The 57,671-nt window shown below is 48.5% G+C and carries 57 protein-coding genes, 1 tRNA gene, 1 pseudogene and 1 other annotated feature (1 of these 60 running past the window's edge); of the genes and pseudogenes, 1 reads left to right on the top strand and 58 read right to left on the bottom strand.

Going from position 1 to position 57,671, the window contains the following annotated elements; translation table 11 throughout:
- Positions 1-83: 83 nt before the first annotated feature.
- From V1224_11990 to V1224_12175, 38 genes and pseudogenes are all read right to left on the bottom strand, one after another.
- On the bottom strand, positions 84-683 hold the full coding sequence (locus V1224_11990; GenBank protein ID WWR15191.1) for a YbjQ family protein: 600 nt from the start codon (positions 681-683) through the stop codon (positions 84-86).
- Between the two features lie 366 nt (positions 684-1,049).
- Positions 1,050-1,628, bottom strand: a complete 579-nt coding sequence (locus tag V1224_11995) for a hypothetical protein (protein WWR15192.1) — start codon at positions 1,626-1,628, stop codon at positions 1,050-1,052.
- Between the two features lie 99 nt (positions 1,629-1,727).
- Positions 1,728-2,126: a hypothetical protein gene (locus V1224_12000; protein WWR15193.1), complete on the bottom strand. Its 399-nt coding sequence runs from the start codon at positions 2,124-2,126 to the stop codon at positions 1,728-1,730.
- Between the two features lie 12 nt (positions 2,127-2,138).
- Positions 2,139-2,711: a hypothetical protein gene (locus V1224_12005; protein WWR15194.1), complete on the bottom strand. Its 573-nt coding sequence runs from the start codon at positions 2,709-2,711 to the stop codon at positions 2,139-2,141.
- A 1,771-nt stretch (positions 2,712-4,482) separates the two neighbouring features.
- Positions 4,483-4,920, bottom strand: coding sequence for a hypothetical protein (locus V1224_12010; protein WWR15195.1), 438 nt, complete (start codon positions 4,918-4,920; stop codon positions 4,483-4,485).
- Positions 4,921-4,925: 5 nt separating this feature from the next.
- A complete protein-coding gene (locus tag V1224_12015; protein WWR15196.1) occupies positions 4,926-5,099 on the bottom strand; it encodes a hypothetical protein in 174 nt (57 codons plus the stop codon).
- 2 nt (positions 5,100-5,101) lie between these two features.
- On the bottom strand, positions 5,102-5,302 hold the full coding sequence (locus tag V1224_12020; protein ID WWR15197.1) for a hypothetical protein: 201 nt from the start codon (positions 5,300-5,302) through the stop codon (positions 5,102-5,104).
- Between the two features lie 1,178 nt (positions 5,303-6,480).
- Positions 6,481-6,552 (bottom strand) — tRNA-Gly (locus tag V1224_12025).
- A gap of 94 nt (positions 6,553-6,646) precedes the next feature.
- Positions 6,647-7,543, bottom strand: a complete 897-nt coding sequence (locus V1224_12030; GenBank protein WWR15198.1) for a hypothetical protein — start codon at positions 7,541-7,543, stop codon at positions 6,647-6,649.
- A gap of 79 nt (positions 7,544-7,622) precedes the next feature.
- Positions 7,623-8,969, bottom strand: coding sequence for a LysM domain-containing protein (locus V1224_12035; GenBank protein ID WWR15199.1), 1,347 nt, complete (start codon positions 8,967-8,969; stop codon positions 7,623-7,625).
- 585 nt (positions 8,970-9,554) lie between these two features.
- Positions 9,555-11,096, bottom strand: coding sequence for a transglutaminase domain-containing protein (locus V1224_12040; GenBank protein ID WWR15200.1), 1,542 nt, complete (start codon positions 11,094-11,096; stop codon positions 9,555-9,557).
- A gap of 52 nt (positions 11,097-11,148) precedes the next feature.
- Entirely contained in the window at positions 11,149-11,592 is a 444-nt protein-coding gene (locus V1224_12045; GenBank protein WWR15201.1) for a hypothetical protein, read from the bottom strand.
- 92 nt (positions 11,593-11,684) lie between these two features.
- Positions 11,685-12,734: a stage V sporulation protein AD gene (locus tag V1224_12050; protein ID WWR15202.1), complete on the bottom strand. Its 1,050-nt coding sequence runs from the start codon at positions 12,732-12,734 to the stop codon at positions 11,685-11,687.
- 83 nt (positions 12,735-12,817) lie between these two features.
- A complete protein-coding gene (locus V1224_12055; protein WWR17479.1) occupies positions 12,818-13,723 on the bottom strand; it encodes a phosphatidylglycerol lysyltransferase domain-containing protein in 906 nt (301 codons plus the stop codon).
- Between the two features lie 129 nt (positions 13,724-13,852).
- A complete protein-coding gene (locus V1224_12060; GenBank protein ID WWR15203.1) occupies positions 13,853-14,209 on the bottom strand; it encodes a SpoVA/SpoVAEb family sporulation membrane protein in 357 nt (118 codons plus the stop codon).
- A 104-nt stretch (positions 14,210-14,313) separates the two neighbouring features.
- Complete coding sequence (locus tag V1224_12065) at positions 14,314-15,222, bottom strand: DMT family transporter (GenBank protein WWR15204.1); 909 nt, start codon at positions 15,220-15,222, stop codon at positions 14,314-14,316.
- An 18-nt stretch (positions 15,223-15,240) separates the two neighbouring features.
- Positions 15,241-15,615, bottom strand: coding sequence for a RidA family protein (locus V1224_12070; GenBank protein WWR15205.1), 375 nt, complete (start codon positions 15,613-15,615; stop codon positions 15,241-15,243).
- 2 nt (positions 15,616-15,617) lie between these two features.
- Positions 15,618-15,851: a hypothetical protein gene (locus tag V1224_12075; protein WWR15206.1), complete on the bottom strand. Its 234-nt coding sequence runs from the start codon at positions 15,849-15,851 to the stop codon at positions 15,618-15,620.
- Between the two features lie 140 nt (positions 15,852-15,991).
- On the bottom strand, positions 15,992-17,278 hold the full coding sequence (locus tag V1224_12080; protein ID WWR17480.1) for an alpha/beta fold hydrolase: 1,287 nt from the start codon (positions 17,276-17,278) through the stop codon (positions 15,992-15,994).
- Between the two features lie 100 nt (positions 17,279-17,378).
- Positions 17,379-18,254, bottom strand: a complete 876-nt coding sequence (locus tag V1224_12085; GenBank protein WWR15207.1) for a metallophosphoesterase — start codon at positions 18,252-18,254, stop codon at positions 17,379-17,381.
- A 70-nt stretch (positions 18,255-18,324) separates the two neighbouring features.
- Positions 18,325-18,897 (bottom strand): accessory gene regulator B family protein, encoded by a 573-nt coding sequence (locus tag V1224_12090; protein WWR15208.1) that lies wholly within the window; start codon positions 18,895-18,897, stop codon positions 18,325-18,327.
- 5 nt (positions 18,898-18,902) lie between these two features.
- The gene (locus V1224_12095) at positions 18,903-19,064 is read right to left on the bottom strand and encodes a cyclic lactone autoinducer peptide (protein WWR15209.1); all 162 of its coding nucleotides are present in this window, start codon (positions 19,062-19,064) and stop codon (positions 18,903-18,905) included.
- A gap of 138 nt (positions 19,065-19,202) precedes the next feature.
- Positions 19,203-20,534 (bottom strand): annotated as a pseudogene (locus V1224_12100) (ATP-binding protein).
- 1 nt (position 20,535) lies between these two features.
- A complete protein-coding gene (locus tag V1224_12105) occupies positions 20,536-21,252 on the bottom strand; it encodes a LytTR family DNA-binding domain-containing protein (GenBank protein WWR15210.1) in 717 nt (238 codons plus the stop codon).
- Between the two features lie 240 nt (positions 21,253-21,492).
- Positions 21,493-22,359 carry a DUF362 domain-containing protein gene (locus tag V1224_12110; GenBank protein WWR15211.1) on the bottom strand — a complete coding sequence of 289 codons (867 nt, stop codon included), beginning with the start codon at positions 22,357-22,359 and terminating at the stop codon, positions 21,493-21,495.
- Positions 22,360-22,490: 131 nt separating this feature from the next.
- The gene (locus V1224_12115) at positions 22,491-22,949 is read right to left on the bottom strand and encodes a SpoVA/SpoVAEb family sporulation membrane protein (GenBank protein ID WWR15212.1); all 459 of its coding nucleotides are present in this window, start codon (positions 22,947-22,949) and stop codon (positions 22,491-22,493) included.
- A 5-nt stretch (positions 22,950-22,954) separates the two neighbouring features.
- On the bottom strand, positions 22,955-23,398 hold the full coding sequence (locus V1224_12120) for a stage V sporulation protein AB (GenBank protein ID WWR15213.1): 444 nt from the start codon (positions 23,396-23,398) through the stop codon (positions 22,955-22,957).
- Positions 23,388-24,017, bottom strand: coding sequence for a stage V sporulation protein AA (locus V1224_12125; GenBank protein ID WWR15214.1), 630 nt, complete (start codon positions 24,015-24,017; stop codon positions 23,388-23,390). The genes V1224_12120 and V1224_12125 overlap by 11 nt, the downstream gene beginning before the upstream one ends.
- Before the next feature lie 130 nt (positions 24,018-24,147).
- Positions 24,148-24,759 carry a histidine phosphatase family protein gene (locus V1224_12130; GenBank protein ID WWR15215.1) on the bottom strand — a complete coding sequence of 204 codons (612 nt, stop codon included), beginning with the start codon at positions 24,757-24,759 and terminating at the stop codon, positions 24,148-24,150.
- A 60-nt stretch (positions 24,760-24,819) separates the two neighbouring features.
- Positions 24,820-25,536, bottom strand: a complete 717-nt coding sequence (locus V1224_12135; GenBank protein WWR15216.1) for a SigF/SigG family RNA polymerase sporulation sigma factor — start codon at positions 25,534-25,536, stop codon at positions 24,820-24,822.
- A 3-nt stretch (positions 25,537-25,539) separates the two neighbouring features.
- A complete protein-coding gene (spoIIAB, locus tag V1224_12140; protein WWR17481.1) occupies positions 25,540-25,989 on the bottom strand; it encodes an anti-sigma F factor in 450 nt (149 codons plus the stop codon).
- Positions 25,990-25,993: 4 nt separating this feature from the next.
- Entirely contained in the window at positions 25,994-26,311 is a 318-nt protein-coding gene (locus V1224_12145) for an anti-sigma factor antagonist (GenBank protein WWR15217.1), read from the bottom strand.
- A gap of 103 nt (positions 26,312-26,414) precedes the next feature.
- Positions 26,415-27,842, bottom strand: a complete 1,428-nt coding sequence (locus tag V1224_12150; GenBank protein ID WWR15218.1) for a tetratricopeptide repeat protein — start codon at positions 27,840-27,842, stop codon at positions 26,415-26,417.
- A gap of 22 nt (positions 27,843-27,864) precedes the next feature.
- Entirely contained in the window at positions 27,865-28,008 is a 144-nt protein-coding gene (locus V1224_12155) for a hypothetical protein (GenBank protein WWR15219.1), read from the bottom strand.
- Positions 27,995-29,308, bottom strand: coding sequence for a folylpolyglutamate synthase/dihydrofolate synthase family protein (locus tag V1224_12160; GenBank protein ID WWR15220.1), 1,314 nt, complete (start codon positions 29,306-29,308; stop codon positions 27,995-27,997). The genes V1224_12155 and V1224_12160 overlap by 14 nt, the downstream gene beginning before the upstream one ends.
- A gap of 18 nt (positions 29,309-29,326) precedes the next feature.
- Positions 29,327-30,772, bottom strand: a complete 1,446-nt coding sequence (locus V1224_12165) for a FapA family protein (protein WWR15221.1) — start codon at positions 30,770-30,772, stop codon at positions 29,327-29,329.
- A gap of 28 nt (positions 30,773-30,800) precedes the next feature.
- Positions 30,801-33,467, bottom strand: a complete 2,667-nt coding sequence (locus V1224_12170) for a valine--tRNA ligase (protein ID WWR15222.1) — start codon at positions 33,465-33,467, stop codon at positions 30,801-30,803.
- Between the two features lie 87 nt (positions 33,468-33,554).
- Positions 33,555-33,760 (bottom strand) — a binding site (T-box leader).
- 85 nt (positions 33,761-33,845) lie between these two features.
- Positions 33,846-34,037 (bottom strand): hypothetical protein, encoded by a 192-nt coding sequence (locus V1224_12175; protein WWR15223.1) that lies wholly within the window; start codon positions 34,035-34,037, stop codon positions 33,846-33,848.
- 133 nt (positions 34,038-34,170) lie between these two features.
- Between V1224_12175 and V1224_12180 the strand changes: the two genes are divergently transcribed.
- Positions 34,171-34,410, top strand: coding sequence for a helix-turn-helix transcriptional regulator (locus tag V1224_12180; GenBank protein ID WWR15224.1), 240 nt, complete (start codon positions 34,171-34,173; stop codon positions 34,408-34,410).
- Between the two features lie 41 nt (positions 34,411-34,451).
- On the opposite strand, the gene V1224_12185 is transcribed toward V1224_12180, so the two are convergent.
- The 20 genes from V1224_12185 to V1224_12280 form a co-directional block, all read right to left on the bottom strand.
- Positions 34,452-35,519: a DUF4173 domain-containing protein gene (locus tag V1224_12185; GenBank protein WWR15225.1), complete on the bottom strand. Its 1,068-nt coding sequence runs from the start codon at positions 35,517-35,519 to the stop codon at positions 34,452-34,454.
- 623 nt (positions 35,520-36,142) lie between these two features.
- Positions 36,143-36,379, bottom strand: a complete 237-nt coding sequence (locus V1224_12190) for a helix-turn-helix transcriptional regulator (protein ID WWR15226.1) — start codon at positions 36,377-36,379, stop codon at positions 36,143-36,145.
- 7 nt (positions 36,380-36,386) lie between these two features.
- The gene (locus tag V1224_12195) at positions 36,387-36,866 is read right to left on the bottom strand and encodes a DUF2975 domain-containing protein (GenBank protein ID WWR15227.1); all 480 of its coding nucleotides are present in this window, start codon (positions 36,864-36,866) and stop codon (positions 36,387-36,389) included.
- Between the two features lie 151 nt (positions 36,867-37,017).
- A complete protein-coding gene (locus V1224_12200; GenBank protein ID WWR15228.1) occupies positions 37,018-38,274 on the bottom strand; it encodes a diaminopimelate decarboxylase in 1,257 nt (418 codons plus the stop codon).
- A 115-nt stretch (positions 38,275-38,389) separates the two neighbouring features.
- Positions 38,390-41,035, bottom strand: a complete 2,646-nt coding sequence (locus tag V1224_12205; protein ID WWR15229.1) for a translation factor GTPase family protein — start codon at positions 41,033-41,035, stop codon at positions 38,390-38,392.
- Between the two features lie 45 nt (positions 41,036-41,080).
- Entirely contained in the window at positions 41,081-42,925 is a 1,845-nt protein-coding gene (locus V1224_12210) for an ABC-F family ATP-binding cassette domain-containing protein (protein ID WWR15230.1), read from the bottom strand.
- A gap of 58 nt (positions 42,926-42,983) precedes the next feature.
- A complete protein-coding gene (locus V1224_12215; GenBank protein ID WWR15231.1) occupies positions 42,984-43,442 on the bottom strand; it encodes a ferritin-like domain-containing protein in 459 nt (152 codons plus the stop codon).
- A gap of 75 nt (positions 43,443-43,517) precedes the next feature.
- Positions 43,518-44,021: a transcription elongation factor GreA gene (gene greA, locus V1224_12220; protein WWR15232.1), complete on the bottom strand. Its 504-nt coding sequence runs from the start codon at positions 44,019-44,021 to the stop codon at positions 43,518-43,520.
- Positions 44,022-44,184: 163 nt separating this feature from the next.
- On the bottom strand, positions 44,185-45,093 hold the full coding sequence (locus V1224_12225) for a M14 family metallocarboxypeptidase (GenBank protein WWR15233.1): 909 nt from the start codon (positions 45,091-45,093) through the stop codon (positions 44,185-44,187).
- 160 nt (positions 45,094-45,253) lie between these two features.
- Positions 45,254-45,871 carry a flavodoxin family protein gene (locus V1224_12230; protein ID WWR15234.1) on the bottom strand — a complete coding sequence of 206 codons (618 nt, stop codon included), beginning with the start codon at positions 45,869-45,871 and terminating at the stop codon, positions 45,254-45,256.
- An 82-nt stretch (positions 45,872-45,953) separates the two neighbouring features.
- Positions 45,954-46,454, bottom strand: a complete 501-nt coding sequence (locus V1224_12235; protein WWR15235.1) for a hypothetical protein — start codon at positions 46,452-46,454, stop codon at positions 45,954-45,956.
- Between the two features lie 491 nt (positions 46,455-46,945).
- Positions 46,946-48,295, bottom strand: coding sequence for an N-acetylmuramoyl-L-alanine amidase (locus V1224_12240; GenBank protein ID WWR15236.1), 1,350 nt, complete (start codon positions 48,293-48,295; stop codon positions 46,946-46,948).
- 242 nt (positions 48,296-48,537) lie between these two features.
- The gene (locus tag V1224_12245; protein ID WWR15237.1) at positions 48,538-49,359 is read right to left on the bottom strand and encodes a hypothetical protein; all 822 of its coding nucleotides are present in this window, start codon (positions 49,357-49,359) and stop codon (positions 48,538-48,540) included.
- Positions 49,349-50,797 carry a HAMP domain-containing sensor histidine kinase gene (locus V1224_12250; GenBank protein WWR15238.1) on the bottom strand — a complete coding sequence of 483 codons (1,449 nt, stop codon included), beginning with the start codon at positions 50,795-50,797 and terminating at the stop codon, positions 49,349-49,351. The genes V1224_12245 and V1224_12250 overlap by 11 nt, the downstream gene beginning before the upstream one ends.
- Positions 50,794-51,453, bottom strand: coding sequence for a response regulator transcription factor (locus V1224_12255; GenBank protein ID WWR15239.1), 660 nt, complete (start codon positions 51,451-51,453; stop codon positions 50,794-50,796). The genes V1224_12250 and V1224_12255 overlap by 4 nt, the downstream gene beginning before the upstream one ends.
- A complete protein-coding gene (locus V1224_12260) occupies positions 51,446-52,543 on the bottom strand; it encodes a VCBS repeat-containing protein (GenBank protein WWR15240.1) in 1,098 nt (365 codons plus the stop codon). The genes V1224_12255 and V1224_12260 overlap by 8 nt, the downstream gene beginning before the upstream one ends.
- A 27-nt stretch (positions 52,544-52,570) precedes the next feature.
- Positions 52,571-54,106, bottom strand: coding sequence for a nitrite/sulfite reductase (locus V1224_12265; GenBank protein WWR15241.1), 1,536 nt, complete (start codon positions 54,104-54,106; stop codon positions 52,571-52,573).
- A gap of 58 nt (positions 54,107-54,164) precedes the next feature.
- On the bottom strand, positions 54,165-55,928 hold the full coding sequence (locus tag V1224_12270) for an ABC transporter ATP-binding protein (protein WWR15242.1): 1,764 nt from the start codon (positions 55,926-55,928) through the stop codon (positions 54,165-54,167).
- Positions 55,925-57,013: an SH3 domain-containing protein gene (locus V1224_12275; GenBank protein WWR15243.1), complete on the bottom strand. Its 1,089-nt coding sequence runs from the start codon at positions 57,011-57,013 to the stop codon at positions 55,925-55,927. Before V1224_12275 ends, V1224_12270 begins: the two co-directional genes overlap by 4 nt.
- 538 nt (positions 57,014-57,551) lie before the next feature.
- On the bottom strand, positions 57,552-57,671 hold the end of the coding sequence (locus tag V1224_12280; protein WWR17482.1) for an ATP-binding protein. The gene runs 1,086 nt beyond the window's last position; the window shows 120 of its 1,206 coding nt (coding positions 1,087-1,206); its start codon lies beyond the right edge, outside the window; its stop codon occupies positions 57,552-57,554.

Raw genomic sequence — 57,671 nt, forward strand, 5'->3', positions numbered from 1 at the left:
TGTGGTTGGCAGGCTTTGAAAAGCCTTGTATTTACAGTGTTCTTATTAAGAAACAATCATAATCTAAATGCAATATACAGTAATTATATTTTTTCAATAATTACAGATGTACCATTAGCAACAACACCTACCATATTACTACTAAACATAATATAATCAAAATCTACTCCAATAACCGCATTTCCTCCTGATAATACTGACTTCTCAATTAAACGTTCTTTCGCAGCGTCCTTAGCTTTTTCCAATTTATCAGAAAAGCGATTTGCCTCTGTTCCAAAAAAATCCGCTAAAGAAGAAGAAAACTCTGACAAAAAACCAGTACCCAATACCACTTGCCCACTAATTACTCCTTTATAGTCTACAATTCTATATCTTTCAAAATTATAGCCTGTAGTAAGCATATGTAATCTCTTTTTATATTTATTGTTTTCCTGCTCAGAAACTTGCTCTTTATATTCTCTACTTTTCCATAATTCCTCATTGAAGTCAACATTGTTCACTTTATACTTTTCACGTGCATAATCTATCATTTTATTTAATTCATATTTATCAATTGCTTTTACTTCGTCATCGCTAAATAGTACATCTGTAGTACCGCAGCAATAATCACACTCCTTTCCCTGAATGCTTGATTCAAAATAATGCCCACACGATTTGCAGCATAATATCATAATTCCCTCCAAAACAATTTTATCTTAATTATAAACATAAATACCTGATAAATCCATTGAATATTATAAGATACCACATAGGTACTATGTTTCCATCTAAAAATATGAATCCAATATATAGGTATACCCCATATAAAATATATTCTTAATACCACCAATAATCTAATGTACATCTTAGAATTTCAGACACAACACCGCTCCCCTATCAACTTATCGCCTGTAGCCATTCTGCCCAGAATTTAAGAATAGATCATAGATTACAGGGCACAAATGATATGTAATAAAATGTTACGTATCCATATACACTACGAGTTACATCTGAAAACTCTAAGTACCTACAATATGGAATATACATTATGATAATACATAAAACTTGTATCACTTATAGGAATTAATGATCTCTAATAATTCATCTGTAGTAATCGCTCTATCAGGACAAAGTAAATTTACCTCATTCCTAAGAGGCCCGTCATCTGAGACAAGTATACATCCATAATTGACTGCCGCTTCTGCAATCATAGCATCATAAACAAATTCAAATGGCATTTTATCATGCGCTTTTTTACTCACAATTTTTTCATATACTTGCCCACTTAAACTATCTGCTGCAATAAACCTATTTGTTCCATCCACCCTGGCATGATCCCGCATAGAAATAGAAATTTCGGGAACTAATTGCACATTAAGCTCTTTATCAATTATATCTATTTTCTGCTTAAATTCTGGTGGAACAACATTATTGGTAACTGATACACAATCACGATTATACGTTTTAGCTCCCTTGCCTGAAAGCTCGTTATCCTGTAATGCAGTAGAATAATAGCAAAATCCATACAAAATTGACTTTTTCACAGCATCCATTTTTTCAGCCGATTGAATAATATGACTATAGGCACATGTATCAAGCATATAATTATGCTGATTAGTTCTATCTGGTTTAGAATATTTTTTTGCCATATTAAAATCACCTCCTAAGATGTAATCAAAAATTTTAATCAGAGCTAGACTATATCATAATTTGTTTGCAATATCAATAAAATTTTTCTATATATTTGCCTATATATTGGCTGCATAATAGCAAAAAATTTCAATATTCCAATCCATCATTTCTTTATATACCTTATCTGGAATCTTACCTTTATATCTGTCTGCCATAACGATAATAGGAGCTTCTTTATGCTTTTTATATTCTAAAAATGCCTCTTTTGATGTATTAAAATATCCTAATTTTACAGTCTTGCCATCAACATTCAATGCCGCACGATATTTATCTTTGTCAAAACTTACTCCGACTGGATATTTGCCACGTTTTCTTTTACAATTCAGCAGCAGGGTATTGATTGTATGCGGAACAAATACACACGTTTCAGGACTGTATACCTTATTGCCTTTGCATATAATATCTTTATCCAAATCTATCTGCTCATTGCCGATCGTATAATAATTCTCTTCCACCCATTAATAGAACTATTCTTTATCCTCTAACCAGTAATCACAAATGGTACAGCCTATGTATTCTGGAAATCTTTTATGTAATTTTTCATTGTAACAGCGTGAATACATGTCATTCCATAGCCTTCTTGCTTTCATGCGGTTATTATTCAGAAATGTTATATACTTCTGTTCCCTTCCCAAATCTTCCACACAAATTTTACCGTTCCTTAGATTGTGAAATTCCCTGTCAGATACATAAATCAGGTTATTATATTTGCTGTAGGAACTGTCTCCGTCAATATGATATACCTTGTTTTTGCCCTTTGCTGGCTCTAAAAATGTCTGCGCTACTAAATTATCTGCATATACGTCTTTTTTATATTCCACGCCGCTTTTATCTTCATAAAATACCTTCCAGTGAACCCTGTTTGTTGCTTTTGCCAATGTTTCATTATGTACATAGAATTTACCCTTAATATTATTGGCCAACCTTCCTTCAGACGAAATATAATAATGCTTTGTTCCTTCTATCAGCATGAATGTCTCAAGTTTATTTAATGGCTTTATGCCTGTACGCTTTAAATCTAATATGTTTATTTCCTGCATTGCTTAATTAGATACTTCCTTTCGATATGTTTTCAGATAACTCAACACGAAATCGTGTCCAGTCAATAATTGAGCATCCCGATTGTATGCTCCGATTCCTATTCATAATAAAAGAGAGTCAAGAACAGACTCCCTGATATAATCCAATATTCAGTTGTAAGTTTACGCCAATAATGGCGAAATCTCAAATCTGCAAAACTATGATTTAGCGACTCCAAAACGGGAAACGCTATTTTCCCCAGTTGTGTGGAATAATATTTAAAATATTTCCTAAGTCTTTTGTATCGACTTAAGTTTAAACCATCATGGACTAATATACAATGATTTTCGGTTGTACCACTGTGGGGCAACCTTTTACACACTTATGTGGAAAACTCATCTCTTTGTAGGTGTTGGGTTTAAAACCTTCGCAAGATTTAAGGTTTTTCCCTTTTTAGAGAAAAACTCATTATGCAAAATTGCACAGTGAAATACTTTTGCTCGCCAAAACAGGAAAGCAAACCTTTTAAACCGTTTGCTTATCAGATTTTCAGATAAGTATATAATGCACATCCAAACGGAAGTCTTTTTTAGATTGCTTTCATTACATAAAACTCAATAACGAATCGTTATTCACCTGAGTAGGCAAAACGCCCTGTCAGCTTATACATTCAGTCCTACATAATATCTGATTTAAACGTTAACTAATTTCCAATTAGAAAATTTAATTCTGCAAATTTCAAACCATCCAGAATTAAGACAGCGAAATTTTTCGCCATCCTCTTTCGACAACATATTGGCGACTAAGTTAAACTTAGCCCGTTTACTTCTGGATAATTCTGTCCAGCTATGATAGCAACCGTACCTCAAGTACACTTGTATAACCTCCGTACCTACAGGTACACACCACTCTCCCATGGGGAACCACCGTCTCACGGGGCTACGGTATGTCGTGAAACACTACACACCTAAAATTTCATTCTGGCAGCAAAAGTGTACTGTAATAATTGTAAGTATAAGTTGCGAATAGGTTTAATCATACTGGGCCATTTTTATGATAAAAATCCTTAAAACCCTTGATTCATAAGTGATTAAGCCAGACCACATATAATTAAAGGAGAGTACATATGTCAAAATTAAAAGTAATGTATGCGTCACAACTATTCCCAATTTTGTGATTCGTTGTCCACTATATACAACACTTTCCACTTTTACGGAATCTGTTTGAACCGAAATCGCATGATACAAACACATTGCACAAATAGCAATCTGGCCACATTCCCATTTTGTGATACCACGTAATTACATTTCTCCATCTGATAAATATATTTTCTGCTATGACTATCTTTCACATCCGAAGCCATATCCATATATTCTCTTTTTTGTACTATTGGCAGATAAAATATTTCTTCTGCTTCAAAAAGGACTGAACATTTCATTCAGCCCTTATCAATCTTTGAAATATTCAATTTTCATCATTATTTAATGGAATTATTGTGTAGATACACACAATCGACACTGTTAATATTTAGAATTTCTTAAATCTCGGCATTACAGTTTATTTTGACTGCTCTGTAATAGCAATTATTTATTTCTTAACGGTCACCATTCAGGACTTCCCTCTGGTAACTCCCCAACGCTCAATTTCCCCATATCGTCAGTTCTGCCTGCATGGTTACAATAATATATTCTCCTGCCATAGTCATATATCTTCATAAACTCACATGCAGCGCAACCGCCCGCACCATTCTTTAATTTCAATCCTGATCTCACTATGTATCAGCCCCTCTTCCTAACTTCTCACCGTAAACCCCTTACTCCTTAAATAATCAACCGCCAGTCTCAAAAGCTCTCCGTTTCCTACTGTCTCATCCAGTGTGTCCTGCCACACATGAGGCTTGTGATCTGTTTCGATGCCGCCATGGAGTCCTTCATTCGCCCACTTCGCCACTTGATACCCGCTTGCATTCCTGTAACTATCCAGTGAATCCGTATCAATCAATACCACTGCCCTGACACCGCCTTTATATGGCTGCGCATCTATTTTCACCGCTGAATAGAGAAAGTTTTTTGTCCTGCGGTAACTGGCCGGATCATACCCTGCATAATAATCCTGTAAGAAATAATTCAATGTCTCATATACCCGCTCTGCCAATTGATCCGTCATCTTTAATAACACCGGCTGCATTGCTTTCTGTAATTCCTTCATGTTCCTGATATGTACTGCCATAACTTTTATTCCTCCCCATCCTCTGTCTCTTCCGCATCTTCCAGCAGGTATCCGCTCTTTTTCAATATGTTTATCTGCTGTCTACTGAATAGTAATTTTTCAAGTCCATAAACGCCCTGTTCCATATTTTCTGTCAGCGTCTGATTCATAATGCTTCCGAATGCGTCACTCCGTGTCATCTTCAGCTTTGTATACGGCGGGTTTCCTCCTGCTTTGTTGCATACAGGCAGGTTATAATTCCCTTCCGGCACTCATCCATGTACATCTGTAGGATGTCTGTAACAACCTGTCTGGTGACAATCTTTTCGTTGTAAATGTTATCGCTCCTGTCACAGATGCGCTTTGCCATCTGAAACGCTGTCACTGCTTTTTTCTTTGCCATTGTTTCGATTCCTCCTTTTTTCTTCATGTAGTATTGCCTGTGATTATTTGTCAATAAAATACTTCTTTTAAGTCAGCGGCTACTAAACTGATATTTCTTCTATCACATCTGTAGAATACCCCTGTAACGCTCTGTGAAGCGCATATAGACAGTTTGGAAGTAATTGTAGATTTTTTTCTGAATTGAACCATTAAAATAAGCCCACGATCAATCACATTTCTGTTATTGATCATGGACTTATTCAGATGTCCAATATAATATTTAATTGTTACGATGTACAGAACTTTTCCTTCCTGCTGAAATCAAACACACATTCTGATTACTTATTTGATTACCTGTGTTCTGTAAATGCCTGAAAATCAAGGCTTTTTTAGAGCACGAGACGGGATTTGAACTCCAGAGTGCCCTGAAAACCCAATAAGATCAAGGAGAAAAACACCCTGTCTAACATTGTCTAACAACTGTCTAAAATAGACTTTATCCTCTAAAGCATATATGATTGAACGCTGCATTCTTCTATGCTACAATCAACTTGTACGATCGAAAAGAAAGCAGGATGCGGCTTTCCGATGGGTGCCTTCTAGTCTTTATGAAAGAGGGTGGTGCTTATGAACACAATGGAAGTTCTCACATTGTTGTTACTTATATTTACAGCACTGTCTTACATAGACAACTGCAAAAAGAAATAAGCATCCCAACCGCCCAAGTGATGCTTATTTCTTTATTTAAGTATCAAAACTGAGGGCACATCGGAACTCGTGTCCGATCGCCTTTCCAAGTAGATTATACATGACGGCCGCCTGTTTTGCAAGCGGCTCTTTTGACAGCTAATCATTTTCAAAGATCATAATGCCGATGAGTCTGTCCATCCCTTTACCGTCAGGCACCTGCAAAGCAGGTGAGGATTGACTGACGCAGGGAAAAGATTCCAAAAACCCCGATCATAGAAACGGAGGAGATTCAGTCACACTTGCTGAATCCCCTCTTGATGATACCTTGCGTGAAAAATTAATATATAAGAATTACTGTTTTAACCGGATGGCGAAATCTGAAACAGAATCATCTTTAGAAGAAGCACTGGCACGCTAAAAATTCCTATAAAAAGTGTAACCAAGCAGATTTCAGGGTAAAACAAACGGAAATGCTGATAAACTCAACATTTCCGCGATCTTAACCAGAGCACGAGACGGGATTCGAACCCGCGACCCTCGCCTTGGCAAGGCGATACTCCACCACTGAGCCACTCGTGCATATATCCTGTCACCCAACGGACAATACATATTATATGATACGCTCCTTCTTTTGTCAATCTATTTTTTTATTTTTCTGCACACTCCTGCCCCTTTATTCATCCACACCATTGCGGTATTTTACCCGGTAGATCGTCTCCAATGACTCTCTCACTCTGTTTTCCAGTTCTTCATTTCCCTGGATGGCCGCAAGCATTCCCTCATATGCGATCTGCACTCCCTCCTGCACATAGAGAAGATCCGCACCGTTTTCCCACGCTTCCAAACAGGCCTCTGCAAGCGCTTCCTCATCCCCGCTGATCTGTGCCGTTGCCAGCCCGTCTTCCTGTGCATCTCCCAGAAGAGAAGGCAGAGTGACAGTGCGAAAGACTGCGGCCCCGTCTCCCTGATCCGCAAATTCCATATTGATACCATAATTGGACAAGTCCTCTGTCAGAACTTCTGTCTGGTCATCCAATATAAAAAATAAAGGATACTTGCTCTTTGGAATCGTAGACGTGATCATATCCGTGAACTGCTCTGCAGACTGTACGTTCGATGCGGCGTACACCAGTCCGCCCACCGGATATTGTGCAAGCGCCGTCTCCGTTCCCTCTCCCGCCTTCGTCGCTAGGTCTGTTCCCGTCAGCGCTTCAGGAGTCGTCAAAAACAATCCCGCTACCTGATCTTCCAGAGACATCTCCGCGATACTCGCATCTATCATATCCGTCACCAGATCATCCTGTGTATATTCTTCCACCGGTTCTTCCGTCTCCACGGCCTCCGTCTCTTCCCCGGTCTCCTGCATGGCCGCCATCGCCGCCTCAAATTCTTTTTCCTGCTGCCTGTCTGCAATCCACCTTGTTACGGCCCTGCCTGCAAAAAATATGCCTGCCGCCCCGCACAATACGAGTAAGCCCAGCGCCACATAGGCGAGCGTCTGATTGCGCACTCTCCTCTGTCTCCTTCTCTCCCTGTCGGATAATTCCGGTGTCTTCTTTTTCTTTGCCATTCGTTTTCCTCTCATCGGACCCGGTTGTCAGAAGCCTGCTGCCATACCGAATCCCAAATCGTATTCGTAAAATAAACTACTACTGCGGCGCTTTCCAGTCTTTCCCTGTACTGCGCTCCGGCAGAATGATCTGCTGATGCGGATAAATCAGATCCGGATCAGAAATCTCATTGAGCTGTTCCATGGCCCTCACAGAATCGGGTAGATTCCCCGGCATGTACTTCCGGGAAATCTTTGTCAGTGTATCTCCCTCTTTGATCGTATAAGTATAAGGCTCTGTCCGCAATGTCTGCATCATCGCAGACAGTACATGCGCACACTCTTCCTTCTCCAGGGCTTCTTTCCTGATCCGCGAAGCCATATACCATCCTCCGCTGTCCTCCGGCATAATCGGAATAGCCAATGTCAGTTCATAATCTGCCGTATATCCATGCCAGACCAGATAATCATACCAATAATTTTCCGCCGGCTGGCAGACCCACTTCACATCCTCATCCGCGCCCGGTGGCAACAGAAATCCTGCTCCCTGACGTTCGACAAACTCTCGCACTGCCTGTTCATCGGAAAAGTCCTCTCCCGGCATCTGATCAATCCATACCACTCCTTTGTCAGTGGCAGCCTCCTCCAGCAGCCTCCAGATGCCTCTCCCGTCCGGATACATACTGTAATCCGCATCGTCAAGAAAGGCAAAGTCTCCGGCTTTGACTGTTTTATGTATATCCAGCCAGCCGACAGTGACGATCTCTCCGTTCTCCACTGTCGTCGACAGTCTGTAGCTGAGCTCCCACCAGCTTACGTCATCCATTTCCCTGTCGGTATGCCCGCCGTCAATAAAGCTGAGCGTCCACATTCTCTGCTCCGGCTCGATCTCCGGATACTGTTTCAGATAGACCTCCAAAAATTCCTGAAGATACCCTTCTTTGATCAACTGCCTTGTCTGCTCCATACCTTCATTGAACGCCGCCTCATAACACCGGGAAGTAACGTCTCTGTCGTGCCATTCCTCTTTCGCTTCCCATTCCCCATCGGCAAAAAGCTCTGTGGTAAAGACAGGATAGCCAAAAGCCCTTGTACCCTCTCCGGCCACGGAAAACCACACATTATTCAGGTGCATCGTATGGACCGTTTCCCGCAGAATGCTGCCGTCCTCCTGCCGCAGATACTGCTCCTGCAAAAGAGAATCATAGATCGAAACGCCAGACTGCTGCTGCGCTTCTTCTCCCCACTTCTTTTTCCACGTCTCCCGGCCATCGTCTTCCACAGTGATCGGTGCAAAATGCAGTTCCTCTGTCTCTGCCGTTTCAGCCTCTGAAAACACCGAGTCAAACAGTTCCGCATTTTCTGAAATGACACTGGGAACCGCCGCCAGCCACAAGATGCCGATCACCAAAAACAGAGCCGCGATCATCGTCCCTCTTTTGCTCATACTTTTATCCCCTCAATATTAACCCCTCTGACGATCCTGCAGACAGATACCGTCTGTCAATCTAAGTATACAATAAAAGAAGGTATGCTTTCAATCAAAACACACCTTCTTTTAGTACTCGCTATCCAATGGATTGTACCTCCCTATTCTGTTCCACCCGTCTCTTTCCAATATTATCTTTTGTACTTTTGTACGGCCGTGAGGTTCTTATGTAACTGTACCGGACTTTTTCTTTCTGTACTCCTGACGAATGATCCTTTTCTTAAGTGCTTCTGCTTTCGTCTTATGTTTCTTTACTTACGTTTTCGGTGGTCCGTACCTCCTTTTCATTAGATTTTATCTATGTGAATGTTTCTCTTTTGTATGACTTAATTATAGCACGTAATATTTATTTGTCAACATATTTTTATAAAAAATAATAAGTTTTTACAATTTTTTCTTGTTTTACCAGATTTATGTAATTTTTCGACATATTTCGACATATATCCTGTCTTTTCGATGATATAGGCAGAATAAAAGAGCAATTCCGAACCAGGCTGTCCGGTAATTGCCCTTCTGTACTTAACACAAAGTCAAACACGCTTGTCAGTGAAGCTGCAGCGAATGTGTGATCAGGTATCTGTCCTGTTGCAGTTTCTCAATTTTCAAATCAAGTTTACACGATTTTGCGCCGATACTCCGCATAGCTTCTATCATATATTCCTGCTTGTACTGTTCCGAATCATATGCCTCTTCCCATTCCGCATACAGTTCTTCCCCCTCCAGCACCTTGCTGAACTCATAATTGCCGTATCCTCTGCGCAATATTTCACCATAGCACTCGTCATAATATTGCGACATACTGTGCAGGATAGCCTCATCCGGGAATCCTGCATCCGCACTGCTGCGCAGCCCTTCTTCTCCGGTACTCACACCGGCAGTCCGATATTTTTTTCCGTTGCAGGGAGGCAGATTGACAGACTTTTCCTGTCTGACATGCGTGTCAGCATAGTCGCCATCCGTCTTATTAAAGTAATCATAAGTGCCATCTCCTGTGTCATCCCAGGTGACATCTACGTTATAATATCCGTCATCCAGCTTTATAATGTTCCAGGCATGATTCTCACCCGCATATCCGACACAGTAATAACACGGAATCCCCAGTTGCTGCATCAGATATTGAAATGCTCTGGCATAGCCCGCACATACTGTCCTGCCGTTTACAAGCGCGCTGTATGCGCTCTGATTGATTTCCGAGCTCGTCACATATTCGATGCTTTTCATCAGCGCGTCATGGACATACCGCTCTTTATCATAATCGCTCGCAAAGCTCTCCGCACCGGAAAGGATCTCCGCCGCTGAAGCCTCAAAGGCCGAGTTCTCCGCCGCCAGATTTTTTGCCGTGCGGTTAAACTGCAGATCAATCTCCACACATTGTCCGTTGGCCCTGCGCTTGCAGGCGTAGGCCGTATCGACCCAGAAAAGCTCCGGATGATCATAATAGACGGCGGATATAATATCGCGGAGCTGCTGCGCCGTAACTGGCTCCACCGGGGCGAAAGACGGATTGAGCACATTCGCATTGGCATAGATCTGTCTGTAAATATGCTGTCCCTTTTCATCGAGCATCGCATAATAGGGATAAAACAGCGGATCAAAAGTGATACCGTCGCCGGTCTCTCCCACATCGAGACTCTCCGAAAGTTCCTCCGCCTCGGTGTCTTCAACCTCACTGTCGCTGCCTTCGATCTCCTGATAACCGTTTCTGCCTGCCACTTCTTCGGGCACGGTGATCTCCGACTCTGCCGGCGGTATGTAAACGACAGCTTCTTCCCCGGCTTCCTGTGTGGAAACGACAGTCTGCGGACTGTCTCCGTCCACACCCTCTCCTGCAACTGATGAGGTCCGCCGCGGCGCATTATCGTCACTGACATCGGAATTCTCCGCTTCCGCTGTCTGTGCATTCTCCTCTGCAGCCCCGGGCGGGCCGCCTCCGGCATCTGCCAGATCCCCTTCCAGTCTGTCAGGATACAGCCAGGATGCAATCATGTCGGTCACTTCCGGCTTCCATGCGCATAAGATCAGAAGCCCCATGAAGAGCATCGCCAAACATAATATCAACTGCAAAAATCGTCTGATCCACTTCATCCTTCGTCTCCTCCCGTTATGCTCATAGTATAGACTGCAAGAAGGGAACGAACTAGATCAGCTCCATTCCCTTTTCCCCTACAATGATCCGCATCAGTTTCCTGCCAAGAAAAGGTTTCAGCGCTTCCTGTCTGGCCTGTTCGTCCTCCGTCCGGCAGCAGCCGTCTGTGATTAGTACGATCAGCTTGGATCTGGCATGATAAAACTTCAGATATTGATACAAGATCTCTATTCTCTTTGCCGTCTGTCTCTCTGTCTTCTCCGTTTTTTCCGAAACCTGAGGCGTGTCATACTCATAAAATCCAGCACACATAACTGCCAGCATCGGTCTCACCTGATTTTCGATCCGCTCATCGTCCCACCAGTCCGTCACATTCAGACGGACATTGCGGAATAATTCGCTGCCACGCTTCAAAGCGCCAAGGAGCGCAGGGACATATTGACGCAGTTCCTGCGCACATATATTGTGATCGAGCACAACTGTCATCTCCAGCACAGGTGCAGAAGGGTTCAGATTCCCCCGTCTGCGGAGGATGCGCTCGGCCTTTTCATGAAACTGATGTAGAAAAACAGGTGAGATAATCATCGCTATACACTCTCTATCACGACCCCATGTGCAATGCCGGGAACTGTCTTTCCCTCGTTAAAACTCGTCTTGCTCAGCAGGGCGCCGGTAGGGATAAACAATACCCGCTTCCACTTCTTTTCCTCGATCTGCTTTAAAATAAAGGAAGAGAGCGTAACGGCCGCACAGCCGCATCCGGAACCGCCCGCATGTGTATCCTGCGTCTGGGGATCATAAATCTGCATACCACAGTCCATATGCGTATCAGATATATCATACCCCTTTTCTGCCACCAGGTCAATGAGCGCCCGCTGTCCGATCGACCCCAGATCACCGGTAATGATTTTATCATAGTCCGAAGGCTGTCGTCCGAAGTCAATAAAATTCTGGTAGATCACATTGCAGGCCGCAGGCGCCATACAACACCCCATGTTCATGGAGTCTTTCAGCCCGTAGTCGACAATCTTACCTGTCGTGATGCCTGTGATCGCGGCCCGCACATGTTTTCCCGGCTCTCTGCCCAGTACAAAGGCGCCGCTTCCCGTCACAGTCCATGTTGCCGACAGCGGCCTCTGACTGCCATACTCAAGCGGGTTGCGGAATTCTTTTTCCGCACTCGCAAAATGACTGGAAGTGACACAGATGACATTTTGCGCAAATCCTCCGTCAATCGCCATAGAACCAAGGCTCAGCGACTCTCCGCAGGTGGAGCAGGCACCATACAGCCCGAACAGAGGTATCTCGTATGTCATAATTCCAAACGAAGTGGCTATTGATTGACCAAGCAAGTCACCCGCAAAGAGATACTGAATTTCTTTGCTGTCCAGCTCCGCCTTGCCCATTGCCAGATAGACCGCGTCCTTTTGCAGGCTGCTCTCCGCTTCTTCCCATGTATTACACCCAAACAGATCGTCCTCGCCGATCATATCGATCAGCTCCGCCAGCGGTCCTTCGCCCTCTTTCTTGCCCGCGATCGACGCGCTGGCATTGATATAGACCGGGCGCTCATAGGCCACGCTCTGCTTTCCTCTTCTCTTTCCCTTCTGTTTTCCGCTTTGCTGTGCTGCCATCATCCCATCCCTTTCCCAAAATAACGCTCTCGTTCCTCATATGCTGCGATATTTTTTTATGATAGGATTTCCTGTCAGAGAAAGGATTATGCGTTTGATTTCAATGTGACGACTCCCTTTTCCAGCATCATCACCGGATAATAGGACAGCTTCGCCTTGCGCAGTCCTTCTGCACCGGTGTCCTCCTCCCGGTTGATATATCGGTAGGCAGCCCCTTCATGCTCCACGAACTGTTGGTTGATCATCGGGTACGCCCCCTGAATATCCGCGTATGCCTTTTCAATATGGACGATAAACGTATCCTCATTGCCCGGCTCGCCAAGTGTAAAGGCGATGACTCTGCCCTCCGCACGAATCAGGCCGCCTTTTAAGGAAAGCTCCTCCCGCATTTTCAGCGCATTTAAAGTCACACAGAATTCTGCCTGTTTCGCTTCATCTTCATCACAGCCGTTGAGAACACGCCACTGCTGCGCCATCTCCAGACATTCCGGCGTGTTCTCATCGGTAATGCTCTCATAACTCCAGTCAGGGTGCAGCTCCTTAAATTTATTGATATGATTCCGTTTGCCGTGCAGCTTCTTGCCTGACAGCGTGATCAGTTTCTCCGACTCATAGACGTAATCGGCCTGGTCTCTGTTATACTCTACCTGAAATCTGCCCGGATAGAGTCCGTCCAGCCGCTCGAACTGCGCCGGAGACACAAGGTGCATTTTAAATGTCCGGCCTTTTTCCTCAAAATAAGCCATCAACAGGTCGAGCGTCCGTTTCAGATCGCCTTCTCCGATCGGGAAACTGACGGAAAAATATTCTTCTTCATCGGATAAAAATACAAGCATCTCCTCAATGACCGCGTACCGTGTTCTATAATGAGGCGCCCACAGGAAATTGTTGGCAAACGTTGCCTCACAGTTCCCTGATCCTTCCCTTATATAATATCCCTGTATGAGTTCCTTGTCGGAAAGCTCGATCTTCTTCCAGTTAAACTCCATAATATCCTCTCTTTTTCTTTCTTTTGTATCTCATTCCCTGATCCGGATGAGCAGCATATTTTTTTATTCTCCGAATCTGATCTCTCAATTCTTATCACTTGTCAATTCTTATCGGAATTTTCTGAGTTCCTGCTACTTTTTCATCTTCGGGTTAAAGACAAGGCTGGCCAGGTAGGAAAAGATCAGGGCGGCGCTCGTTCCTACCGCGCCAGCCTTGAATCCGCCCATAAACAGCCCGAGAAGTCCCTCTTTGTCTACCGCCTCCCTGACCCCTTTCATCAGCGTATTGCCAAAACCAAGCAGAGGCACGCTGGCGCCGGCGCCGGCATATTCCTGGAATGGCTCATACCAGCCCAGAAAACTGATTGCCGCTCCGAGGCAGACAAGCGTCACCATAATCCTGCCCGGCATCATTTTTGTCTTTTCCATTAAAATCTGTACGAGCGCACAGATCAGTCCGCCCACCCAGAACGCATTTACATAGTCCATCCGTTTTCTCCTTCTGTTTTCAAAATAAAATCCACCAATTTGTTATTTAGTATTACTACGATCATAAAAAATTATGTGAATCGCAATTTTGAAAAAGAAAGAGTCTATGCTTTTGAATCTGACGGCTTCCTTTCTGGCAGCTGTGCCATTATGATGGCGATAAAGACCAGGACACAGCCGCCGATTTCTCTCGGTGAAAGTGCCTGTCCCAGCAAGGCCCAGCCTGCAATCAGCGAAATCACTGATTCCAGACTCAGAATCAGCGAGGCGACCGTGGGATCCATCCCTTTCTGTCCGATGATCTGCAGTGTGTAGGCCACACCGCACGATAAGATACCCGCATACAGGATCGGCATCCATCCACTGCATATCGCCTCAAAAGAGGGCGTCTCCAGCAAAGTCATGCCGATCCCGCAAATAACACTGCTCGTATAAAATTGAATGCACGACAATGCCACACCATCTGCTTTCGGCGAGAAATAATCGATCACCAAAATATGTACGGAAAACACAAGCGCACACAGAAATACAAAAAAATCACCGGTATTTACCGAGAATGATTCCTTTATACAGAGCAGATACATACCGGCTATCGCCAGCGCTACACTGACCCAAATGAGCTTTCGCACCGACTTGCGAAAAAAAAGACCAAGGATCGGCACGATAATAATATACAGAGCTGTAATAAACCCTGCCTTGGCGACCGTCGTGCGCTGGATTCCCATCTGCTGCAGCAGGCTCGCCGAACTGAGCGCTATCCCGCAGCAGATACCGCCGATCAGCGTAACCCGGTATCTGGCCGCTCTCTCCGCCTTTGTCTCTCCCTTATATTTCCCTGCGGACCTCAACATAAGGAAAGGCAGAAGCACCGTTCCGCCCAAAAGAAACCGGACCGCATTAAACGTAAAGGGCCCGACATAATCCATTCCCACACTCTGCGCCACAAATGCCACGCCCCAGATAGAGGCAGTGAGCAACAGCAACAGAGAATTTTTCATTGTACCTTTTTTCATCTGTCTTCCCCGGCCGGTTTAACCGAGCCAGGCAATCACCTCCACCTCACAGAGTACCTGCTTCGGAAGCTCTTTCACGGCGACACAGCTTCTCGCCGGCTTCTCCGTAAAATAAGTCTCGTAGACACGGTTGAATGCAGTAAAATCAGCCATATCCGCCAGAAAACAAGTCGTCTTGACGACCTTGGTAAAATCTGCGCCTGCCTCGGCAAGAATCGCTCCCACATTTCTGATCGCCTGCTGCGCCTGTTCCTCGATCGTTGTGCCAGAGATCTCTCCCGTGGCGGGATCGATCGGAATCTGTCCTGATGCAAACAGAAACTCTCCCGCAATCATCCCCTGCGAATATGGTCCGATCGCTGCCGGCGCCTTCTCTGTACTGATTTTTTTCATGATTATTCCTCCTCAAATGCTACCTTGACATAAAATCCCCGTTCTGTCTCTTCTATCTTCATCACTGTCCCCGCTCTGGTGGACAGTCTCTCCCGAAAGGGAAAATTTCCTGACATCGCAAGCGAGGGGTCAATCGTGTAGTAATAACTGCCGGGCAGCACCCCTTCCGTCACCTTCACTATATCTCCCTCCTGCAGCACCCCCTGCCGCTCCATTTTAAATTCCATTTCCCGCATCGTCTACAACAATCCCTTCGGTCCTGCATGTATACAGCCGCCTGTCTTTCTTCCGTGACTACCATTATAACCCGTTTCCCGCATCAGGGCAAATGGTTTCTGCTTTTTACTCTTACCCCATTGGATCAGAGAGTCAGAATTTAAAATCCTTTTTCCTTCAACCCGTGCACAAGCTGTACATAAAACTCCCGCACGTCAAAGCCCTCAATATTTTCCCTGTTTAGATCGATCATATCCCCGTGGGAAATGCCGCGATTTCCACAGCAGTCAAGAAGCTGATACGAGGAACCCCATGGAAAGGATGCCTCTCCAACCAGACCATCATTGCCACCATCGAAATATTTCACCATATGATAGGAAAAATTCAGAGGGAACCTGCCGCTGACTGCTTTTGTCATCCTGGAGCCAACGCTCTGATAATAGACGCCGGGCATGTCCCTGACCTGATCGTTTCTCACCTGACAGGCCTGCGCTGTCAGATCATAGACAGCCGCCATAAAGTCCGGCTTTTCCTCGCCCAGTTTCCTCAACGCGGCATTGTACATATCGGCGGCCATCTGCTGCTGCCGGTGCGGAATCTTCGTCAGCAGATAATCCGCAAACTCGCAGCCTCGGTGAGGTGTGCTCACCGTAGTCAGAGATGCCACCTGATCCGCAACCCCGCATCTGGCAATGGCATAACGGCAGTCAAGCCCGCCTTTGGAATGGGCGATAATATTCACCTTCTCACAACCGCTCTCCTGTGTGATCTGCCGGATACGGGCGGCCAGCTCTTCCCCGCATTCAACGACGGAAGACGCCGATTGATGATTCCCATAGTGGATAACGGCGCCGTTTTGTTCCAGCGCTTTCGGCACCCTGCCCCAATAATTAAAATACCGAAAGTCCCGGAAAAACACGCCATGCACCATCAGAATCGGATATTTGGTCGCACAGATCCGCTCTGTTTCTCTTTCCTTATCCAGTAAGATCTTCCTGTCTTCAAACGCGATCTCTTTCTCCGCCGTGCGGATCAGCACCGACAGCACAAACAGGTTTACAACCGGAATCATACCGCACAGTCCGCCGATCACACGCCATTTGACGCCTAACTGCTGTGAGGTCACATAGATGCGGATAATGCCGTTCCAGAATACGACTGCCTCCGCCGCAATGCAGACTGCCGTATTGATCAGCCACAGAAACGGTTCCTCCAATAGCGAGCCTGTTTGAAACAATCCCCAAAATCCCAGCAGCGAATATACGATGGAACACGCTGCGGACAGCAAAAAAAGACGAAGCAGCTCACATCCGTCCCCGCATATGCGCAGCCGCTTTGTCTGTAATTTACGATTTCGTATGGATGGTATCAACTGAAGTACGGCGAACAAAAGCAGAATCAGCACCCACACAAATATGGCGATGCGCTCCCATCTGCTTTTGTCCATCTCTCCCTGTACGCTCTCCATGTACAGTGCTGCCTGTCTGCTGACCGCATAACTGTTTGCCGCCGCAAAGATCAGACAGGTTTTTATAATATGTCCCAGGCTATAACTCCAGCCTCGTCCACCATAGGACGCTGAAGCTGTACTGCAGGGGCTTGTCTCTCCTTGTTTCTCTTTTCTCAGTGATCGCAATTTTTATATCTGCGGATTGTCTTCGCCAGCCGATCCCGTTATATTCATAGACTGTGCGGACACAATCCATTCCTCCTTCACTATGATCTCCGATTTCATATATGTGAAAATTATGATAATAACGGCCATCCCGACAGATTGCTCCGTTGCTGCAGATATAGGTATCGTCCCGGAATCTGTACCCGTCCACCGCCTCGTTCCTGTGTCCCGTCAGCACCATATCCGCAAGAGCATACAGATCCGGACAAAGACAGGAATGGTGCATGATCATAATTGTCGGCAGCCCATTTCCAAATCTTCGCTCACGTTTTATCCGCTCCGTAAATTCGCCTGCTGAAAGATCGCTCTGCGCAAGCGACGGCGTATTCAGACAGATCACATTCAGATCAGAAGTGGATGCGATCCCCGACAGATAATTCTGTTTGCCTGACAGCCTGTATGATGCCGTTCCCAGTTTCCGGCAAAAAGCCTCATACGACCGGAAGCTCCCCTCGTCTCTGTCCATATCATGATCGCCCGGACACAGATAGAACCTGCGCAGCGGCACCTTGCAGATGTCTGCAATCCTTCCAAGCCAGACCGCCACCCTCTCATATTCTTCCCGGGACGCCGAATAGGTGATGTCTCCTGTCACGAATATATAATCGATCTCATCCCATTGCACGATATTTCTCAGTCTCACTGCCAGCTCACGGAAATAACACTTTCTGTCTTCGATTTCCTCTTTTGTTCTTTCCTTCCCGGACGCTATTCCGATCTGTAAATCACATATATGTAATATTTTCATATTATATACCCTCATTTGTATCTTATCAAGTTATTGTAATTATAATAAGGGATGTGAAAATCTCACATCCCTATCTGCTCTGCCTCTTTTCCCAAAACCAGCCGATATAACCGGCGGCGCACCATATGACTGCAGACAACATTGTGCAGGCAGCTTTTTTATCGATCAGGAAACAGACAAATCCGACTGCCGTCTCGATTGTTGCGATCTTCCTCGCCCGTTTCCCTATCACTCTCTTTTCCCTCTCGTCCAGCGGCTTATTTTCCGCTTCCAGTGGTGCATAACGGAAAATGAGAATATAAGACAAAACTGCCATGCAGGCCGTGACTGTCTCCTGATAAGGAATCTCCGCCTTTACCCACAGCAACACCGCGATCAGACCCGCACACGACAGCAGATAGCAGCCCCATGCCGTTGAGGCATGATACCCTCCTGCGTCGGAGCGAAGCGGTATGATCGAGAGCAAAAGCAGGATACAGTACCACGGCGACCGCAATACAAATCCTATGATAAGACTGGTAATAATATTGATCCCAAGAATCCACGCACTCTTCAGCGCATATTCATATATGTCTCTGTCTTCTCTTGATATGGCCCCATTGGTCTCCATAAAACAAATAAGCTTTTGTCCGAACTTTCTCATTCCGGTTACTTATTGCGGGAAAATTTCTTTAAGTTCTTTGGCTCTTCCGGCTGATACTGAATATAATAGCATCCTCTGCTGGCAACTTCTGTCACCAGTGCGGTCAGCGCAAGGGCCAGCGCACAGCTCCCATATTTTGCCAATAAGTTACTCAATTTGATTCTCATTTCCATTCCTCCTTTGTATTTTCCTTATTTTCGGATGCTTTTCATTATAGTATATATTGCCGCGCCGCCCCACCGGTTGTCATAATTGACCCGCTATGCCGTCATTTTTGTCTTTGCCAATCGGACAGGCAGAGAACGTCACTCGTATTCCACTGCCTGATACAGAAGCACTTTGATGCAGAACTCATTGTCCCGGTCGCTGATTTCCAGCTCGCCGTTATGACGCTCCACAATATCGCGGATAATCTGCAAGCCCCAGCCATGCAAATGAACATCGGATTTCGTCGTCATATAGTTGTCGCCCTTTTTATTTCTTGAACTGTGATAGGGATTGCGGATCTCCAGATACAGATTGTGACTCTACACTTTGATCCTCACAGAGATCCGCCGGTTGCCTTTGTCCACCTCCTTCGTCGCTTCGATGGCATTGTCCAAAAGATTGCCGAGACAGATGCTGATCTCTTCGCCGTCGACAATACAGTCGTGCGGCACGTCCAGCTCCAGACGGAATACGATGCCATCGCGCTCCGCGATCTCGGCCTTATAGTTCAGGATACTGTCAAAATATATGTTGCCACTGGAAGCCACACTTTTCTTTGTCGTCAGAAATTGAAGATTCTGCTCATAATAGCTCTCCAGTTCCCGATATTTGCCTCCCTTCAGTAAAATCTGTAAGTACATGTATTCCTGCTTGATGTCATGCCGGAATTTGCTGAGCTCCATCCACAGCGCCTTGCTCTCCTCGCATTGACGCATATAATAATTGCACTGCTCTTTCAAAGCCTCCTCCCGCATACGCTTTTCCGTCGCCTTCTTGCCTTTCTCGTAAAGGTAATAAGTGACGATATTAATGACGAGCAGAATCGCCGCCCCTATCCAGCCCGGTTTGTTGATCGACTTTTCCCGTATCGGATAGACAGTTTCCGGCGGGATCAATATAAATATAATCAGGATGCTGCCCATCGGTACGAAACCGGCCTCCAGCAGATCCAGCACACCAATGCCTCTCACTCTGTTCGGTCCCACAAACAATACGAACACTCTAATCAACAAAAAGCATATTAATTTTGAGATAATGGAACCAATCAACAGTTGCTCAGTACCACCCATCACTCCCGGGATATAGCGACTCGTCGCCAACTGCAGATAATAAGACAATACTTCTGAACATACTGCTGTTACATAGATAAATATTGTCACATAAATACAGTAACGCAATTTATCTTTATATAAATAGATCAGTACCATAAGAAAAGTGACCCAAAATACAAAAAGATTAAGCAGTGGATTATTACTGAGCACATAAGTTACAAAATTAAAAATGATAAAATGAGCGGCCCATGCTGTAAATTCGCAGACAGGTTTTCTGCCTCTGGAATTCAATGCTTTCTCAGCAAAAATACGCTGTACGATCATAAGGAACAGCTCGATTACTCCCAGTACGAGTGTGATGATCCATATCTCTTCCATACTACTTACTCTCCAATATCTCCATATAATGCAGCTTCATCTCTTTTCTGTATTTCTTGCTGATGAAAATCTCCGTACCGTCATCCATGACAATCCTGTCAAATTCCCATTCCTTGACATAGCCCAGATTTACCAGATAAGAAACCTGAACTCTGGCAAATTTGATCTGTGACTGTGCCATCTCCTTCTCCACTGCATTTAATTTTCCATAAAAGCAATACTTTTCATCTTTGCAATGGATACAGATCTGTCTGCCGATGCTTTCAAAATACATGATCTGATGCAGCGGAACACTGTATCTATGTCTCTGACAAGAGAATAAAAATCTTTCATTCTGTGCGGACAGGGCACGCAGTATCTTTTGCATCAGCGTTTCCAGATCTTCTTCCATCACAGGCTTTCTCAGGAAAGCAAAAGGCTGTACCTCTATCATCTGTCTGCAATACTGGTCATAAGCAGAAACAAAGATCAAAATCGTATGGAAATCTGTCTCTCTGATGATCTTTGCAGTTTCTATTCCGTTCTTTCCCTCCATTTCAATATCAAGAAATAAAATATCCAGGTGTCCGTAAGTACGTATATCCTGTAGCAATTCCTCCCCATCGTCAAATTCACAGATCTCCAGGTTTAATCCCATTCTCTCGGTAACCTTCTGCAACATAGCCCTCAGTTCCCGGACTTCTTCCATCCTGTCATCGCAGATACCGACTTTTATCATATGTAGTTCACCCCTCCGGTGTATGGAACACGCAGCGCAGCAGACACTGCGGTTGGATTTTTGAGTGTATCGTATTATAACATATCCGTCAATTTCTATTAGCGCACTGTCTTGTAAATTTTAGAATTTCCCTGTACGCATGCAGACTACCAAAAAAAACAGAGCGGTGTAATCACACCGCCCCGTCATAATCCCTGTTAAACAAGAACTCTTTTTTACCTCTTCCCTTCTGATTTCCTGTTATTCCACTGTAATCAATTCATATTCACGGCTGCCATAGCCAAGCGCCGCTGCCGCCTCAATCGTATGAACACCGTTTTGGGACTCGATCCGTTCCACCAGATGATCCCGTCCCGGATCGTCAGAGCCATATACAAGATCGAGACACGCCTGATCGATAGCGATCGGATCCAGAGATGCCAAAATACCAATATCAGCCATACAGGGATCTTCCGCCACCGCACAGCAGTCACAGTCTACCGACATATTTTTCATCACATTGATGTAGACGATATTTCCTTTGAAATACTCCACAACCGATAATGCCGCATCGGCCATCGATTCCAGAAAAGCGTCATGATCCGACGTCCAGAAATCTTTCGGATCGCCCACACCATGGATATATCCCTTGCCATAGGAAGACGCCACACCGATGGAGAGCTGCTTCAGCGCACCGCCGTATCCGCCCATCGGATGTCCTTTAAAATGGGAGAGCACGAGCATAGAGTCATAATTGACAATATTTTTTCCCACAAAATTTTTGCGGATCTGTCGGCCCCGGGGAATGGAGAGTTCCAGATCAGGTCCCTGCGAATCGAGCAGATCCACCGTGAAGTATTTGCTCCACCCATGCTTTTCCATTGTCTGCATATGCCTCTCGGTCGTGTTCCTGGACCCCTCGTAGGCGGTATTACACTCTACGACCGTGCCGTTTACATAATCGACAATCGGTCGGAACATCTCCGGTTTGAGGAAATTCTGATTCCCTTCCTCCCCGGAATGCAGTTTGACCGCCACCTTTCCGGACAATTCCCGGCCAACCTGTTTGTATAATTCCACTAACATTCCCGGCTCTATTGTACTGGTAAAATATACTTTGGATTTCATGACTGACTCCTCCTGTCTCCAAAACAACTCCATAAGCCTGCCTTTAAGAAATATATACTACCACTTTACCATATCCCGGAAATCTTGTATATTCTTTTTTCCCCGAAAATAGTGTGCTCTCCGGTATTTCCCTACAAAATCCCGGCGTATTTCCCAATCCAATACCCAAGCCCCAAAAGCCAGCTTGTAAAAATGCCGTACAGAATCACAGGCCCGGCGATCGTGAATATTTTACAGCCGATACCAAAGACCTGTCCCTCTTTCTTAAATTCAATGGCCGGCGCCGCCACGGAATTGGCAAACCCGGTGATCGGCACAAGCGCCCCTGCGCCTCCCCACTTCGTGATCTGCGGGTAAATATTAAATCCGGTGAGAATGACACTGCACAATACCAGGATAAGAGAGCACCAGCTCCCCGCCGTCTGTTTGTCCATGCCCAGGCTTCCCGTACAATAATTGAGGATTGCCTGTCCGATCACACAGATGATGCCGCCTGTCACAAAGGCTTTCAGCATCAGAATCCACAGATTGTGTGTCGGTGTCATTTGCTTCACATATTGCTGATATTGTTTCTTCTTTTCTTCTTCCATATCTGTCAACCTCCGAATAGAAATATCTTCTCGCTAAAGTAATACAGAGAGCCGGCCATCTTTCCAAGAGCCACAGCCGTCACCGCGATACCGAGGCCATGTCGGAAGCCTATCCGTCTGGAAAAGATGGGAATGCTGTCCAGCATCTCAGCAATCGCCATGGCAAGGCTTCCTACAAAAACGCCTGCGAACCCACCATAACAGGCCAGGAATATCTGACCCGCCACCGCCCCAAGCGGCAAGGAAAGCTCAAATACGCTCAGAATATCTCCTGCCATCGTTCCCAATATGACCATCGTCTCATAGAACATAACTCGCCGTCCGGTATGTGTCTTTCCCGCGAACCGGGGAATCAACCCCACTGCCAAAAGCACGGTGAACACTCCGCCTGCCGTCATCAGGCCAAAACTGCATCCGAGCACGCCTAAAAATATTCTGTTAAGAAGCATCGATCGTCTTTCCCTCCCGGTCTGCCGTCTCAATCAGGGTATCATCCACATCCTTCTCGTAGACCCGCATCTCAACCTCGATCGGGGTCGGGTCAGCTGTAATCCTTCTGCCGCCGATATGATTAAAAAACAGGGTGATGCCCAGCGCAAGCCCAATCGAATAAGTGACCTCCAGTGTCGTAAAGCCATTGGAGCTCTGTCCCATAATCTGTTGATACAAACCGCTGAAAACATCGCGGATGCCAATGTCATTGTGAAAAGCCATGATCGTAAAAGCTGTGCCAAAAAAACTGATCAGTGCCACAAAGAGCACTTTGACCCATACAAGAAACCCTTTTTTATCAGGCGTTTTCACGAGCTTGACGAGGGTATCCAGCTCACCGACATTTTCTACGGTGACACCCTTCTCCAGCGCCTGGATCTGCTCGATCAGCTTCAGACTGCTGATTACCATCCTCTTTTCTCCGCCCTCGCGGAACTGGCAGAGCTTTATCGCCTTTGTCTTTGCCAGCAAATGCTCGTCCACGCATGTGACGGAGGCAATGTCTTTCAGAAACACTTCCTCATTCTGCACTTCTGCATTCCGTTTTGGTTTGATATATACTACTTTATTTTCCATACATCCTGCTTCTCTTTGCCTCATCGTTTTGCAGATTAGTATGCTTGATTTTTATACAAATATTCGTTTTTAAAGAATTTAACCTCCATTCCCTCACTGACCAGCCATTCTTCCACTCCACTCCGGAATATCATATTTCATAATACAATTTTCCCTCTTCCAGTATCCGCAGCCGGTCATCTTTCAACTCGATCGTCGTCACCGCACAGTTTTTCTGGGGAATGCCGCTCCAGAACTCAGACAGGGGACGCTCTTCCACACAGCGCAGGAAACAGCGGATAAACGCTCCATGCACCGCCAGCATAACGTGCTCATAGTTATCCTGCAGCGGGCAGAGCACTTCGTCGATAAAACTGTGCGCCCGGGAGATGACCCCGGAAAATTCCTCCCCCTCCAGGGGCCGGTACTTCTCCGGATGGCTGATAAAGTCATGCAGTGGATGATCTTCACTTTTGCCTGCATCTCTGACGATCATTCCCTCATACATGCCGAAATCCATCTCCCGCAGACGCTCATCGACAATGATCGGGATCTCTCTGCCTCGTCTCATAATCTGCGCCGTCGTATGCGCCCGGTTCAGGGGGCTGGAATAGATGATCTCCAACGGAATGTCTTTCATCTGTTCCGATGTGATCTGCGCCAGTTCCACCCCATACTCATTCAGCGGAATGTCCGCGCTCCCCTGCAGTTTCCCGGCTTTATTCCAGTCTGTCTCTCCATGTCTGATCAGATATATTTTCATGTCGTTTCCTCATCCGTATTTTCTTTATTTGGGTTTCAATATATTCTACTGATTTTTCGCTCATTTGGCAAGTCCGCGCATTCGCAGCAGAATCCTCTTTTCCAGGCGACTGACCTGCACCTGACTGATACCGAGCTGTCTGGCTACCTCCACCTGCGTCTTGTCTTCAAAGTAACGCAGCCCGATCAGTCTCTTTTCATCCTCCGTCAGCTCGGAGAACAACTGCTCCAATAACATATGATTCAGCACCCGTTCGTTCTCATCTTTGCCCGACGGCAGCCTGTCCACCATATAGATCTCGTTGCCGTCGCTCTGATAGACCGACTTATAGATCGACTCCACTTCCACGTTTGCCTCCATCGCCATCACAATATCCTCCGTGGAAATACCTGTGATCTCACTGATCTCCAGCAATGTGGCTTCTCTCCCAAGCTGTTTCGATACCTGTTCCGATGCCTGTCTGATCTTAAACCCGTTTTCCTTCAGCGTGCGGGACACCTTTACCATACCATCGTCCCGGAGAAAGCGCTTGATTTCTCCGGCAATCATCGGCACCGCGTAAGTGGAAAACTTTACATCATAAGAGAGGTCGAACTTGTCGATCGCTTTCATCAGTCCAATGCTGCCGATCTGAAACAGGTCCTCCGCGTCGTAACCTCTGCCGAGAAACCGCTTGACGATATGGTGTACCAATCCCAGATTTTTCTCTACCAGTACTTCTCTCGCTTCTCTGTCTCCGGCCTGTGCCTGTGTCAGCAGTACTGTAGTCTCTTCCATAGGCTATTCCCCGTCCTGCTCATAAGGTTTTCCCGGAATCTGTTTCTCCATGATGACAAGCGTTCCCTCTCCCGGTGTGGATTCCACTTTCAACTCATCCATAAAGGCTTCCATGAAGGAAAATCCCATACCGGAGCGATCCATCTCCGGCTTTGTCGTGTAAAGAGGCTCCATTGCTTTCTCTACATTCTCAATTCCCTTCCCCTTATCCTGCACTTCAATATGTAATCGATCATCCCGCAGAATGCAGTGCAGCGTCACCTTGCCTTTGCCGCCCTCGTACCCGTGAATGATCGCATTCGTCACCGCCTCGGAGACCGCCGTCTTTACATCTGCGATCTCCTCCATCGTGGGGTTGAGCGCAGTGATCAATGAGGCCACCGCCACTCTGGCAAAGGCTTCGTTCTCAGAGATCGCGTCAAATTCCAATTTCACTTCGTTATTCATCCGTATCCTCCTACTCAATCACATTCAGGACCTTTTTCAGGCCTGACAACTGTATGATCCGACTGATCTGCCTGTCCGCATTGACTGCGTAAACTTTGCCGCCAAAACAGGAAATCTTTTTATAGCGTCCTACAACAACACCCACACCGGAACTGTCCATAAACCGGGTATCTTCGAAATCAAAGACAATATGCTTGACCGGCTTTCCCATAATGTACTGGTCTGCCTTTTCACTCAGGGCCGCCGCCTGATGATGATCGATCTCTTCCGGCATCCGTATCATCAGATAATCTTCGATCATATGAAATCTCTCTTCCATATCTGCCATACTCCTTCCCTCTGTATTGTCACTCGATGTCCTATAGCGCCAAAAAAGACACGGCCCCCTGACAAGGGTCATGTCTTCTTTCGTTTTTTATCCGTCTCCGGTCTTATCCTGCATTTAATTCATTTAAATAATTACGCGACTTTCTGGCTTTTTCCGTACCCGGAAACTTCTCTACCACAAATGTATAAGTCTCAATCGCCTCGTCATTGTCCCCGTTCTGGCGGTAAGCATTGCCCAGATTATAGAGGACGTCTCCGTTTTCCGGGTCAAATTCCGCCGCTTTCAGGAAATCCCTGATCGCTTCCTCATACATTTCTTTCTGGTAGGAATCCATCGCTGATTTATAATAGGATTCGGCGATGGATGGTCCTGCCTGGGTGATGAGTATCCGGTACAGAGACTGGAAGTTCTCAGATTCCACCTGGGAAGCCGCCTCTGTGTCGATCATCTCCAATGCCTCGCCGACTTTCTCAATGTCATTTGGGCTGTCCATATAGATACGAACCGCACGCAGCAGCCCGTCTACAACATCCATCGTTCCGTCATTGCCGACATAATTTTCAAGATCCTGCTTCAGTCTCTCGTTTTCTTCCGTCAGTTGCTGCGCCTGCTGCTGCATTTCCTCGATCGTACTTGTCTTTTTATCCAGTTGTTCGCTGACTGTCCGCAGCTCGTTCTGGGCCGCAGTGTTCGAGGAATTTATCCGCGCCGGCAAGATCAGAAAGCAGGCCACGGCCACCCCGATGGCAATCCCGATACCGATGTTCAGTACCGTCGAGACACTTTTGTTATCCCTGTTGTTGAGCGGTTGAATGATCGTCTCATTGCCGCTCTGATACATGACCACATCATCCGGAATATTTTTGTTCTTTTTCTTTGTTCCTGACTTCGCTCCTATTTTCGGATTGTCGGACATGCCCAGCATGGCATCCACTTCTTTGCTGTACCGCCGGGTCGTCGTGTTGCCGACATCGATCCGGCTGCACTTGTCTAATTCCCGTTTTGCCTTCTCCCACTCTTCTTCTCTCATATATAAAAGTGCCAGAAGCTGATGCGCTCTGACAAATTTGGGATTTAACGACAACACCTTTTTTAACTGTATGACTGCCAGATCAAGACTGTCCTGCTGGCAGTATCCGAGCGCCAGATTATACTTCTTGATCGTCTGGTTGATCGTCTCCAGACGGCTGGGATTTTCCTGGATCATATCAATATAGTCGTCTGCGATATTTTTCTTGGCACGCAGATTTTTACTGATCACCCATTCGCTTAATCCCTTGACGACTTCCCCCATCTCAAAATATACAAGTCCAAGAAGATTTCTGGCTTCCACATTGTTCTTATTAAATTTTAAACTTTGACGCAAACTGGTAACCGCACCGGACAGGTCCCGCACACTTGCTTTCTCTAATCCTTCATTATAGAAAAAATTAGATGTATAAATGATCTTCTTGTAAAGAGCCACATCTGCCCCGCAGCCCGTACAGAAATCTTTTTCCGATAACCGGCAACCGCAATTATAACAGATCATGCAGTACCTCTATTCTCTATATTCAGTCTTCTTCTTTTACTTCTTTCATCATTCCCACCAGGACGTCCGCTACATCTGTGACATCCTGATTATAAATAGCGTCGACCGCATCCTCTATCTCCAGACTGGGATGGAATTTCTTTAATTCTTCCTCAAAATCGATCATTCTGTTCCCTCTTTTTAACAGCTTCCTTTATCTCTCCAGCCAGATAAAGAGAACCTGCAATATATGCTCTGTCTTCCGGCCGCTTTCTGTCAAGCAGCTCTTCCAGTGCACGGTCCGCCTCCGGATATACAGTGACGTGCTCTGCTCCCGCAGCCCGAAATGCCTGCGACAAAACCTCAGCGGTAAGACCCCTTACATTCCTGATCTCTGTCACAAAAACCTGATCAAACAGCCTGCCGGCTGTCAACAGCCCGATCATCTGACGATACTGCTTATCCTCTACGGCGGAAAACAGCAGAAAACGTTCCCCGGTACAACCATCCCGGCCGACAGCATCAAGCAATCCACAAATACCATCTATATTATGCGCACCGTCAAGATACACACCTGCGCAGATCTCTTCCATCCTGCCTTCCCACCGCATTTCGCGCATTCCTTCCGTGAGCGCCTCCGAACTGACCGGAAGCCGGTCCGAAAGAACGTCGAGCGCACGCAGCGCCAACACAGCGTTCTCCACCTGATAAGGTGCACAGGTGGCAAGCAGACACCTAATATATCCATAATAACGAGTATCAAAAGAAAAATCAATGAAATTTTTACGAAACTCCAAATTTCGTACGTCCCGTTTCGACACCGAAAACGCAGGACAGTCAAGCATTTCCGCCTTCTGTCTGATCACTTCGGAGGCCTCCTGCCTGTGATCCGCATAGACGACAGGCACCCCTTTTCGCAGGATACCGGCTTTTTCCCCTGCAATTTCAGCGATCGTACCTCCGAGATATTCCATATGATCAAGGCCAATCTCTGTGATGATACAGACATCTTTTCTGTCGACACAATTTGTCGCATCCAGCCGTCCCCCGAGCCCTGTCTCCAGCAGAATGACCTGCACATTTTCTTCCTCAAAACAGAGCATCGCCATAAAAAACAACATCTCAAAGAAGGTGGGACGATAATCGTCCTTCCCGGGAATTCCCTGCTCTAATTTATTTTTTACAAGTTCAAAGTATTTTATAAAATCTTTTTCGCTGACAGGCTCGCCGCTGATCCGCACCCGCTCCCGCATCGTCGTCAGATGCGGTGAGGTAAACATCCCTGTCCGGTACCCGGCTCTTCGCAGGACGGATGACAAATAGGCACAAACGGAACCTTTACCGTTTGTGCCTGCAATATGAATCACAGTTTTTTCTCTGCCGGGATCTCCCAGACAATGTAAAAATGCCTTTGTATCCTCCAAAGTATTTTTTTTTGCAAATCTCGGAACTGTCAAAAGATACGACTCTGCTTCCTCATAGACCATATCTGCTATCCCGCCATGTTAAGCCTGAAAAGGCTCTGTCACGATCTCGCCGCCTCTGCACCGGTATGTCACATATTGTGTCGAACCTGCGCAGGTTTTACTGTAACCGTCTATGCAGATAATGACACCTTTGTTCGTGACACCTTCCGCATTGACTGTGGCGCCTCTTCCTTTCTCCATCCGCTCCTGGCACTGTTCGATCTCATCCTTGATCCCGTCCAGCTGTTTGAAATATTCATCCTTTTTGCCATTGAGAATCAGAAGACTTCCTCTGTCCGTCTCTCCCTGAAACTGCTTCTGCTTGATCAGATATTCCATCCGCTCCAGAATATCGCGCAGTTTCCCGCTGATCTCTTTCTGCTTCTCCGTCAGCTTCACATGTTTCTCATAGATTTCCTTTTCGAAACCGGCGCATACGATCGTCTTAACTTCCACCGTATTTCCCAGATTAAATGCCGTGACGCCCTGCAGGGCGGACACCTTGCCGCCGATGATACTGCCTCTTTTGCCTCGTACTATGACCTGACTGCCTGCTGACACGTTAGCATTCAGAATATAATTTGCCTCAATATTGACTTCCGCGTTGACTTCACACTGCTCAATGAAATTGGCAAACACATTACCTCTTGCCCGCACCCGTCCCTTCATATTTCCCTGAACGCCGCGCTTGAGCACAATATCGCCGCCGGCAAAAAGCTCTGCACATTCCACCGTGCCCTCGATAACCAGATTACGTCCCGCACGGATCAGCACGCCCGTGCTTACATTGCCGTTGATAACCACATCCCCGAAAAATTCGATCCGCCCTGTGCTCAGATCGACATCTCCCTGCACTTCATGCACCGTGCGGATATCGATGTTACCGGCCTTGATTTCCACCTTTCCGGCCACTTTGGCAAAATACAGATTACCCCGGCGTTCCACGCTTCTGCCGCGCAGAGGCTGCAGTTCCCTTACGGGATTGCTCTTCAATATCATACCATCCACCGTAAAGCCGTCCTCTCCGCCCACAGCCTCATGATATTCTGCGAGCTTGCCGCCCACCTGCACACTCTGCAATACGTTCACACTGCCATAGTCAACGGAACCATCCTCCATGATCTTCGGCGCTCCGCTAAGATTTTCCGTGTCAAACAAATATTCGTAATAGCCGTCGCTGCCTTCCACGACCGCTTTGCCTTCTGCTACCAGTATCTCACGCTGATACACACCTTTTTTAGACATAGCAACAAGACGTGGCATCAGATAACCTGTTGTCACCCCGTCCTCTTTCAGCATATCCAAGAGCGCGTCTACGTCGTATTTCTCCGTATCGCCGGAAGGCTCCGACAGATACAGCCATGCCTTCATTCTGTCATCAGACACACGTACATATGACTTCTCCTGAACCTTGCTGCCATGTAAGAATCTTTTTCTCAGTTCACCCATCTGCTCACGGGTTAGTGTTAAAATCTCTTCAGCCATGAAATCATACCTCTGTAACTAGTATCTCTTATTTTTGCAAATGTTGCAAGCGATTTTGCACTTGTTCCATCATTTGAACATACTTTTTTTGTTTTTCCCGCTCGTCCTCGATTTTGGCCGCCGGCGCTTTGGAAAGAAACCTTTCGTTGGACAGCATACCGTCGCAGCGGGCGATCTCGCCTGCAAGTCTCTTCCGCTCTTTTTCCAGGCGGGCGATCTCCTGTCCAATGTCTACCAGCTCTGCAAACGGAATATAGATCGACGCCTCCGCGATCACAACAGACACCGCGTCGTCTCCGATCTCCGCCGTCTTTTCCTCCAGAACCACCACCTCGGAAGCACAGGCCAGCGAAGCAAAAAACAGATTGCCCTCCGTAAAGATCTGTCTGATCTCCTCTTTCGGACTGATGACATACACTTTGGCCTTTCTGCCCGGCGCTACGTTCATCTGTGTGCGCGCGTTGCGGATACCCCGGACAGCCTCTTTGATCGTCTCAATCTCTCTCTCTTCTTTGACAAAGCTCCATTCATCCTTATATGCAGGCCAGGAAGAAATCATGATAGATTCCTCTTCATCCTGAAGACTGCAGAAAATCTCTTCCGTGACAAACGGCATATAGGGGTGCAGCAGCTTGAGCGCCTGCAGCAGCACAGTCTGCAGCGTCCACAGCGCCGCGCGCTGACTGCCTGTGTCTTCGCTGTTGTACAATCTTGGTTTCACCATCTCAATGTACCAGTCGCAGAATTCATCCCAGATAAAATCATATACTTTCTGCACTGCAATGCCAAGCTCGAAGTGCTCCATATTTTCGGTCGCTTCTCTGATCAGCGTGTTGAGTCTGGATAAGATCCATTTGTCAACCGGCTCCAGTGTCTCCGGCTGCTCTTTGCCAATGCACTTGCCTTCCATATTCATCATAATAAAACGCGCGGCATTCCAGACTTTGTTGGCAAAGTTTCGGTTGGCCTCCACTCTTTCATAGTAGAAACGCATATCATTGCCCGGCGCGTTGCCTGTGATCAATGTCAGACGCAGCGCATCCGCACCATACTGATCGATCACTTCCAGCGGATCGATTCCGTTTCCGAGAGACTTGGACATCTTGCGCCCCTGGGAATCTCTCACAAGGCCATGGAATAACACGGTCTTAAACGGCCGCTCTCCCATCTGTTCATAGCCGGAAAAAATCATACGGATGACCCAGAAAAAGATAATATCATATCCGGTCACAAGCACATCCGTCGGATAAAAATATTTCAGATCTTCCGTCTGCTCCGGCCATCCAAGCGTGGAGAACGGCCACAGAGCCGAGGAAAACCACGTGTCCAGCGTATCAGGGTCCTGTGTAAAGTGCGCGGCTCCACACTGCGGACATGCGGACGGCACCTCTTTCGCCACCACGATATGGCCGCATTCGTCGCAATAATACGCAGGAATCCGATGGCCCCACCAGAGCTGTCTGGAGATACACCAGTCACGGATATTGTCCGTCCAGTTGAAATAGAGCTTTTCCATGCGCTCCGGCACCAGTTTGACCTCCCCCCGCTTCACCGCTTCCACTGCCGGTTTGATCAGCTCGTCCATCTTCACGAACCACTGCTTTTTCACCATCGGTTCGATTGTCGTGCCGCACCGGTCATGCGTTCCTACATTGTGCGTATAGTCTTCAATGCGCACAAGCAGTCCCATCCCCTCAAGTTCTTTTACAATCTGCCTTCTCGCCTCATAGCGGTCAAGCCCCGCATATTTTCCGCCATTGTCATTGATGGTCGCATCATCGTGTAAAATATTGATCTCCGGAAGGTCATGTCTCCTGCCCACTTCAAAGTCATTGGGATCGTGCGCCGGGGTGATCTTCACCACACCCGTACCAAATTCCGTATCGACATAAGAGTCAGCAACAATGGGAATCTCCCTTTCCACAATCGGAAGCAACACCTTCCTGCCAATCAGCTCTTTATATCTGTCATCCTCCGGGTTTACGGCAACAGCCGTATCGCCAAGCATTGTCTCCGGACGGGTCGTGGCAAACTCCAGAAAATGAGTCCTGCTTACCGTACCGTCCTCCTCAATCAGCGGATATTTGATATGCCAGAGATGTCCCGCCTGCTCCTCGTACAACACTTCCGCATCGGAAATAGATGTATTGCACACCGGACACCAGTTGACGATCCGGCTGCCCTTATAGATCCAGCCCTTCTCATGCATCTTGCAGAACACTTCGGTGACGGCCCGGTTGCAGCCCTCATCCATTGTGAACCGCTCTCTCTGCCAGTCACAGGAAGAACCCAGCTTTTTGAGCTGACTGATAATCTTTCCGCCGTATTCCTGCTTCCATTCCCAGGCCCTCTTTAAAAATCCCTCTCTGCCAAGGTCCCGTTTATCGATACCCTCTTCCTTTAATTTCTCGATGATCTTCACTTCCGTGGCAATGCTGGCATGGTCCGTACCCGGCTGCCAGAGCGCATTATAGCCCTGCATCCGCTTGAAACGGATGAGAATGTCCTGCATCGTATCGTCAAGCGCATGTCCCATATGCAGCTGCCCGGTAATGTTTGGGGGCGGAATCACAATCGTAAACGGTGTTTTGGTGTGATCGACCTCGACATGAAAATAATTGTGGTCCATCCACTTCTGATACAGTCTATCTTCGATCCCTTTCGGGTCATACGTCTTTGCAAGCTCTTTGCTCATGGAAAACCTCCTTCTGTTCCTCTTACGATTGCTGTTCCGGCGAAATAATCTTTCATGACAAAAACGCCCTTTATCAACTCTCCATTGATAAAGGGCGAAAGTCTCGCGGTACCACCTTTTTTTGTTACTCTCAGTCCATTAACGGAGACGAAGCGTGAAGCCTTACTGCACACTGTTCAGGCTTCCGGTTCCAAAGCTACCTTCCACGACTCCTTCTTCAAGCCGCCTTTCAGCCGATGGGCCGCTCTCTCTGTCAAGGGTGGTCACGTACTCTTCTTTGTCATTACCTTTTCTGTATAAAACCATTTGCTTAAAATAATATCGGGGAAATCTCATTTTGTCAATATGCAATGTGTCCAAATCCACCCCGCCAGACGATTACGGTATCGGCACACTTTTCTGCACAGACAGTTCCTCCCGGGCATGTCTGCGGGACTCGATCTCCGTACGCAGGCGACTGTCTGCCTTTTCGATCATCTGACAGGCTGTTCTGGACGCCCCAAGGCCCGACAGAACAAGACAGATCAGCAGCGACAATGGCAGTAACACGTACAACAGTTTCCTCTTCATAGACATCCCCTCATTCTCTTTAGTAGATTTTCCAGACAAATATTGACATCTACTAAATGTCAATATTGTTGTCATTTTAGCATACCATAAAGAAAATGACAAGCAGTGAGTGTCAATATCAATGGAGGCCCGTATGTTTATCAATAAATCGGCTGCCGGACGGAATAATATTTGCGGAGAAACGATCGCCAGACTGAGAATGCAGCTGGGAATTTCCCAGCGCGCATTGGCAGACAAACTACAGATTGCCGGCCTCGATATGAATAAAAATGCTATACAGCGAATCGAGTCCGGCAAACGATTTGTGACAGATATTGAATTAAAAGCAATCGCCAGCGTCCTGGAAATCACAGTGGATGAGTTATTGAGATAACACTGCTGAATCATAATGTAAAGAAACGATCACAGATTGATCTATTTCACCAATTCTTCTTTATATTTCTCCAGTATCTTCCCGGCGGTGTAATCGGAAACGTTAAAATCCCGGACGCCCATCTCCTCATAACGGGTGAGCTTGATTCGCAGGTAATAACGGGACAGAACATGATCGCTCCACGGTTTCTGTCCTTCCAGCAAGCCTGCCTCCTCCAGTATCGGTATGGCATCACTGCTCAGCTTGAACAGATAAGAAGTATCCAGTTCATCGGAAGCATGTGTCACATTGTATCTCGCTATGAGAGCATCCGGTCTGGCCAGAGAAAAGACAAGGTAGCATATGGTAACGACCGCCATCCCATAGCGAAACAGCGGAAAACGCGGTCTGTATATGGTTACAATACAGCCGGCCAGAAGGATGTCGATGACGACAAGCGACCACAGCACCAGAATCCGCAGAAATGTGAGCTGATATGCCTGCACATACAAAATCATGCGCATGGCGGAGGAAGCGTCCATAATCAGCGTACAGGCGGAAAAAGCAGTCAGAAGGAGCTTCAATGTCCCGTGTTCCCGAAACCTGGAGACAAAGGTGAGCAGGATAATGACATTCATCAGACAGACAGTCAGCAGTTGAAAATAGCCTTCCCGCGCATAGGAGGCATACGTATAGCCTTCCGTCAGCGTGACGCTGCCCATAAACAGACAGGAAATCTGGATCGCGCAGAAGATCACATATACGACTGTTAAGACCAGCAGAAAAGCAATCCCGATCATCGGCTCCCATCTCTTTTGTTCTTTCCTGACGGCCATCGTTTCCCCGCGGTCGGTTAGATATGCGATCATCGCATAAGAGCCGAACACGCCCACTGCCAGAAGCAGACAGAACCATAACGGATGGGCAGGAAATCCAATCCATGACAGCATCGTTTCGCACAGACGTTCAAATACCGCGTCAGCGCTGGCCAACAGAAATACCGCTGCCAGGACGACCGGTGCAGACAGGCTCGCGCCCAGCCATATATATTTGCTCTTTGACGGTTTTCCATCCCGCTCTCCTGACAAAGCCCGGTCAACAGACTGAAAAAAGCACGGCAGCCAGCCCATGGATACAAAAGGCGTCCCACAAATCCAAACCAGCCAGGCACCGGGCCCCACGTTTCCGTATTACAGAAATGTGCAAGCAACAGACAGAGAAACAGAAGCAGCATCCCGATCGTATTCCACGTAATCAGAAGACGACTTCCTGTGAGAACACTGCTGAGCGATAAAAGTCCCCAGCAAATAAAATAAAACAGCGTACGTCTCCCCGTCTGCAGTCCCATATTTCGAAACAGGGCATACAGCCCGCCCATGGTCAGCAATGACAATATCGGTACAGAAATACCACAAAATCCCGGATAAAGGCAAAAAGCAAACAAAATACCGTATAGAATACAGCCGATTCCATACACCCGGAAATGATCCATCAGCTGCTCCAGTTTCGGACTGCGCACCGACTTTGCGGACGGAGCAGGCGCCGGGACAATCGGCCGTCCGCCGCCCGGATATGGCTGGCCCGGCGGCAGGCAAGCGCCCGGATACGGAGGATTCAGCGGCGGATGGCCGTCCGGATGCGACTGCCTGGCAGTTCCGTTTTTCCTGCTTCTGTCTCCTTGCCCGCCGTTTTCCCCGTACATAGTTTCCCCATACATATTTTCCCCGTACATAGTTTCCTCCTTACTCCCTGATCATGATTCGTTCTCTTTTTCATCCGGCTGCCACTCCAGCAGATCTCCCGGCTGACAGGCGAGCGCCTTACAGATCTTATCGAGAGTGTCTAATTTGACCGCCTTTGCCCTGCCGTTTTTTAACACGGAGATATTGGCGATCGTAATCCCCACCCGTTCGGACAGTTCGGTCACGCTCACTTTTCGTTTTGCCAACATGACATCGATATTGATAATGATCATAGCTTCCTCTTCCATCCTTCTCTCAGATCGTCAACTCATTTTCCTCTGCCATCTGCGCCGCTTTGTAGATCAGATGTGACAGGGCGGCCGCCGCCACAGTGATCGTCACTCCCACGAACACAACTACCAGGATCAGAAGCAGCAGGCCGCCGCCGCACATGTTAAATGTAAAAAAAATACCGCTGCCAACGAATAAAAACGCCGAATCAAAGGCTGCCAGAGCGGCAATCCGTTTGAGCATCCGGGCATTGATATAAGAAAACGAATTGTCTCTGCCAATCTCGGATGCCACCCGCCAGCAGCACAGCAGCACGAGATAGCAGGGAATCGCTGTGATCCATAAAAAGATCATCCATGGAACATAGCTATTCCCATACTGTGGCAGATCACGCAGTACGATCTTTCCAATCGCCGGCAGAAAATAGAAATAAATAATAAGCCCGCACATACCGATACCGATGATGGCAGCTTTCAAGGAATTGGCCAATCCTTTCTGGTTCATTACGGTTCCCCCTGTCTTTCCTGTCAATACTTGGTGCCATTTATTTCCATCATTTCCCATCTGCTGTTATCATACTCCCGCACGCAAATAAAGTCAACAAATATTTATCGTAATTCGATAAATATTTGTTGACTTTCAGATTTCCTTCCACTTACTTCCCGAACGCTGTCAGATCGAGTGTGGCAAAATAATCCTCCGGCGTCTCCGCCCTCCGAATCATCTGCGTGCTGCCGTCCTCCTTTAACAGAATTTCCGCGCTCCTGAGCTTGCCGTTATAATTGTAACCCATGGAAAATCCGTGCGCTCCCGTATCATGGAGCACCAGGTAATCCCCGACCGCGATCTCCGGCAGCGCACGGTCGACCGCAAACTTATCACAGTTTTCGCAGAGACCGCCGACTACATCATAGACATGCGTGAGCGGCTCCTCCTCTTTCCCGAGAACGGTAATGTGATGATAAGCGCCATACACCGCCGGCCGCATCAGATTCGCCGCACAGGCATCCACACCGATATATTCCTTGTAAATATGCTTTTCATGAATGGCTTTCGTCACCAGGCAGCCATACGGCGCGAGCATAAAGCGCCCCATCTCCGTGTAGATCGCCAGATCATCCATCCCCGCCGGAGTGAGGATCTCTTCATAAGCCTGGCGCACCCCTTCACCGATAGCCATAATATCATTGGGCGTATCTTCCGGTTTATAGGGAATGCCGACGCCGCCGGAGAGGTTGATAAAGGCAATATGGACATCCAGTTCCTGCTTCAGCTGGACGGCCAGCCGGAAGAGGATTCTCGCCAGTTTCGGATAATAGGCCTCCGATATGGTATTGCTGGCGAGAAACGCGTGAATGCCGAAATGTTTGACGCCTTTCGCCTTCATATAGCGGAACGCCTCTTTCATCTGCTCTTTTGTCATGCCGTATTTCGCGTCTCTCGGCGTGTCCATAATCTGATTGTGGATCTCAAAATCTCCGCCCGGATTATAGCGGCAACACATCGTCTCTTTAAACGGCGCGATCTTCTCATAAAATTTCAGATGAGTTATGTCATCGAAATTGATAATCGCCTCCAGGTCACTGGCCAGCCTGAAGTCTTCCTCCGGCGTCATATTGGAGGAAAACATAATCTCCTCGCCGCCAAATCCTACCTGCTGTGACAGATACAATTCCGTATAGGACGAGCAGTCCATGCCAATCCCTTCTTCTCTTAAGATCTGCATCAGATAAGGATTGGGTGTCGCCTTGACCGCAAAATATTCTTTGAATCCCGGGTTCCATGCAAACGCCCGTTTCACTCTGCGGGCATTTTCCCGAATCCCTGTTTCGTCATATAAATGAAAGGGAGTCGGATACTTCTCCGCCATCTCCCGTACTTGTGAAAGTGTTACAAAAGGCTTTTTTTCCATATATTAACATCCTTTCTTTCGTATGCCCTGAGGGCAGGAGCTTCCTGCCGTACATGAATGTATCATATACCTGCCCGTGTGTCAATCCGTCCTGCGACTGTCCTTCATGCCCGTCCTAAAGCTCCTTGGGAAAAATATCACCGAGAAAGATTCGTCCGCTCTCCTGCCTTTCCTCATAAGTCTGTAATACCTGGGCACTGGCCGTCCGGATCTCCTCTTCCAGCTCTCTGGCGGAGATGAGAATGCAGCCCGCACCGCGGATAATAATCTGCTCGAGCCCGTCGGAGGTGGCCACGCTGATCTGATACTGCCGGCTGTTCTCATGGGCGAATTTCTCGATATACTGGTCGGCAGTCTCTGCCTCCTTCGTATATACGACGTGGATGTTATGATAATCGAGTGTCTCCTCCGCATGTCCCTCCAGACGGTAGGCATCGAAAACCGCAATCAGCTCACAGCCGCGGACCCCCTGATAATTGCAGAGAATATCCAGGAGGCGGCCCCGGGCGCCGTCCAGACTGACCTGCGCCAGTTCCCGCAGCTCCTCCCAGGCAAAAATGATATTGTATCCGTCCACAAGCAGGTATTCCGGCTTTCTCTCCCGGGGACGGTAAACACGCGTCTCGGACGCAGTCGTGCTCTGCGGCCTTTTCCTCCTCGCGGAAATGCCCTTATGCGTGACCGGCGAGTCCTTTCTGTTGGCGTAAGCCGTCCTGTTGAGGATCGCATCGATCTCCTCCGTACCGATCGCGATCTCCTTTTCTTCCGGACTGCGGCGGCGCGCGTATTCCCTGATCTCCTCGTCGGTAAGGATTTGCGCCGCGCTGAGTATGGACGGCAGGTGCATATAACGCGCCACCTCATACCAGGGCACCGTAAATCCGGCGCCGTGAGCGCAGAAAACCGAGTCCGCACAGTTGCGCACATCCCGCTCCGGATCATAGGCCCGCTCCGCCAGTACTTCCTCCGCATTATGGCAGGGCGCATATCCTTTCATAGTACACGTCAGACTGCCCTGTCCCTTTGTATAGCTGACGACTTCCTGATGGTATGCCTGCATACAGGCTACGGGAGCGCTGCCCCGCAGCACCGCTGTCTCCCCTTTGATTTCCGGCTGGAAAGCGCGCGCATGAAGCCGCTCCAGATCGGTCATCGCCCGGCCCGTCATCGCAGACGGCACTTCCAGTACGAAATCATAATACGGTTCCAGTAATACGCTCTGAGCCTGCATCAGTCCCTGTCGCACCGCCCGGTATACCGCCTGCCGGAAGTCTCCGCCTTCCGTGTGCTTCAGATGTGCCTTCCCTGATTTGAGGGTGATCTTCATGTCCGTAATGGCAGAGCCTGTGAGCACGCCGCGGTGTTCCCGCTCCCGCAGATGTGTCAACACAAGACGCTGCCAGTTCCGGTCAAGTACGTCCTCACTGCAGTCCGCCTCAAAGACAAGTCCGCTGCCCGGTTCCCCCGGCTCCAGCAGAAGATGCACCTCCGCATAGTGGCGCAGAGGTTCAAAGTGCCCCACCCCTTCCACGGTATCTGCAATCGTCTCTTTGTATACAATGCTCCCCGGCCCGAAATCGACTTCCATTCCGAACCGTTCCTGCATCAGATGCCGTAAGATCTGAGTCTGGATCTCTCCCATCAGCTTCACCCGGATCTCCCGGTGCATCTCGTCCCATTCCACATGTAGCTGCGGTTCCTCTTCCGTCAGGAAGCGCGCCGCCTGAAGCACGCGGACCGGGTCACATCCCTCCGGGACAAGCATCTGACAGGAGAGCGCCGGTGCAAGCAGAGGAAGCGTCGTCTCTGTTTCCGTCCCCAACCCCGCTCCGGCAAACGTATGCTCCAGCCCGGTTACTGCCGCCGCCATGCCGGCTTCCAGCTGCGTCGTCGTCTCGTATCTGTCACCGGAATAGAATCTGATCTGACTGACTTTTTCCTGCACCTCTCCTTCCGCTGTCCGTATGTCCACCAAGTCCCGGACCGCCAGACTGCCGCCCGTCACCTTCAGATAAGTCAGACGCGCTCCCTGTTCATCCCTTCCGATCTTATACACTCTGGCGCCAAAAGCCTGCGGATACACCGGAGGCCTTAGATAGCGGCTGATTCCATCCAAAAGCTCCTCCACTCCCACTTCCTTCAGCGCAGACCCAAAATAACAGGGAAATACTTTCCTCGCCATTATCAGTCTGCAAATCTCACTCTCTTCCAGACTGCCGCTCTCCAGATACTGTTCCAGCGCGTGTTCCTCGCACACGGCTATGTTCTCATAAAAATCATCCGATCGTTCCGCGCAAAAGTCGATGCAGCCCTCGTCCAGCGATGTTTTCAGTTCCGCCTGAAGCGCTTCCCTGTCTGTCACAGGCTGGTCCATCTTATTGACAAATATAATGACAGGTACGTCATATTGCTCCAGCAGTTTCCACAGCGTCCGCGTATGGGCCTGTATGCCCTCGGCCCCATTGATCACAAGAATGGCGCCGTCCAACACTTGCAGTGTCCGCTCCATCTCCGCAGAGAAATCCACGTGCCCCGGCGTATCCATCAGTGTGATCTGTAAGTCTCCATAAGAAAAGATGGCCTGCTTGGAAAAGATTGTGATGCCCCGCTGCTTTTCCAGCGCGTAAGTATCCAGAAAAGTGTCCCCTTTGTCCACCCTTCCCGCCTTTTTCAGTCTGCCGCTCTTATGTAGCAGACTTTCCGACAGCGTCGTCTTGCCGGCGTCCACATGGGCCAATATCCCCAAGATCAATGATTTCATGTATTTCTCCGTTCTCCACTGCAATTCCTACCGGCCGTCTCCCCGTCACTGCGCGGCGATCCGCTCCGCCAGATCGGTCAGATAGACGTACCGCTCCATTTTCTCTTCCAACAGCTTTTCCGTCTTTTCCTTTTCTTCCGTAAGCGCGCCCAGCTTCACAAAGTCAGTCGCTGCCTGAGCCATCCTGCCTTCCAGAGCGGCCAGAGCGGCTTCGATTGCTTCGATGTCAGCCTCGATTGTCTCATACTCTTTCTGCTCTTTATAAGTGAATTTCAGTTTCCGGTTCTGACTTTTCTGCTCCTTCCACTGTCTGCCGGCAGCTTTCTCCTGACCGGAAGCAGCCTCCCGGGACATCTCCGCCGCCGAAACCGCGCCGCCCTGCGCTGCGCTCTCTCCCCAGAGCCGCTCGCCTTTTTCCTGAAAATATTCGGTATAACTTCCGTTATACAGCAATATCCGGCCGTCGCCCTCAAAGGTCAGCATCCGCCTCGCCACACGGTCGAGGAAATAACGATCATGGGAAACTGTGATCACGATCCCCGGAAATGTGTCCAGATAGTCCTCCAGCACGCAGAGCGTCTGAATATCCAGATCGTTGGTCGGCTCGTCGAGAATCAGTACATTCGGCGCCTCCATCAGCACTTTCGCCAGATACAGCCGCCTCCGCTCGCCGCCCGACAGTTTGCCGATCCTCGCGTACTGGAGAGCCCCTTCGAATAAAAATTTCTCCAGCATCTGGGAGGCCGTCACCGTGCCGTCCGCCGTCCGGATCACTTCCGCCGTCTCCCGGATATAATCGATGACCTTCTGGTCTGCGTCCATATGTTCCGCTTCCTGGGCATAATATCCGATCTTAACGGTCTCCCCGGTCTCCACCTGACCGCTGTCCGCCGTCTCCTGTCCGGTGATCAGACGCATCAGCGTCGTCTTCCCGCAGCCGTTTGGACCTAAAATGCCAATCCGGTCCGTCCGCAGAAACGTATATGTAAAATCCCGGATCAGCATGTTCTCTCCATAGCTCTTGGAAATATGGTGCAGAAGGATCGTCTTCTTTCCCAGTCTGGATGAGACGGCCTCAATCTCCACATTTGCCTCCGGTATCCTCTTCTCTTCATCCCGGAGCGCCTCGTATCTGGCGATATGCGCTTTCTGCTTGGTAGCACGCGCCCTGGCTCCTCTCTGTATCCAGGCGATCTCCTTACGCAGCATATTTTCATGCTTTTTCTGCGTGGAAGCCGCCATGGCCTCTCTCTCAGCCTTCAGCTTCAGAAAACCTTCGTAATTCGTCTGGTAGGAATACAGCTTTCCCTGATGCACTTCCACGATACGGTTACACACAAGATCGAGAAAGTAGCGGTCATGCGTGACCATGACGACCGTGCCCTTGTACGCCCGCAGCCAGTTTTCCAGCCATTCTGTCATCCGGTTGTCCAGATGGTTGGTCGGCTCATCGAGAATCAGGATCTCTCTGCCTGACAAAAGCGCACCCGCCAGCGCCACTTTCTTTTTCTGTCCGCCGGAGAGAGGATCGATGACCTGTCCATAGTCGGTAAAACCAAGTCTGTTCAGCATCGACTTCGCCTCCCCTTCTATGTCCCAGGCATGGGCACTGTCAGCGTTCGCCGTGACGACATAATCATAGATCGTCATTCCCTCCGGAAAGACCGGATTCTGGGGCAGATAACTGACCATCACCTGACTGCCTCTGGTCAGCTCTCCCGCTTCAAACGATTCCAGCCCTGCGATCACTTTCAGAAGCGTTGATTTTCCCGTACCGTTGATGCCGATGATTCCTGTCTTTTCCCCCGCTTCCAGACTGAAGTCCACGCCGTCCAGCAATATTTTATCCGTGTATGATTTTGTCACATGTTTCATCGTCAGTAAATTCATGTCATGCCGCCTTTATGTAAGGAAGCCTCTGTATAAAGAGGCTTCGAAAATTACTGTCTTACTGCATCCCGTTGACCTGTTTGTATTTATAGAGCATTTCCGCATGATTCTGCTCCTCGACCTGAATGTCCGCCAGAAGTTTGCGCACGGAAGAATCACAGCATGTAAATACATTTGTATTGTACTCGGAAGAGACGAGCTTTTCCGTGCCGATGCAGTCCGTCGCAAGGAAACAGTCTTCCTTCTTCTCCTGGGAATTGGTCATCTGATCGTATGTTCTCTTAGGCTCATAATTTCTGCCCTGAGAATCATTGCAGTCGCAGGTCGGTACGGTCCCTTTTAATACCTGCCCGAGAGAATTATAATGTTCCTGCTCATTCTGCTTTAATGTCTGGAACAGATTTTTCAACTCTGTGTCATGCGCCTGCTGCCCATATTTCTCGTATTTCCTGATACATGTCTCTTCCTGCGTCTGCAGGTCTTTGATCGTCGTTGCTTCTTTTTCTGTCAATACCATACACGTGCACCTCGCTTAGAATTTTTTTACAATGCCAGTATGCCCGTGCGCAGTCAAATTATACGCCATCCATATTCAATACCCGCGAATCCGGTCCGCAGAGTCATCTTCCGTATTGATGATCTTTTGAATCATCACCGGATAGCTGTATGTATCGTTGACTTTCACTTCCACTCTGTCTCCGGCCTTATGTCCCATCAGCGCTTTTCCGAGCGGTGATTCTATGCTGATCAGGTTGTGCAGAGAGTCGCCTCTGACCGTCGTCACAATCCGGTACTGTTCCGTAACGTCATCTTCCTCAAAGTAGACTTCCACCGTATTGTTCATGCCAACCTCATCCTCTTTGGAGCTGTCGTCGATCATCTGCGCCGTCCGCAGCATCCGCTCCAGATAGCGAATCCGGCTCTCGTTTTTATTTTTTTCCTTTTTCGCCGCGTGATATTCAAAATTTTCGCTCAGGTCCCCATGCGCCCTCGTCTCTTTCACGTCCTCCAGCAGCTTCGGACGCAGTTCCAGCTTCCGGTAGTCGATCTCCTCCTGCATCTTTTTCATATCTGATCTTGTCAGTTTATCGTACATTCCCGCCTCCTGAAAATGTGGGATATAATATCTGAAGGTGATGTTGCAATCCCTTCCGTATCACTGCCCGAACATTTGTACCTTCCTTATTTTAACAGGCGCCGGCTGATCTGGCAATCGGTTTTTGAGTACTCACAGAACAGGCGCAGGAGCAAATATCCGCTCACAGAATCTCTGTCATTCCTCCTGTGAGGATGCCGATATTGCGTCTGTAGATCTCCGGCAAGTCTTCAATCGGAAGCGGGTTCTCCCCATATCCTGCCTCTATCGTATAGCCCGGCCTGTCGTACTGTAAAATAAACCAGTCCTTATAGCCCGCATTCCCGGACGCATAAGGGGTCTGCTCGACCGCATAGTCGCTCACTTCCCCGAAATGGTCCGCGATCTCTCTGGAACGGGGCGGCTCCAGATCTTTATATTTCCAGTAGATCACTTCCCCCTGTGTATGATAAGCCAGTATCAGAGAAAAATCATGAGACGTTGTGAACTCATAAATCGCCCGGCTCTCAGGAGCCGTCAGGGGCGCCGGCCCCACGTAATCTCTCGGCGCAGGTGTCCGGTAGCCCTGCTCATATTTGATCTGCTTTGCCAGCTCCCAGTCCGCCGGAAACTGAAGGTTCAGATCGGTCCCCTCAATATTTGCCTTCCAGCCATCCGGAAAGGGAATCTGTGGATAGTCCGCCGCAATCCGTCTGGCCTGCTCATAATAGTCTCCTTCTGTCAGCGCGCCTGTCACCAGATCGACACCGTCCGGATTGACGAGCGGTATGAGATAAAGTGTTACCTGTTGGTACAGAGCTCTGGCATCAACACCGTTGAACAGTTCACCCTCCGCCACCGCCCGCGCATAGTCTTCCGCAAACTGCAAGAGGACCGGCACCGTGATCCACTCGTTGGCATGAAACGCTGCGCTGTAACAGACCTGTATCTCACCGACACCCAGACGCAGCGCAGGGATCTCTTTCCCCATCACACTGCTGCCGATCACTGTCTTTTCCATAAAAGGATAATACATGAGCAAATGCTCTATCGCTTTCATCGTTGTGTCATACGAATATGCTGTCAATTCCATCTGTCCACCCGCTTTTTTGATTTATTTCCTGTCCCCGCCAGACCGGCGGTTCTGCCATACGCTGTCTGACAGGACTCTCCATTATTTCATACATATGCGGGGAACGTTTGAAAAATCAGTCTTTCACGCAGAGTGCTTCCGGGCCGGCCCAATCCTGAAACTATCGAATGAAGTTGGTTACGATCCGGGATTCCTTTTCCGGCAGACCATAAGTCTCTTTGCCAAGCGCAATACTTTTCATCAAAAACGACATATTCTCCGCCAGAACACGCATCGTCTGAAGTCCTTCCTCATCCTGCGCGGCCTCTCCGGCGGTTCTGCCGTGAATGCTGTTCCAGTACTGGCCGGAAGCGACAGGCATCCCGGAGATTGTAAAGTATTTATTCAGCTCGTCAAACGTCGCCGAAAGGCCGCCTCTTCTGGCCGCCACCACACTGGCTCCCACTTTCATCGTCTTGTCGAACGATGTACTGTAGAACAGCCGGTCCAGAAAGGCTATAAGCGTGGCATTGGCGGACGCATAGTAGACCGGGCTGCCGACTACAAGGCCGTCGCAGGCTTCAAAGAGCGGCGCTGTCTCATTGACGAGATCGCCAAAGGCACATTTACCGTTCCTGCCGCAAAAACCGCAGGCGACGCAGCCTCTGATGTCCTTGCCACCGATCTGCACCAGCTCTGTCCCGATCTGATTCCTGGCAAACACCTTCTCCATCTCATGCAGTGCGATATAAGTATTCCCCTCCACATGCGGGGAGCCGTTGATCATAAGTACTTTCATTCTTACCATCCTTTCCCATCTTATATTTATTTGTTTTTATACCCTCAGTGGACAAGGGTACACACGCCGTGTGTCCCTTTGTTCACTGAGGGTACAGTAATGAGAGCATATGAACTGCCGCCGAAAACAGAACTGCCACACAGCCCTGAACCATTCCTGTCGCCAGAAGACACAGCAGGACGATCCGCATCATTACCATCACAAATGCGGCGGCGGCCCACACACCGGCGGAAATCCCAAAGTAGACGGCCAGAACAGCCATAAACATTACCCAAAGCAGCGCATGGAATAAAAGCATCCATAACAAGCCGTGTTTCTTAGTGAGCCATTTTCTGCTGAGCAGACAGTTAAGCCCCGCAGCGAATACCGCCAGTAACAGCATCACAAAATAATCCGGAAAAAAGACGGTCTCCGCATACAACACTTCATACATCGGTCTTTGTCCGACTGTCAGATTCCAGTAAATGAACGGAAGAAACAGCAGGATCGCACCCAGCAAAATAAACGCGCCGTCCCGCAGCCCATAACCTGTTCTCTTCTCAAGCATCTCTTTCTCCTTTTCCTCTTTTGTGATCAGCCACATCCTGCATCACGTTCCCGCATAGAAAAAATCTCATTTCCCATACGGCAAAATGACAGGAGCATTCTATCTCCTGCCATTTATCTTATACTCCCTGATCATTCGCTGTCAAGAACTGCGCCGGGTATGACAAACGCATTAAAGAACAAACTGTGAACAAGAACACGACTTTGATTTTGCACCGCAGAAGGACAGAAAGATTTTCGTGTCTGCGACTTGCGGAGGATATTTGTATTTTCTATTGTCCTGTCAACATCAGCAGTTTCCGGACACGGAGGTTCGGAAAAGGGCTGCCTGAGCCCGGATGGCGAATGCAGACCGTCTGCGTCGCCGGCATAGGACTTGACAGAAGGACAATCTGAAAATACCAGATCCGCAGCACGGAGCATAACGGAAACTTTTTGACCTTCTGCTCATAACGGAAATCGGCTGATGAATGTTCACAGTTTAATCACTGATACGTTTGTCATGTAGCCCGATCGCACGAATCCGGCCTAAAACCGGATCGGCTCCACATCTTCATCGAGGGGCATCATCTCATACTCGGGAAGTTGATCGAGCAGTTCGTTCAGGCAGATGCCCGTGCTGTAGACGACGTCATGAGCCAGCATAATGATCTTCTTGCGTCCCAGTGTCGTCTCTACGCCGTTGGCGATCAGATCCTGCGGGTCCGCATCTTCCACAGCGTCTTCCAGACTGGCATTCCAGTCATAATAAATATAGCCCCGCTCTGTCATCTCCTCGATGATTTCCTCGTTGACGCCCTGATTATAGCTGTTGACGCTGCCTCCGGGAAACCGGAAGAGCTTTACATCCACGCCTGTCACCTCGTAGACAGTCTGCCTCGCCGTCTCAAAATCCTCGACATAGCTGTCCACACTCTCATACACCTGTTCATAGTCATGGGTGTCACAGTGGATGCCGATCGTATGCCCTTCCTCTACAATCCTGCGCGCAATCTCCGGATGCTTTCTCACATTTTCTCCTACAAGAAAGAATGTCGCCCTGATGCCCCGCTCTTTTAAAATATCCAGCACCCTCGCGGTGTTTTCCTCGGATGGTCCGTCATCAAATGTCAGATACATCGTCTTTGGGTGGAAATAATACTCGATCCCCTGCACGATGCCGTCCGCGATCTGTTCCTGATATTCCTCCGTGATCAGCAGGTTCCGTTCCTCTTTGTTGGACAGAAATCCTGTCTCAATCAGGCAGGACGGCATTTTCGTCTCACCGGTCACATGGAAGTCCGCATCTCCCCGCAGTTCCCGCTCTGCTGTCTCCACCTTCCTTGCCGTCTGCTGGCGCATAAGCTGTGCCAGCCGCCTGTTATCCCACCCGGTGCCCGTCTCCTCATACCACACTTCCATTCCGCTGACACTCGTATCCTCGGAAGCATTCTGATGAATGCTCACATAAATGTCTGCGCGGGCGGCATTTGCCATTTTTACCCGCTCCTCTTTGGTGATATAGCTGTCATCTTCCCGCGACATGATAACCGTATAGCCGAGCGCTTCCAGTTTGTCACGCACCCGTCCGGCAATCGATAAGTTCACCATTTTCTCCTGGATTCCGCCTCTGGCACAGCCTTCGTCCTCACCGCCATGCCCCGGGTCTATAAAAATCACCGGTATATCTGACACTTCTGTCAGCATCCCCGAAGCCCACAATTCGTCAAACATCCCTTCCAGCGAATAACTCTGCATCGGAGTCTGCGGCTGCACTTCTTTCTCCGCCTGGACTTCCCGCGAGGCTGCAAACACTTCCAGTGCAGGAATCCTTTGCAGCAGAAAAGCAGTCAGACAGACCATCGCGATCGTCGCCGCCGTGACAAAAACACGTTTCAAAACCCGGAGCCTTTGCTCCCGCCTGCGGTTTTCCCGGCAGACTTGTCTGAAATTCTTTCCTTCGCGGCGAACGTTTTTTCTTTTGCCGGCCGTCCTTTTGCTGTGACCAATTTCTCTTTTGTGCATAATACCAAACTCCCCTGTAATTTCGATAAGATAAGATTACACAGGCGCTGCATCAAATTGGTATCATTTTTGCATCATTTTTGCATCATTTCCGATCTGCCTCTTGACACCCGGATCTATTTGGATATCTTCAGAAACAATTCATTGATCCCTTCATAAAAGCCGATCGTCACAATCGTCGCCTCTTCCCCCATCCCCGGGAAGACATACTTCTTATAATAAGGTGTCACTTCCAGAAGCGGGTTGTCCGATTCATAGGCAACGGGACTCCCAAGTCCCATATATTTACTCCATTTTTCGATGATCTTGTCCGCGTCAATCTCTTCCCACAGCAGCGGTGTTCTCACATAGAACTCATAGAGCCTGCCGTCGTCCGCATCGATATAGGCGTCGATCAGACGGTTTTCCTTATTGGCATTTTTCTGACTGTTGGAAAGACTCATCTTCCAGACAGCGATATTATTTCTCGGCTCCAACACGTCGATGGCAGAATAAAGCACCGCGTTATAAGCGGCGGGTTCCACTTCCCGCACCTCCTCCGGCAGGATTCCCGCTTCTTTCAAAATACGCAGTCCGTCATTGCACGTCTCATAGATCTGTTCATCTGTGATCTCCCTGCCGGAAGGTCCCCGATAATTTACAACAAAGGCGTAGGACCCCTCCAGTTCCTCGTAATCCATCCCGACGCGGGTCATGGCATTTTGCTCACTCTCGGGAAGTGTCTGGCTGCTCAGACATCGGGAAAGGATATACAGCCTTTCATTGGCGTTGAGTTCATAGCGGTACCCGGCGCTCGCTTCCTCAATCGTCTCCGCATGAATCTGTCCGAGCGTACTCTTATCCCGGTATTTGGCCATGGACTCCGGTCCCCAGATAGACAGGGCCACGCAGACCGCCGTCAGAAGGAAAAATGCCGTTATCTTCGCCTTATACTTCATTTCGTTCCTTCCTCCTTCCCTTCTTTTGCGCCTGGGCGGCTGTCTGACCGGGAAGGACAAAGCTGAAGCAGGAACCCTTTCCGGCCTCGCTCTCTATCTCCAGCTCACTGTGATGAATCTTCAATATTTCCACGCAGAGCGCAAGGCCAAGCCCGGCCCCGTTTTTACTTCTGGCCCGGGATTTATCTACCATATAGAAGGCTTTCGTGATCTTGCGCAGTTCCTCCTGCGGAATGCCGATGCCATTGTCTCTGACTGCGAACCGGTAACCATTTTCGAGTGTCTGACCGCTGACCTCGATCTTCCCTCCCGGCTCCGATGCCTTGCGGGCGTTGTCGATCAGATTCACAAGCACCGTCTTGATCAGATTCATTTCCGCCAGAATCTCTCCCGGCTCGTATGTAAAGGTAAATACCGCTTCTTTGCTTCCCGCAAACATATCCTGCAGATATGCAAACATTGCCTCCGCCGATACGCTCTGAAGCTCCGCCTCATTTTTCCCGGCAACGATAATGTCGAGCAGGCGAAACGACATGGCCTCCAGACGTTTCCCCTCCGTATAAATATAATTTGCGGACATAAAGCTGTTCTCTTCGTCCAGTTTATGAGAACGCAGCATATCCGCATACCCGATAATGGCTGTCAGCGGTGTCTTCAGCTCATGGGCAAACGCACCCATAAACTCTTCTTTCGCCTCGATCTCCTCTTCCAGCCGTTCGATATTCCGTTCCAGCGCTTTCGCCATTTTATTAAAATCTCGTGTCAGCTGCCCGAGTTCGTCCCGGCTGACCTGTCTGGCCCGGTAAGAGTAATCCCCGGCCGCCATCCGCTTGGCCGCTTTCGTCAGCAGGCGGACCGGCTTTGTCATGAACGACGAGATAAAGTGCATGGCTATCGTACCGACGATCAGCATCACGAACATGACCTGCCGGTACAGGGAAAATCCCATCGCCCGCTCTGTGAACACTTCCGAGACATCCTTCATCATCTCCAGATAGAGAACTCTGTCCAGCGCCTTTACCGCAATTCCGGTATGAATATAGTACTTATCCCCTGAGCGGATGATCCGGTATGCCTTTTTCTCTTCCTCCATCTGCATCAGCAGTTCATCGTCCGCTGAAAATCCGTTGCCCGTATAGAGCACATTTTTCTGCTCGTCAGAGACGCGCAGCAGTCTGCCGCTCCCCCGGCCGCTCATCTCCAGATTGGAAGTGATCTCTTCCACCGTACTGTCCGGCAGTACGCTGTATTTGGCAGGCACACTCAAAGACGCTGTCTCGAAAGCGAAGCTGAGAATGCTGCTTTCATCCAGAGCCTGGCTCACTTCCCGTTCCAGAGACGTCTCAAATACATAATTCACAAGATAGAAGCCGGAAAACCCCAGCGCCAGCGCCATGACAATGATCATCCACAGCAGCAATTTCAGAGAAAATTTCATTGTGATACCTCTAAACGGTAACCGACCTTATACACCGCCACCAGGCAGCGCTCCCAGCCCAGCTTTCTTCGCAGACGCTGTACATGCAGATCCAGAGTCCGGCTGTCGCCCAGATACTCCTCTTCCCACACTTTCTCATACAGCGTCTCACGAAAGAGCGCCACATTTTTGTTTTTGATAAACAGTACAAGCAGGCCGAATTCTTTGTTCGTCAGTACAATGGGTTTCCCGGCCTTCGTCACTCTCCGGGCCTCCACATCCACCGTCACATCTCCGGCTGACAGCTTCTGTTCCGTCTTATTGTAACGACGCAGCACTGCCTCCACTCTTGCAACAAGCTCCACCACGTCAAACGGCTTCACAAGATAATCGTCCGCGCCCAGTTTCAGTCCCTTCACCCGGTCTTTCACCGCATGTTTGGCAGTGATAAAGATCACGGGAATTTCCAGCGGCCTGATATATTCCATAATGTCATAACCGTCCGCCCCCGGCAACATAATATCCAAAAGGATCAGATCATAGGTATTCTTCTCAATCAGATCCAGCGCCTCCAGTCCGTCCTGCACGGAAGTGCACTGATACCCGGCGGAAGACAGGTTGAGGTCGATCAGGTCGCAGATCGGTTTTTCATCGTCAACTATCAGTATCTTAATCATCTTCTGTTTTCTCTACTTTCCATCCCCAGTAAGCCCGCGCCTTCTCCACGAGCTTCTCCATCGTATCGTCATCGTTACAGCGGTATTTTGCCTTGATCTCCGTATCCGCAGAAAATGCTCCCGTCCGCTGATAGTAAATCGAATAATCGGTCTCCACGAGCATCTCGCCCTCGTCAGTCTCATAACTGTATTTTGCCAGTATGACAATGTCTTTCAGCCCGTCCCCGTCAATGTCCTGACAGTTAATCCCCTTGAGCGCATACAGATTATCATAATTTCCCATCGGCTGAAGGCTGGCGATAATATTCCCCTGCTCATTGGCAACATAGACCATAAAAATATCAAAACTGGCGATATGATAAATACCCGGCACGACTTTCAGCCGCCCCAGCTTACCAAATGTCCTCGTATAATATTGTTCCGGGATGATCTCCAGTCCCTGCGCAAGCAATTCATCCAGTGTGGAAGCCGTATATAGAAATTCCGTAGAATGGCCGTCTCTGACAAAAGCAATAATCAGTTCCGTGTTTTTGTTCATCCCGAACCGATTGATCTGATCCGAGATACGATAATCCTGGTAAAATCCTGTCTGCTGCCCGCTCTGGAACAATACATCACCTACCCGGTACGGTTTTCCGGCATACGGGCCGCCGTCGTTGACACAAGTCGTCAACAGCACGATGTCCATATACCCGTCTCTGTTCAAGTCCTCAAAGACGATCGCTGCAATGCTGCGCCCCGGCTGCTTCATCTGGCCCGGAAACCGGTTATTCGTCTCCAGTTGATCGGTCCGGTAAATAACAGTCCCGTCCTCCTGCGCAAAAAACAGCGCCAGACGTCCGTGCTGTTCGTCAAACGCCGGAATCATCGAGATCTCTCCGTATCCTTTCACCTCAATGGGAAATATCTGATCTTCCACCACGGTAAACCCGCACCCACCAATATCTCCGGTCTTTTCTATGGCGGCAAGGCGGCTTTTGTACTCCTCATAATCTGCCAGAACATTGTCATTTTCCGCCCGTACCGGAAGCGGAACAAGGAGACAGGCCGCCGCCAGCAAGACCGCCATTACCTTTCCTGCGTACTTCAAAATATCCCTTCTCTTTCCACCGGCCGCTTAAGCAAATCGGGCCGCGATCTCCTTCAGTCTGTCGGGGTATGCGCTGCGGAACTGTTCATAAGTCATGCCATGTTCCGACACCTCTCTGCCCAGTGCCACGAGAAATTCCGGAATATCTTCCTCCAGCAGATTGGCCAGATCGTTTCCGAACCGTTCCTCTCCGAATGCCGCGCAGCCGTCCTCATAGACGGCAAATGAAAATTTCGGCCCTTCCGGCGTCGGTTTCTTACCGCCCCGAAAACCGAGCGCGCCAATCTGATGCGCCGAGCAGGAGGACGGACAGCCGGAAATATGAATCTCCGGCAGTACGCCGTCTGCGAACCCCTCTTCCTTTACACGGGCAAGGCAGGCCGCCAGAAGTTCCTGTGATTTGCCGATTCCCACCTGGCAGGTGGCTGCCCCGATACAGGCGACAGATCGTTCAAACAACGTCTCCGCGCCGTCCGCTGTCAGCGCCAGCACCTGCTTCGCCTCATGCGCCGTCAGATTGATCACATACAACCCTTCCTGCGGTGTGATACGCACCACAACTTCTTCCATATCTCTGACCGCCTCATACAATTTCCTGAAAAAATCTGTGGACGGATTCCCGCCAAACGGGTGATAAAAGACCGCATACAATCCGTCCTGTTTCTGCTTAATAATGCGGCTGCCGCTGATCTCTCCATCGCCCTTTTTCGTAATAACCGGTGTCTGCACCTGAATATCCAGTCCGCCCTGTGCCAGATTCTTTTCCAGTTTCTCCGTAAATATTTTCTGAATGCCGTCAATACCCAGTGTATTCTGCAGATAGCGGGTCCTCGACACGGCCCGTTTCTCATACTCGCCATATTCGGTAAACAGATCGACCATCGAACGGATATAATACAATATCTTCGAAGGCTCTGCGCCTTCCGCTACCTTTACCCCCATCTTGGGATTGCTTCCAAGTCCCCCTGCCACATACACACTGAATGTGCCGCCGGCCTCCGCCACAAATCCCATGTCCCGAAATGTAGCATGTGTGTCATTTTTAACACCGTTCTCAAAACAAATCTTCAGCTTTCTCGGAAGCCTCACAGTCTTGATCAGTCCCAGCGCATAATCCGCCGCCTCTTTCGCATACGGCATCACGTCAAAGAACTCTCCCTCCTCGACACCCGAGAGAGGCGAACACATTACATTTCTCGGGAAATCGCCTCCGCCCCCTCTCGTGATGATACCATGATCAAACGCCTCTTCAATCAGCCCGCACACAGTCGCTTCCGTCAGGTCATGAAGCTGGACACTCTGACAAGTGCTCAGATGCACCCTGTCGATGCCGTGCCTTTCTATGCTGTCCGCAATAAATTTCAGATTTTCCCTGTCGACCTCCCCGCCGGTGAGACGCAGCCGGAGCATACTGCGCTCCCCGCCCCGCTGCGCATAACTGCCAAATCCTCCGGAAAATGACTTGTACTCGGGCACTGATACCTCTCCCGCATAAAATTTCCCCGTCATCTCACGAAACGCTTTCAGATCCTCCCGGAACTCTTCTCTATGATCGATTGCCATTGTTGTTTCCCTGCCTTTTCTTTTTTCAGATCATTGTCAAACACGATAGGAAGCCCTCTTACTTCCACGCATTGGCCATCTCATAGAAATGATAATACATTCCCTCTCTGGCCATCAATGCCTCGTGGTTTCCTTCCTCCACGATGCCCTCCTGTGTCAGCACCATGATCCTGTCGGAATTGCGGATACTGGACAGTCTGTGCGCAATCGTCAGCGTCGTCCTCCCTTTCGCCAGCTCGTCCAGAGAGCGGGCAACCGCATACTCACTCTCGTTGTCAAGCGCAGACGTCGCCTCGTCCAGAATGATCACCGGGGGATTTTTGAGAAATACCCGGGCGATGCTGATACGCTGTTTCTGTCCGCCCGACAGCTTCACGCCCCGCTCACCGACATAAGTATCATATCCATCTTTGAGCATATTTATAAATTCATCCGCGCCCGCCCGTTTCGCAGCCTCTCTGACCTCTTCCATGGACGCACCCGGTTTCCCGTAAGCAATGTTATCATAGACCGTACCGGAAAACAGATAGACGTCCTGCTGCACGACACCGATATTTCTGCGCAGACTTTTTAACGTAAACTGGCGGATATTTTTGCCGTCCAGTAAAATATCCCCCTCCGTCACATCATAAAACCGGGGAATCAGATTGCAGAGCGTCGTCTTACCGCCGCCCGACGGCCCGACAATCGCCACCTTTTCCCCTGCATATATCGTAAGATTCAGGTTGTGGAACACCTGATTGTGGTCATCCGGATATTCAAAACTGACGCCCCGAAACTCGATATTGCCGTACGCCTCTTCCAGTTCCACAGCATCCGGCTCATCAAAGATCTCGATGTCGGCATCCATGATCTGCAGAAACCGCTCGATTCCCGTCATCCCTCTCTGAAACTGCTCCGTAAACTCAATGATACGGCGTATCGTCGCCAGCAGTGTCGTCACATACAGGACATACGCCACCATGTCGCCGGGCAGGATCAGCCCGTTCATCAGAAAAAGACCGCCGCCGATCATAACCGCCAGATACATCAGCCCGTCAAAGATGCGGGTCGATGTGCTGAAATATCCCATGATCCGGTAAGTCTCTTTTTTGATTTTCAGAAATTCCTGATTGCCTTCCTCAAATCTGGCGTTCTCCATCTCCTCGTTGGCAAAGGCCTTTACAACCTTCTGCCCGAGCAGGCTGTCCTCGATTCTGGCGTTCAGTTCTCCGATCTGATTCCTCTGACGGGCAAAATTCCGTTTCACATAGCGGTTAATCTTCATGCAGACAACCGTCATCAGCGGCACAAACAAAAATACGAGCACAGTCAACAGCACATTGATGCGCGCCAGGATCACAAAGGAAACGCTGATCTTCAGACCGGCAATAAAAAATTCCTCCGGACAGTGATGGGCAAATTCTGTCACGTCAAACAGGTCGTTCGTAATGCGTCCCATGATCTGTCCGACTTTCGTATTATTGAAGTACGTATTCGACAGCTGCTGCAGATGTGCATAGGCGTCCCTGCGCATATCTGTCTCGATTCTCGCTCCCATCACATGGCCGATATTCGCCATATAATAATTGGCCACGGCATCCACAATACGCAGCACAAAATAGACTGCCGCAAACCCCAGGATCATCCGCACCGTGAGCAGGGCTATATCGGTCTGCGCCGTGTTCGTAATCCGTCGTATGAGCAGCGGCAGCACAATCTCACACACCGTTGTCAGGGCGGCGCAGAGCAGATCCACTGCCAGCGTGCCCCGATACGGCCTGAAATATGAGACAAATCTCCTTCCAAGCTCTTTTGTTGTATATTCTCTGTCCTTTGTCATTCCTGTTTCTTCAGTCTTTCTATCTCTCTTTGTAACTCGCTCAGTTTTTCCATCGCTTCGTCAAGTTCCTTCTGCTTACCTTCACTCGCCTCTTTTGCTCTCGCCTTTGCCGCCTCTTCTTCTATCTTTTTGCGCTCGAGATAACCGGTAACCATGGCTGGCTGTTCGATCGGCTCCCGGTCCTCAAAAAAGCTTGGATCGATGTCCACCCGATAGTCTTCCTCGCGCAGAATATAAGCCTTTCTCTCCATCTTTTTTCCCGCTTTTTGAGAATCGCCCGACTTATGTCCTTTTCTGCGCCCCGCTGTCCCCTCGCCATAATTGCCATGATAACCATCTTCTAATCTGCCATCCCCGCCGGCTTCATCTTCATACTCATCGCCGTCGTCATAGTCATCGGCTTCATAGTCCCCGCTGTCCTCAAAGTCCTCGGCTTCATAATCGCCGCCGTCTCCATCATCGTCATCCTCATAGTCGTCGGCTTCATAGTCTCCGTCGTCGTCATAGTCATCGGCTTCATAGTCCCCGTCGTCCTCATAGTCATCGGCTTCATAGTCCCCGTCGTCCTCATCGTCACCGCCCTTGCGGATTCCCTTCACCGTCAGAAAAAGCATCACGAGCACAACTACGATAATGCCACCGATCGCCGCCGTCTTCATCACAAAAGGGCTCTGATTCAGTCCACGATAGCCTTCCTCCGGTTCCCCGATGACCTCTTCCTCGCCCGGCTCCGCGGCCTCTTCCTGCACAATTTCGACAGTGTCCACATACTGACCGGACACATAACCGGTCCTGCCGCCGATCTCTACCTGATACCATCCGTTATCCGCCAGCCCGGTGATCTTGAGCACCACATCGTTGCTCACTTTGTCTATTGACTCATACTCTTTGCCCGGACCGGACCGGACATTTAACGAGCTGTCCGTTTTGATCGTCCCCTGCATGTTCATTTCTGTCACCTTGTAGTCTTCCTCCGCATACACAACACCTGAAAAAAGGAACACCGACAGAAGTATCGATGCCATAGCCATCTTTACCGCATATTTCACAGACAAAATGCCTGATTTCAACCTGTCTCTTTTCATGACGCAATACCTCCGTTTTATATTATATCATGTCCTTCGGACATGATAACCGATGCCATCCGGCTGTATAATATCTGCCGATATTATATTACATCCTTCGGACATGATAACCGATGCCATCCGGCTGTATAATATCTGCCGATATTATATTACATCCTTCGGACATGATAACCGATGCCATCCGGCTGTATAATATCTGCCGATATTATATTACATCCTTCGGACATGATAACCGATGCCATCCGGCTGTATAATATCTGCCGATATTATACAAAAATCTTTGGGCGCGGCGCGCGGCAAACGCGCAGCGAATGGATTTTTGAGTTTATTATACCATTTTATTCCAGCTTAAGAAGCAGAAAGAATAAAAATTTCATGATTTCTTAAGATTATATCGTCAGATCATGTTGCCTCTATTATCCTTCCATATTGCCTGAATTTTAACACAGATGAGGTAAAATAACAACGACAGTTCGATCTTCCTGAGTACAGATGCGAGAAAAGCGGTCACAGACAACTTGTCAGATCTTTGATCGGTTCACTCCCGTGTTGGCTGCGGATCATTGGCTGCCGTATATGTGTCAAGAAAATGATAGGTCTGTCCGTCTTTCTTATAGCCGATGACTTTATTCAGATTGACATTTTTTACACTGTTAAA

Source organism: Lachnospiraceae bacterium JLR.KK008, assembly GCA_037015955.1.
Taxonomy (GTDB): Bacteria; Bacillota; Clostridia; order Lachnospirales; family Lachnospiraceae; genus VSOB01.

Excerpts from the sequence above, each read along its gene's own strand:
- V1224_11995 (WWR15192.1), bottom strand. The coding sequence starts at position 1,628 with ATGGCAAAAAAATATTCTAAACCAGATAGAACTAATCAGCATAATTAT.
- V1224_12005 (WWR15194.1), bottom strand. The coding sequence starts at position 2,711 with ATGCAGGAAATAAACATATTAGATTTAAAGCGTACAGGCATAAAGCCA.
- V1224_12010 (WWR15195.1), bottom strand. The coding sequence starts at position 4,920 with ATGGCAGTACATATCAGGAACATGAAGGAATTACAGAAAGCAATGCAG.
- V1224_12015 (WWR15196.1), bottom strand. The coding sequence starts at position 5,099 with ATGACACGGAGTGACGCATTCGGAAGCATTATGAATCAGACGCTGACA.
- V1224_12020 (WWR15197.1), bottom strand. The coding sequence starts at position 5,302 with ATGGCAAAGAAAAAAGCAGTGACAGCGTTTCAGATGGCAAAGCGCATC.
- V1224_12030 (WWR15198.1), bottom strand. The coding sequence starts at position 7,543 with ATGGCAAAGAAAAAGAAGACACCGGAATTATCCGACAGGGAGAGAAGG.
- V1224_12035 (WWR15199.1), bottom strand. The coding sequence starts at position 8,969 with ATGAGCAAAAGAGGGACGATGATCGCGGCTCTGTTTTTGGTGATCGGC.
- V1224_12040 (WWR15200.1), bottom strand. The coding sequence starts at position 11,096 with ATGAAGTGGATCAGACGATTTTTGCAGTTGATATTATGTTTGGCGATG.
- V1224_12050 (WWR15202.1), bottom strand. The coding sequence starts at position 12,734 with ATGATGGCAGCACAGCAAAGCGGAAAACAGAAGGGAAAGAGAAGAGGA.
- V1224_12060 (WWR15203.1), bottom strand. The coding sequence starts at position 14,209 with ATGGACTATGTAAATGCGTTCTGGGTGGGCGGACTGATCTGTGCGCTC.
- V1224_12065 (WWR15204.1), bottom strand. The coding sequence starts at position 15,222 with ATGAAAAAAGGTACAATGAAAAATTCTCTGTTGCTGTTGCTCACTGCC.
- V1224_12070 (WWR15205.1), bottom strand. The coding sequence starts at position 15,615 with ATGAAAAAAATCAGTACAGAGAAGGCGCCGGCAGCGATCGGACCATAT.
- V1224_12075 (WWR15206.1), bottom strand. The coding sequence starts at position 15,851 with ATGCGGGAAATGGAATTTAAAATGGAGCGGCAGGGGGTGCTGCAGGAG.
- V1224_12080 (WWR17480.1), bottom strand. The coding sequence starts at position 17,278 with ATGGACAAAAGCAGATGGGAGCGCATCGCCATATTTGTGTGGGTGCTG.
- V1224_12085 (WWR15207.1), bottom strand. The coding sequence starts at position 18,254 with ATGAAAATATTACATATATGTGATTTACAGATCGGAATAGCGTCCGGG.
- V1224_12090 (WWR15208.1), bottom strand. The coding sequence starts at position 18,897 with ATGAGAAAGTTCGGACAAAAGCTTATTTGTTTTATGGAGACCAATGGG.
- V1224_12095 (WWR15209.1), bottom strand. The coding sequence starts at position 19,064 with ATGAGAATCAAATTGAGTAACTTATTGGCAAAATATGGGAGCTGTGCG.
- V1224_12105 (WWR15210.1), bottom strand. The coding sequence starts at position 21,252 with ATGATAAAAGTCGGTATCTGCGATGACAGGATGGAAGAAGTCCGGGAA.
- V1224_12110 (WWR15211.1), bottom strand. The coding sequence starts at position 22,359 with ATGAAATCCAAAGTATATTTTACCAGTACAATAGAGCCGGGAATGTTA.
- V1224_12115 (WWR15212.1), bottom strand. The coding sequence starts at position 22,949 with ATGGAAGAAGAAAAGAAGAAACAATATCAGCAATATGTGAAGCAAATG.
- V1224_12120 (WWR15213.1), bottom strand. The coding sequence starts at position 23,398 with ATGCTTCTTAACAGAATATTTTTAGGCGTGCTCGGATGCAGTTTTGGC.
- V1224_12125 (WWR15214.1), bottom strand. The coding sequence starts at position 24,017 with ATGGAAAATAAAGTAGTATATATCAAACCAAAACGGAATGCAGAAGTG.
- V1224_12130 (WWR15215.1), bottom strand. The coding sequence starts at position 24,759 with ATGAAAATATATCTGATCAGACATGGAGAGACAGACTGGAATAAAGCC.
- V1224_12135 (WWR15216.1), bottom strand. The coding sequence starts at position 25,536 with ATGGAAGAGACTACAGTACTGCTGACACAGGCACAGGCCGGAGACAGA.
- V1224_12145 (WWR15217.1), bottom strand. The coding sequence starts at position 26,311 with ATGGCAGATATGGAAGAGAGATTTCATATGATCGAAGATTATCTGATG.
- V1224_12150 (WWR15218.1), bottom strand. The coding sequence starts at position 27,842 with ATGATCTGTTATAATTGCGGTTGCCGGTTATCGGAAAAAGATTTCTGT.
- V1224_12155 (WWR15219.1), bottom strand. The coding sequence starts at position 28,008 with ATGATCGATTTTGAGGAAGAATTAAAGAAATTCCATCCCAGTCTGGAG.
- V1224_12160 (WWR15220.1), bottom strand. The coding sequence starts at position 29,308 with ATGGTCTATGAGGAAGCAGAGTCGTATCTTTTGACAGTTCCGAGATTT.
- V1224_12165 (WWR15221.1), bottom strand. The coding sequence starts at position 30,772 with ATGGCTGAAGAGATTTTAACACTAACCCGTGAGCAGATGGGTGAACTG.
- V1224_12170 (WWR15222.1), bottom strand. The coding sequence starts at position 33,467 with ATGAGCAAAGAGCTTGCAAAGACGTATGACCCGAAAGGGATCGAAGAT.
- V1224_12175 (WWR15223.1), bottom strand. The coding sequence starts at position 34,037 with ATGAAGAGGAAACTGTTGTACGTGTTACTGCCATTGTCGCTGCTGATC.
- V1224_12180 (WWR15224.1), top strand. The coding sequence starts at position 34,171 with ATGTTTATCAATAAATCGGCTGCCGGACGGAATAATATTTGCGGAGAA.
- V1224_12185 (WWR15225.1), bottom strand. The coding sequence starts at position 35,519 with ATGGGCTGGCTGCCGTGCTTTTTTCAGTCTGTTGACCGGGCTTTGTCA.
- V1224_12190 (WWR15226.1), bottom strand. The coding sequence starts at position 36,379 with ATGGAAGAGGAAGCTATGATCATTATCAATATCGATGTCATGTTGGCA.
- V1224_12195 (WWR15227.1), bottom strand. The coding sequence starts at position 36,866 with ATGAACCAGAAAGGATTGGCCAATTCCTTGAAAGCTGCCATCATCGGT.
- V1224_12200 (WWR15228.1), bottom strand. The coding sequence starts at position 38,274 with ATGGAAAAAAAGCCTTTTGTAACACTTTCACAAGTACGGGAGATGGCG.
- V1224_12205 (WWR15229.1), bottom strand. The coding sequence starts at position 41,035 with ATGAAATCATTGATCTTGGGGATATTGGCCCATGTGGACGCCGGCAAG.
- V1224_12210 (WWR15230.1), bottom strand. The coding sequence starts at position 42,925 with ATGAATTTACTGACGATGAAACATGTGACAAAATCATACACGGATAAA.
- V1224_12215 (WWR15231.1), bottom strand. The coding sequence starts at position 43,442 with ATGGTATTGACAGAAAAAGAAGCAACGACGATCAAAGACCTGCAGACG.
- greA (WWR15232.1), bottom strand. The coding sequence starts at position 44,021 with ATGTACGATAAACTGACAAGATCAGATATGAAAAAGATGCAGGAGGAG.
- V1224_12225 (WWR15233.1), bottom strand. The coding sequence starts at position 45,093 with ATGGAATTGACAGCATATTCGTATGACACAACGATGAAAGCGATAGAG.
- V1224_12230 (WWR15234.1), bottom strand. The coding sequence starts at position 45,871 with ATGAAAGTACTTATGATCAACGGCTCCCCGCATGTGGAGGGGAATACT.
- V1224_12235 (WWR15235.1), bottom strand. The coding sequence starts at position 46,454 with ATGTGGCTGATCACAAAAGAGGAAAAGGAGAAAGAGATGCTTGAGAAG.
- V1224_12245 (WWR15237.1), bottom strand. The coding sequence starts at position 49,359 with ATGAAGTATAAGGCGAAGATAACGGCATTTTTCCTTCTGACGGCGGTC.
- V1224_12250 (WWR15238.1), bottom strand. The coding sequence starts at position 50,797 with ATGAAATTTTCTCTGAAATTGCTGCTGTGGATGATCATTGTCATGGCG.
- V1224_12255 (WWR15239.1), bottom strand. The coding sequence starts at position 51,453 with ATGATTAAGATACTGATAGTTGACGATGAAAAACCGATCTGCGACCTG.
- V1224_12265 (WWR15241.1), bottom strand. The coding sequence starts at position 54,106 with ATGGCAATCGATCATAGAGAAGAGTTCCGGGAGGATCTGAAAGCGTTT.
- V1224_12270 (WWR15242.1), bottom strand. The coding sequence starts at position 55,928 with ATGACAAAGGACAGAGAATATACAACAAAAGAGCTTGGAAGGAGATTT.
- V1224_12275 (WWR15243.1), bottom strand. The coding sequence starts at position 57,013 with ATGAAAAGAGACAGGTTGAAATCAGGCATTTTGTCTGTGAAATATGCG.